Raw genomic sequence first — 57671 nt, 5'->3', positions numbered from 1 at the left:
AGCACGGATTTGTTCTGTACGGAGTTGCCGGCCAGAAATACCTTGTGCAAATTCGGCAGCCGGCTCAGGATTTCTATATTGGAGATGGCATTGTTCTCCAGATGAAGCTCTTCGATCGCCTGCCAGTTGCCCATGAATTCCAGAGAAGCTATATTGCTGTCCTGCAGGGTAAAGGAACGCAGCGCGGACAACTTTGTGAAATAAGGCAGCACCTGGTCAATGTCACTGACAGAGGTATTGTTTACGCTGAAATAGGGCTGATCTATGGTCAAGTGCTCAAGCACGCTGTTCGGCTCAGCTGCTTGTTGTGTGAAATTCAATCGGCATTCTGAGCAGACCAGCGTTTTCACCTGTTTCAGACGAAATAGGGCATCGCTCTCCTTATACAGTGACGAGTCATAGAGACTTAGTGTCTGCAGGCGGGGCAAGTTGTCCAAGGCGTCAAGATGGGCCATTTCGTCGATCTCCCAGAGGTCAAGCTGCGTCAGCTCAGGGAATTTACCCAGCTCGGTCATATTCAACTCCAAGCTCCCGCCCCGCAGCGTCAGGGCAGTTACGGCAGGCGCCTCCAGTCCGGGAAGGAAGGAGCCGGGGATTTCCACCCGCTGTACGCCCGGCAATGCCAGCGTCTCTGCCTTCTCGTAGTAACCGGACAATGTTAACTCCCGCAAAGAAGGCAGGCTGTTCACGGGCTCTACGGAGCTAAGCTGGCCCAGGGAAGCCAGGCGGAGTGCAGTTATGGAGGCCTTGCCGGCCAGACGCTCCAGGCTGGAAAAGCTCAAGCTTTCGAGATCCAGTGTCTGCAAGGCAGGCATATTTTGCACAAAGTCGATGGACTTTACATTGGTTAAATAAGAAAGCTGAAGCTCCTGAAGCCCGGTTAGCGCATACAGCGGCTGCAGGTCTGTGGCTTCGCTGTGATGGATGGCCAGGGAGGTTAGCCCGGTCATGGACGACAGCCACCCCAGTTCATCGACAAAGGTTAGCGAAAGAGATTTGAGCGGCAGCTTATTCAGCAGATGATAATCCGTTACGGACTCACCCATATAGGTAATAGACAGAGAGCTGAGATTGGGGAATTCGAGCAGCAGGGCTACTTCCTGATTGCTGCGAAGCTGGGTAGTAAGCTCTGTAATTCTCGACTTATCGCCGAAATAGCCGGAAAAACTGCTGAAGGATTCGTTAAAGGCCCCGCCATAGCTTTTTAATCCTGCCATATGGGTGAAGCTGGTTGTATCCGTCTGGGAGATTTCGTAGGTTCCGGTCAGGTTGAGCGCCGATAGCCCCTTAAAGGCTTCGAAATCCCGCTGATCAATCTGCTCTGCATTCAATCTCTTGTCCCGGGTAATATAAGTGATCTTTCCGGCCTGCTCATCGCTGAAGGGATCGGAGAGGCTGTAAGTAAATTGCCACTGGTCATCGGGCGAACGCTCTACGGTTAAATAGCGCAGACGGGCCAATTCCTCCTCTGTCGGCAGGGCAGACCCTTTATCGAAGATTTCCCGCAAAAAGGAGAGCAGGACCTCACTTTCGGGCATTGTCCGTACAGGCAGCCTGGCCTCTATTTTTTGCTGAGATGAGTTGAGACTGTAGTAGAAGTAAGTACTGACGGCGCCGGATATGACTAGCAGCAACAGCAGCAACAGCCTTAGGGGGACGGTCGTTCTCTTCGCGGGCATAGGAGGTATCCCGTGGTAATGGTTAATAGTCTGATCCACATAGTAGACGTTATTCTGCTTTAACAAAAGCTCTGTCTGACAATAGGGACACTTGAGGATTGTACCTTCCTTGTATTCAATTGTTCCGCCGCAGTTGGGACAGTTTAACGGAATGAACGCCATGGGTGCCTCCTCCTTCATTATGTATGGAGCATAAGAGCATAGTTACACTTATTATATTGGGTTCAACTTCGTTATTCAAAGAGCTATAATGGATTCGACAGCACAGCCAGAAGAGCAGGAGCCATCTAATGCCACATAAAATATCCAAAACCCATATGCACGCCAGCACCAAGATGCTATTTTTTATATACTCCGTTGTTTTAGCCTTGATTTGTTTATTTCAGAATAAGCTGATCGTTCTCCCGGCGCATTATCTGTTTGTATTTGTGATCGGTAATGTGCTGCTATGCCTTTATTTATTTTTTGCCGATGACGCCAAGCCGGAATATTATATTCCCGTGCATCTTTTTTTATGGATGTTTTTGTTGTATGACAGCTACTTTTATTTATTTTACGGCTCAGCGCTGATATTTATCGCAGCTTCTATCACCTTTATGAGGCGAAACGCTATTCATCCTTGGACTAAAATGCTATATTATATCGTTCTTTCAGCCAGTCTGTTAGCGGCATTTACCCTAAATCCGGTAGTACTGTTCATGGTCTGCACCTTGTATGCCATCGTGATGGTGCTGCATGCTGAATTGAATACGATGCTTAAGTGGAATGTGGTTATATTAGGGTTATTACATAGCTTAGCGGTTGCAGCCTGTGCATCACCGGTTCTTTTTCCTTATCAGGACAACACCATTTTTACATTGCCGGTGAGTTTTCTGATCTTTGTTATGTATGTGATATCCGCGTCGATACGCCAGGTGTTATTTCGGATTCTTTACTCAGAAGCTATTATGTTCTTATGTATGATAAGTATTTTATTTGGCTACTCCATAGCCAGCTATAAGTGGGTTTATTCAGGTGACAGCAGCCCGTTCGCTGTTTATTCAGCAGGCAGCCTGATGTTATTAGTGATTGCCTTTGCAGCATGCTTCCATATACAGAAGGTAATTCAAGCCAAGTATGCATTACTTAAGAGCGGGCTGGGTGACTGGTTCGTGAAGCAATGGGAGGATGCACTGAGCCAGCACGAAAAGGGGTTGTCCTGGTCCGGCTTTGACTCCAAGCTGGCTCCTATACTGCCGAATGACGGCATTGTAATCCTGTATCAAGACAAGGCCGTGTATACCAGTGGAGTCTTTCTTGATCCTGGCTTCAAGTCAGGTAAGTCCCTGTATGCCGGAGAAGTCAGGCTGTTGATTCACGAAACCCATACACACCAGTCCTTCACGCCAGGGCAATATTATATGGCATACGCTTTGACCCGTTATATGCGGGACAAGCTTAACCAATGGGAAGAGATGGGCAGGATGAAGCTGCCGGATGCTGAACAAGGCGGGACTTTCAGTGAAACGTTGCGCTTCCGCAAAGAGGTAACGTATTATCTGCACGATAACATTCTGCAAAACATCATTGCGACCAAAAATATCGTAGCTACTTTACCAACGGAGCAGTCTGCGCTGAAGGAGCTGGCGGTAGAAACCTTGGGTGACCTGAATACGTCGATACGCTCGCAGATGCATGAGATTTATCCGTCTACTCTTGCTGATCTGTCTTTTGAGCGGAACATTCATATCCTGCTTGATGAGCTGCGCAAGCGGTATGGCAGCATTCCGAGTCCCCATATTCAGTATGAAATCTTCGAGCGGATGGATGAGCAGTCTGCGTATTTAATGTACCGTACGTTACAGGAGCTGCTGGCGAATACCTGTAAATATGCGGAGGCCGATCATATCTGGATTCATTTGTACAGCGCGGACTGCTGGATTATGGAAGTGAAAGAGGACGGCAAGCCCCTTGTGCCGGAGGACATGGAGGGTAAGATTAAGCATCTGGGGCTTTCCAGCTTGAAGCAGCAGGCGGGCTCGCTTAGCGGAGCTTTTGAATGGGCCCAGCACGAGGATTATAAGTTGTTTACATTAAGACTTCCAAGGAGAACACATGAAGGTACTCTTATTTGATGATCATAAATTGTTTGCAAAAAGCCTCGAAATTGTTATGGCGAACCATATCGATGAATTTCTGTGCTTCCAGACACCGGAGAACATAACGGAAATTGTGCAGCAGGAAAAGCCAGATTTGATTCTGCTCGACATTCACATGGGCGCGTATAGCGGACTCGATGTGTGCCGGGAGGTGCTGTATCATTTTCCTGAGCAGAAGGTCGCCTTTTTATCCGGATATAATCTGCATGAATACAATCTGGAAGCGAAGCGCATGGGGGCTAAAGGCTTCTTAGATAAAAACATGTCCGTTGAACATCTAATCGATAGCATCAGGCAGCTCCACCAGGGCGGCACAATCTTTATGGAGAATAAGGATGATGAGGTGATTGAGGAGCTGACCCCGCGCGAAAAAGAGATTTTGCAGTATGCAAGCAACGGGGATACGCAGCAGGTGATTGCCGATAAGCTGTTTATCAGCAGGCGCACAGTCAATAATCATCTAATGTCGATCAACGATAAGCTGATGGTGAACTCCACCGTTGCTGCCATTGTGAAGGGGATCGAGCTGGGCGTTATTAAGCTGTCGAACAATAGGTGAAGAGGAAAAGGCATCCGTTATAGATGCCTTTATTTATTGTACCAGTGCTGCGGATGTCTTCTGGGCAAAAATAAAGCGCTGAACACAGACCGCTGCGATGACAAGCAGAGCAGAGATGGCGAGCAGGATCACATTATCTTTGACCACACTGCCGAATGCAGAGTTGCCAGTCCAAGCCGCCAGCAAAGCATTTCGTCCGTAGATGACCGGATTAATATAATACACCAGCTTTTGCAGGAACTGCGGGAACATTTCAATCGGGAACGTTAAGCCGCCAAGGAACATTTGGAACATATAAAAAGCCAAGGAGATCGGATTATAGATCGAAGCCTTTCTCAGAATAGAAGTTAACAGGAACGTAACGGCGAAATGAAACACCTCAATAACGGCAAGGGTAACAAGGACCGGGATGATATTTTGCAGCGGGAATACGGTTCCCTTATAGAAATAAGTAAACACAATGAACGCAATAATGACGATAAGCTGAAAGGCAAAGGTAGCCGCGAATAAAGTGAAGGAGAAGCAGAGCTCGCTGACACCCATGAACTTGAATTTCTGCAGGTTGCCGCTTTCCCTTGCCTGTACATAAAAGGTACCGAACACACTGATCACCGCATTGCCTATAATAATGATGATGTACAGCGGGATGAGCAGGTCAGATAAGGACGAGCCGCTGAACTCCACATTTTGCAGCATATATCCGAATAAAATATAGAAGCCGATCGGCATCAAGAAGGCCATAAGGACAGACGATTTATCTCTGAATAACAGCTTGAAATTATATTTGGTTAAGCTTATTACGGGTTTCATTTGGTTTCTCCCTTCTCATCCAGCTCATAGCCAATCATGGTTAGAAAAGCATCCTCAAACGTCCGTTTCTGCAGCTGGATATCATATCCCCCGCAAATTTTCAGGTTGTCGAATACATCCTTTTCGTTCTCTTCCTTGTATTCAATCATTACTTTATTGCTTTGCTGCTTATATGCATATTTGAGGGAGGAGAAGCTAAAGCTGGAATCCACAAGACAGGTCGCTAGTTTATGCATCGCAAAAGCCTCGTTGATAAGATCAGGAACAGTCCCCTGCAGCTTCACCTTACCCTGTTCAAGGACAATCACATAGTCGGACAAGTACTCCACCTCGTCTAAAAAGTGGCTGGTCAGCAGCATACTAACGCCCTTTTCCTTGCGGATTTTGCCCAATAGATCCCAGATCATTCTGCGGGACATAACGTCCAGCCCTGTCGTAAGCTCGTCGAGAATAATTAGCTTAGGATTGCCGATGGTCGCCAGCAGCACCGCTATTTTTTGCTTTTCCCCGCCGGACAGCTTCTCCAGATAGGAATTCTTAAAGGGCAGCATTTGCACGCTTTGCAGCAGCTCATCCACCGTCTCCCGGCTATCCAGCAGTTCAATATAGAGCTGTATAATATCCTTCACTTTGGCGTTTTTTTCGAACGTGGACGTCTGAGTCTGCACCCGGATGTGTTTGTACAGCTCCTTTTTGTTAAAACCATATGTAATGGAGCCTGCATAGTTTAAGTTTTGCATGATGGCTTGAATCAAGGTGCTTTTTCCTGCTCCGTTATGCCCTACAATGGATACAATACTGTTATCCTCGATAGTGAAGGATGCTTTGGACACCGCATTATTGTTGGCTTTATGGTAACGTATGGATACGTCCTGTACATTTAATATCATAGCTGATGTGCTCCCTTCGTTGCTTACAAGAGCTATTCTATATGAATCAGACGCCTGGGGCATGAGTAATTTGTGCAAAGTTGGGACGACCCATTCTCTAACAAAAAGAAAATCCGCGGCTGGAGGCAGCGACTAAGAAACGGTTTTGTAAGTCAGCATTTACGATATTCAATACATTTATAGAACGTCATAAAGAGACTAACAAACCGGATCCTGTTCCTGCCTTATGTAAAACGTTGAGCAGCGGATTGATTTTCCTTGCCCAAGCGCTAACCCTAGTCAGTCGGTTCGGAGCCAAATGAGTTTTAAGTGTAGTTTGTGCAACAAAAACAGGGGAATTCGGACATTTTAAGGAGACCCGGCTCATGCTTTGATAATGGACAACAGCCCGATTCGTTACGCTACCAAGTTACAGCTGTTTCCCAAGGAGTATCCGCATGTGCAGCTTGTTTTTTAATCATCTTACAACCCAAACTGGAACCCTTCTGATAAAGGACTTTAGCTGTGGGGCGATAGATTGTCTCCATGTGAGGTTATAAAGGTAATTGCCGTTTATATAGTTCTGCTATTCTAAAATTTAGCTTCTTACCGTTCTGATTTCATCACCAACTACCAATATTGCCTCATTGTTGCTGATTGGAGATAGTTTCAGCGTTGATGAGTAGTTATCCATAATTTTCTGGGCTGATTTCTTAAACGGAAAATTGGTGTAGTGTGGCACTGTGTAAAAGTCCACTAAACCTAGCGCGTCAAAATTAAGTAAACCGGAGGATTTTTTATGGCTGTCCATTGCTTTGACATATTCAATGTTTGCAGCGGCAACCATAGCTCCGGCGGACTCCCCAATATATAATTTCCCTGCATTTACTTCTTCTATTATAATCTCATCTGCTCCCGTTCTTTTTAGCTCTTGCAAGAGAAAGAACGTATTTCCTCCAGTTACATAGATAAAATCATTGCTTCTTAGTTTCGTACTTATCTCATTGATGGTGGACGTAGATATTTCCAACTCGTCAATAATAACACCTAATTTCTCAAGAGCCTTTTTTCCTGCTTCCACATAGAAAACAACCTTTTCAACCTTACTGGCAGTAGGAATAAAAGTTACGGTTTTACCTCTTATGTTTTCTTCAAAGTCTGCAAATATGCTGCTCACATCTTTGAAAGATGCGGATAAAAATAATTTTTTCATGTTTTGCTCCCTTTCTTTGTTTCTTTATTGGATAATTTAAGCTTAATATTAAAAGGTGTCATAAAGCGATGCCTTTTAATATAAGATTTAGGCGGTGAAGTATGAATAAGTCTGAAAGAATAAATGACATGATGTTATTTTTGAACGATAAAAACTTATTTAATTTGAAAGATTTGATCGAGAAATATAACATATCAAAAAGCACAGCACTAAGAGATATTAAAGCCTTAGAGCGTATCGGTATGCCAATATATTCTCAAAACGGAAGAAACGGTTATTATGGCATACTACGTAACAGGCTTCTATCTCCTATTGTTTTTAATATGGATGAAGTTTTAGCACTGTATTTCTCAATGCTCACGCTACGGGCTTACGAAAGTACGCCTTTTCATTTGAGTGTCGAAAATCTAAAAAAGAAATTTGAAAATTGTTTATCCGCAGAAAAAATTGATATGCTTCGTAGTATTGAACGAGTGTTTAGTTTGGCTACCATACAGCATAGTAACGACTGCAAATTCTTAAGTGTCATCTTGCAATCTGCTATTGAGGAAAAAGTCTGTATAGTGACCTATAGAAAAAATAACATTGAAATAGACTACTTCATTCAATTTTTTAATATTTCGGCTGCTTATGGACAATGGTATGTAACAGGCTATAACTTTGAAACCAATAGCCCCAAAGTGTTTCGATGTGATAAAATCTTAGACGTCAAGGAATGCAATCAATATCAGTCAAAATCACTTGACGATTTCATGAAACCAGCCGATACATTGTACAAATTGCAAGATGCCACTGATTTTGAGGTGGAAATATCTGAAACAGGAGCCGACTTGTTTTATAAGGAACATTATCCGTCAATGAAGCTTTATACGGAAAAGGGTCGCTTTATTATTCGTGGTTTTTATAACAAGGGCGAGGAACAATTTATTGCAAATTACTTTATCGCTTTTAGCGAAAATATATTATCCATACACCCCACGTCATTGAAAAAACGAATCATAGAAAGAATGCATTTTCTCGAAAAATATATCGCTGACATATAGACAACCATCTCATCCCTCGTCTAAACCGATGATCGCCAGCAGCAACGCAAGATAGCTTGGAGAAGAAGAGAGTCGCTCAGATTTGTGATAATAATGACAAATAATGAATGAGCCCAGCCGAAATAACTGTACTTTCTGCAACTAAACCTGACTAATTAGCGCCGCTTCAGATTATAACTGCACTCTGTACACTTATATTTGCTGAAAATGCCCGAAACCGGCTTTTTCAAGGAAAATAGATGTACAGAATACAATTATCGCCTTACAATGATTGATTTCCTCTGTTTTAATTGTACAAAGTACACTTAAACTGATTTGACCCTGAACCCACTGACTGAGGCTCCCGGTATTCTGACGTTCATAATCCTCCTGGAGCCATCCAGACGACTCGTTTCCGGCAAGAGCCTGTCTGCAACACAGCAAGGACTTTTAGCTGCCTAAAGTGTCAGCCTATTCCCAGTAAGGTTTCCCGCTAAAGAGGAACGGCTCATTGTTCAGATACGCATTAATTTCCCTGCTTGCTAATCTTCCAATATGGTCAGACAGCCATTCCTGCCAGTCCGGCAGGCCCAGCCAGAAATTCATAGTTTCAAGCTGCGCTGCAATAAAAAAAACCTCCAACAACTCAACCTGGTTATCCGGTAACTGATAATACTCCGCATAGGATTGAAGCAGCTGGTCTCTAAATGCAGGATGGATATAGGAGAACGTCCAGCCCAGATCACCTAAATAGTAGCCAAATCCGCAAGCGCCAAAATCGATCGGCCGCACTTCTTTTCCCTGAAACACCAGATTACTTGGGATCAAATCCGCATGAATCATTCCCCAATTGCCGGGGGTTCGTTCAATAGTGTCCATCATTGCAATGACTCGCTGGCCCGCTTGTTGAAGAAGCGCTGTATCATCTGCATCAAGCAATCCTGCCTTAGACTGTTCGCTAAGCTTCTCAAGTGACTGTAGTATCCGGGAGCTGTCAAAGGAAGGGCGTTCAAATAAACCGGGGATGCTCCAATTCGAGGCTTGTCTATGTAATTTACCGGTCATTTCCCCTATAGCCGCCGCGTCTTCTATTGTTAGAATAATAGGCTTCTGCTCACCCTCGACCCATGTTAATAAAGTGCAGTTTAGATTATTCACATTCGTAATGAATTCCCCGCGGATATTCTTAAGAGGGGCCGGCACGGCTAGATCTGTGTCCAAGGCCAAGGCTTGAAGCCAGACCATTTCAGAACGGATCACTTCCGGCGTACTCCAGATGCTTTCAAGAGCATCCCCCTTGGAGTGGTGCAGGCGCAGGCTGTAGCTGTTGTTGTCCAGGTCAGTGACCTTATAGATCGTATTCCCGCTTTGTGCGATAAATTCAACCGATTTGCAAGTTATAGCGTAGTTACTCAATGCCTCCTGCGCAGTATTCAAAAGATTAATCAAATTAGCATCGCTCCTTGTTGGAATGGTATAAAATTACAATAGCATCAACTGATTGGCAGGAGTATGTAAGTGTTGGTTATAGCTGTTTTTGACTGAGGGGTTCTTAGAAGTGCGTGGATTGAAATTTCCTCTTGCCATGTTATAATAAGGGCAGAAATAGCGTAAAATGCAAAGAGAGCCGTGCACGAACACGACTCCCGTTTTGCAATAGCCGCTTTTAAGGGCGGCGGCTTCGGAATAGCAGTCATGGGATAGACCGTTTCCTTTGGACAGGGCGGTCTATTTCTTTTTGAGGTAGTTAAGCAGAGCAATAATGAACATGCCGAACATGAACATCAGCGACAACGCTTGATAAACCTCCATTGGCTTCACCTCCCTCCCGGGAGATTAGCCGACCGCCCTTGCAAGCCTTCCATTGCTGTTGCAATTATATCATTTTGTACTGAGTCTTGGAAGAATTTGTACTGACGTTTATGCATCAAAAATATAACCATTTATCCTGATACCCATAGAGAGGTTTCCAACATGACAACTAACTTTTGGCGCGATTTGCCGCGTCCCTTTTTTATACTGGCGCCGATGGAGGATGTGACGGATGTGGTGTTTCGTCATGTCGTAAGTGAGGCGGGCCGGCCGGATGTGTTCTTCACGGAGTTTGCGAATTCGGAGAGCTATTGTCACCCGGAGGGGCATCATGCAGTGCGCGGGCGGTTAACGTTCACAGAGGATGAGCAGCCGATCGTCGCGCACATCTGGGGAGATAAGCCGGAGTTCTTCCGTCAGATGAGCATCGGGATGGCGGAGGAAGGCTTCAAGGGCATCGACATTAATATGGGCTGTCCAGTAGCGAACGTAGCCGAGAACGGAAAGGGAAGCGGCCTGATCTGCCGTCCCGGGCTTGCAGCGGAGATCATCCAGGCGGCGAAGGCCGGGGGACTGCCGGTCAGCGTTAAAACAAGGCTCGGGTTCACGGAGATCGATGAATGGCGCGGCTGGTTAACCCATATTTTGCAGCAGGATATCGTGAATCTGTCGATTCATCTGCGCACACGCGAGGAAATGAGTAAGGTGGACGCCCACTGGGAGCTGATCCCGGAGATTAAGAAGCTTCGCGATGAGATTGCACCGCAGACGCTGCTGACCATTAACGGAGACATTCCTGACCGCCAGACCGGCCTGAAGCTCGCTGAACAGTACGGGGTGGACGGGATTATGATCGGCCGGGGGATTTTTCAGAATCCGTTTGCGTTCGAGCAGGAGCCGAAGGAGCACACTAGTGCTGAACTCTTGGATCTGCTGCGCCTGCACTTGGACCTTTATGATCAATATTCAGGACAGGCACCACGCTCGTTCAGCCCGCTTCAGCGGTTCTTCAAAATCTATGTCCGCGGCTTCCGCGGAGCCGGTGAATTAAGAAATACCTTGATGAATACCAAATCAACGAGTGAGGTACGTGCGCTGCTTGATGCTTTTGCGACTAAGGAGCCTGAAGAGGCGGAGAACGTATAGATACTAAGCTGCTAAGTGGAGGATAGGCGGTGGAGAGGGGGACAACCCCCGGAGCCAGCAAGCCTGTCCTCTGTTTGGTATAGGGAGGGAAATACATGTCTTGGAGTAAATTGAAGCAGCAGCTGGAGGGCTTTCTGAGCCCTGCATTAAACGGAAGGGTAGAGTACCGCGCGCCGGGCTACCGTTATCTGCCTGATAAATCAGGGATCTGCTACATCTCAGTCGATAAAAAGAATGTGCTAGTCATGAGCGATAAAAGTAACCCGATCAGATGGTACCAGACAGAGCTGGACATCAAAAACGATCCGCGTATCCGGATTCCTGTCACCAGTGAGGACATTGAAGCCGTCAGACAAACCGTCAAGGGGCCCGTACCGGAGGATCGCCTGATCGTCATGGCCGGCAGCCGCAAGAGTACAGAGCATGCCAAGGAGCTTTTGTCCGCCCAGACAGCATTAACGAAGTCGAATTTCATTGTAGTGGCTAACAAGTTTCTGGTTACTCCGATAGAGGAGAGTATGGAGAGCAGCGATATGATGCTGAATATTCTGGCTCTGCTGGACAGACGGGTCGGGAAAAAGCGGATTCTAAGCATGGCCGGGAAGATGGAGCTGAAGCATCCGGCGGTGCAGTATTTCTATGAGCTGCGGCGGTGGACGCTCTGAGCTGAGAAAAACGCAAGTTAAGGCCTCATAAACCCTAACTTGCGTTTTTTAGTTGAACAAACAGCTATTTTAATTATTTATTTTTGATTAGGGCAGTGATAGTGATCCAAATTCCTAGTATGTTCAAAAAAGATCCCGCTACGATAGGGTAATTCACATCACGAAATGCAAATACCCATATCATTATTGAAGCTACACCTAATATTGTAAGCTGTACACCAAATAAAATATAGTGTATCCCATTTTCTCTTGTAATATGTTTAGACAAAAACCATACTACAAAAATAAATAGTATTATCAATATTGGAATCAGGAATTTTAGATATATCAATATCGCACCTCCAGGTATTTAGAAGGAAGTATCGCTACCATTAAATACTAACCATTGATGTCCTGCATTAGTCCAATTCACTGTAACCCCGTAATTACCAGCACCGCCGGTATCTTGAAAATCAAAGGCAACTCCAAGTTTACCATCGCCATGGCTAGGATTTATTAAGTCTTGAGTCCATCCATCATGATCGGTAACATAACCTAGAGAGCTGATAACAGAAGTGCTTCCGTATCCACCATTCGTATTATAGTACGTTATGCCTACAGAGTCTAATCCTCCGACATTTTTTGTCTCGCCCTTAGTTCCCCACCAACTGCCAGGATTGTCATTAAACCAAGCCGTGTCATTCCAATATCCGCCGCCTGTTACGTTCCATCTATTAGTGTGGGAATCGAATGTAACCCAGGCGTTGTTCATGGTAACATCTGTACTTCCTACTGAAAAAGGAGAAATTAATCCGCTATCCTCTGATGGTATATCTAAAGACATTGAGCTTTGGTGTAAACAATATCCAGAGTGAAATAAATCAGGCTCCTTAATAAGGACTACTGCCCTTATCGCCAGGCTCGCGCTTGCTCGCGGCAAGCATATAGCCTTGCCCGCGAATCGTAATGATTCTCTCCGGATTGACAGGATCAGCCTCGATTTTTTTACGCAAATTACTGATGTGAACAGCGACCGTTCTAGTATCCTCCAGACTGTCCATTCCCCAGATGAGATGGAACAAGGTATCGACGGTGACGACACGATTAACGTTCTGGGCCAAATAGGAGAGCAGACTAAACTCTTTTTTCGATAAAAAAAGGGTTTTACTGTCTATATTGACGGACTGTGCGTAGAAATCCAGCGTTAAGCCCGGCAGCTCCAGCAGCTGCTCTCTTCTGCCTGTCGACACTCTGCGAAGGTGAGCCTTAATCTTGGCCATGAGTACGCCCGGACTGAACGGCTTGGTCACATAATCGTCGCCGCCATGAGAATATGCGCTGATTTTTACCTCGTCTTCCTCATGACTGCTCAGAAACACGATCGGTGCATTCGTGTAGCCGCGTGCGTTCCTGCACCAGTCAATACCATTTTCGTTAGCCAGCAGTACATCCAGTACAATCAGATCCGGATTATACGAGGCCAGCAGCAGCATGGCGCCTGCCCCGCTGTGGCTATACGAGGCTGTAAAGCCTTCCCGTTCGCAATAGGCCTGAATAATCTCACAGATATGGGGATCGTCATCGACGATCATAATTTTGTAAGTGTCCATCACGCCGTCACCTTTCTGCTGCTCCAATACAAGGCAGCGCTACATAGAATATCGACCCCGTCTTGCCGTCGCTCTCCGCCCAGACGGTCCCGCCATGCGACTGTACAATTTCCCGGCAGATTGCCAGCCCTAGTCCGCTGCCCTCCACACCCTTGTCCATGCCCGGCAGGTCAACCCTGTAATTGCGGTCGAAGATCTGCTCAAGCTGCTCCGGGGGAATGCCGGTGCCGGAGTCCTGTATGCTAATGATTGCACAGCGGGCTTCTGTCTCCTTTGCCTCGTCCACGGTTAGTGCGAGACGCACCAGCCCTCCGCTGGAGGTGAACTTCATTGCGTTCGACACCAGATTGAACAATGCCTGCTCTAATCTTTGGGCATCCATCCGGACAACAGGCGAGTCAGGCTTGTGATCATTCTCCGTAGATCCAATCTCCTCCGTATGTCCGTTATCCAGTAAGAAATCCAGCCCCGTGTCACGCACAACCAGCTCGTATTGCTCGAAGAAACCGCGCAGGAAGTCCATCACCCGCACCGGCTCCATCTGATACGCTACCTGCCCTGTCTCCAGATGCGAGAGGAAGGATAATTCCCCGATCATGCGGTTAATCCTTATCGTGTTATCCCGGATATACTTCAGGTACTGTTCATTGCGCTCCGGCTTAACCATGTCCATCACAGCTTCGACATAACCAAGCATGCTGGACAGCGGCATACGCAGATCATGCGTAATATAGGCAAGCAGCTTTTTTCTGCCCTGCTCGGATTGAAGCAGCCGCTCATACGACATGCGGAGATCCCCGTGAGCTGCGGATAAGGCTTGTGTGCGATACAATACAATCTGCTCCAGACTGGAATTCATCTCAGTGAGCTTGTTGTTAGCCTCCTGCAGCTCACGGGTAATCCGCTCTTCGTTCGTTGCCGCCCTCGTAAATCTTGAAGACAGCAGAACCAGCTGGGCAATCGTAAAGATCATCAGCCCGAACGGAGAGGTATTACCGATAATTGACCATTCATTGAAATATAAAAAATCGTTGATCACCGTAACCAGCGCCACCACCGACACAAGCAGGAAGATCAGTGCCCCCTCCATACGCCGCATGGCTGCCGCAGCCAGCCCAACCATCAGATACGCCATTTGCAGCACAACGATGACCCCAATCAGCACCAGCATTTTTGAATAGAGGAGTGCAGGGGCCAGTACAACAACCAGGCAAAGTGCGCCGGTTGCGATACGGGTGCTAAGCCGAAACCACCTTGACACATAATTCGGAAAAATGCATTCAAAGTACTTGGTGATAATATAACCGCCGAGGCATAACGTCAGATACTCCAGCTTGAACTGCAATTCCCACGGGAAATGGGGAAACCATTGGGTAAGCAAGAGCTCGCCGTTCAGCAGGGACCGGATACCGAACAGCACGGTGAACAGACCGAAGTAGAGTGGAGCCCTGTCCTTGCGCCGCAGCACGAATAACATCATGTTGTACAGGCCAACTACCAGCAGGCTCGCGGTTATGAACATCTCTGAGGCTACCTTCAGCTTAGCCCTGGCCGCCAGTACATTACTGCCGCCCAGCCCGATTTCCTTGGTGATGCCGCCCCGCTTATGATGGAAGTTCGATACCTGCATAACCAGCTCTACTGTATCGTTCTCCGGCTGGAAGAATACCAGTTTCGTTGCCAGACGCGGAGTCATACTGCTCTTGTCCTCGCCCACCACACCAACCTCTTCCAGCAGCTTACCGTTAACCCATAATCTATACGCATGAAAAATACTAGGCAGCTCAAGAGCAAGCTGCTCATTCCGATCCTGCCCGCTAAGCCGGATGACCAGCCGGAAGGTGGCATAGCCTTCTCCGCTCAGCGCTTGACCCTCCAGCCTGTAGCCTAACCAGGACTGGGGAATATTGATATACCGGTCAGCCGTTTGTCTTCCTGCCAGCCGGTTATGTATATCCTCCGGTGAGAGCAGCTCCTGCCAGTAGAATGCCCATTCCCCCTGTAGCTTTACCGGCTGCTTACTGATAGAATGCTGCGTCAGATCCAGAAAGCCTTGTTCGCTATGAAGCTTGGGAGTGCCTGACGGTGCAGACAGGATGGCATAGCTTGCGGCCAGACCAATAATGACGGCTACAGCTATACGAAGCAAGATAGTACGAGAACCGGTCCGGAGAATCCCCCTCAGCATGATGTCGACCCCAATCTACAAAATTCGCTATAAATAAGCTGATTAATACAATGATAGCATCATTTAAAGGAGGCTGTGTTAAATACCAGAATTTAAAATTTTCTTTAACTTTCATTAGCGGGACCTATGAATGGGTCCTGGGTGATTACGAAGTTTATGGAGTATGGAATGATTTTCACAAACGGCAATACAATAGTCCTGTGGATCGGCTTATCGCCGAAACCGGTAAATGAAATAAAGGAGGCTTCAGATGTTGAAAAAAGTTCCCGCTAGAGCTTTATCGCTTCTGGTAGTTGTAGCAGTCTTTCTATCCCTGTACTTCACAGGCTTACAGCCGGCAGACGCGGCTGCCAGAGGTGCGTGGGCACCAAATACTGCGTATGCAGTAAATGATACAGTAACCTATAGCGGAAGTACGTATACGTGCCTTCAGGCTCACACTTCACTTACAGGCTGGGAGCCGTCTAATGTTCCTGCATTATGGAAGAGCGGAGGAGGAACAACAACACCGACACCAACGCCAACGCCGCCTCCGGCAACAAACGGAGCCATCTTCTATGCAGATATCAATTACGGCGGCAAGGCAGTAACGCTTGGAACAGGCAACTATACACTGTCTCAGCTGAATGCTGCTGGCATTCCGAATGACTGGATGTCCTCGCTCAAGGTTCCCGGCGGCTGGACGGTTGAAGTGTATGAGAATGATAGCTTTGGAGGCACCAAATGGACCTATACGGCCAATTCCTCCTGGGTCGGCGACAATGTCAATGACAAGATGAGCTCGGTTAAGATCTATATCGGTTCACCGCAGACTTCTGTAACGAAGCCTTCTGAGGTTCCGAGTCAAATCTGGACCTATGTAATGAATGTAGACAATAAATTCGGTAAAGGGGGAGACTTTGCTCTATTGCTAAGTGCGGTTATTAAGAAGGAGAGCAGCTTCGGAGCAGGTCTGCCGGGCAGCCCGTCAGCCGGTGACGGCTTGATGCAGGTAGAACCGAACACACGTAATGCCTATCTATCTCAATTCAGCGCCAAATTCGGCCGCAGCTATAATCACAGCAGTGAACAGGATCAGGTAGCCTTAGGCGGACTGATTCTGGATGAGAAAATTTCCAGGTTCGGAAGCATCTATAACGGATTGCTGCACTATAACGGAGGGGACAACTGGTATCCGGGTGCCACCGATTCCTACGGCCGTCCTATTCTGGCCGATCAATATGCAGGTGCCGTTTATGCTACCTATCAGGGGTACGGCGGCAAGAATTAATAGAATGGCACGAAGACGCCGGGGGAGCTCCCTTGGCGTTTTTATTTTTTATAAGCTGCGGCGGGGGACGTTGTGAGGTACACTGATTCTAGCAGATTGTAAGAAAATGAGGGCTTATGTGATGCCAAAACAAGATAATATGCTGGCCATCCTATGGATGCTGAACTCCGGCGTGAAAATAACAGCGAAGCAGCTCGCGGAGAAGCTGGAAATTAATATCCGGACCGTGTACCGGTATATCGATGCATTATGCGCCAGCGGAGTGCCTATCATCTCCGACGCGGGTCATAACGGCGGGTATAGCCTGCTCAGTAATGTGATTAGAGCACCGCTGCTGTTTGATATGGAAGAGAAGAAGGCGCTGCTGCATGCTGCTCTTTTTGCCAAAGAAGCCGGACATCCTATGAGTGACGTACTGGACAATGCCGCAGCAAAGCTGAAAATGTATTCGAATCAGGAGCAGGAACAGATGCTTAACCGCCATTTAGCCGGCTTTGAAGTCATAAACCGTACAGCGCCTGCTTCTGTCCAGCCGGTGCTCGCGGAATTGGAATGGGCGGTAGCCAATGAGTGCTCTGTAGAAATAGCTTACCGCACAGGCCGTGAGGCGCATGCCAAGAACAGAGTGATCGACCCGTATGGGATGGTCTACTGGAATAACAGATGGTACACGGTTGCCTTTTGCCGCTTGAAGCAGGAGCTCCGCAGCTTCCGGGCCGACCGGATTCTGACGATCAAGCGTACGGCGGTGAACTTTAAGCGCTCGGAGGGTTTCTCAGCCCGCGACAGCTTCCTGCATCATCTGCTGCCTGAGGTAGAAGTCAAGGAAGAATGGATGACTGTAAGGATAGAAGGCTCGCCAGATGCGCTGGACGACCTGTGTATGCACTGGTTTCTCGGGCACCATCTGAAGGAGCGGACAGCGGGTCAGGCGATCTTTACCCTTGAGGAGGAGAACGTTCACAGGTATGTCCCTTCTTTTCTGTTGCCGTATGGGAAGTCCATTCAAGTAATGGAGCCGCAGAGCTTAAAGGACAAGCTCGTTGCTACTGCAGCGGAGCTAATGGAATATTATCAGCAGTAACAGCTTCACTGACAGCGGATGTCAGTGGAGCTGTTTTATTATGGAGATAATCAATGAAGGGGGAATTACAAATGAAGAATACCGTATATCTGTATGTGTGCGACACCATGGCGGACTGGGAAATCGGGTACCTGACTGCCGAGCTGAACTCGGGAAGATACTATAGGAAGGGGCAGGCCTCGAATAAACTAGTCACGGTAGGGCTAGACAAGAAGCCTATAACTACAATGGGTGGTTTGAAAATAATGCCTGACCTCAGCCTGCAGGAGTGCAGCTTTATAAGCGGCGATCTTTTGATTCTGCCGGGTGGAGAGACATGGACCGAAAGCATTCACGGGCCCGTCCTGCAAGCCGCAAAGAGATGTCTGAAGGAAGAGGTATGGGTCGCAGCGATTTGTGGGGCTACAATCGGGCTTGCCCGGACAGGCCTGCTGGATTCACGCGCTCATACAAGCAATGATCTGGAGTATCTGAAAATGATCTGTCCCGCGTACACAGGTGAACAGCTCTATAAACCGCAGCCTGCTGTAACGGACGGGAAGCTGATTACTGCATCTGGAATAGCACCGCTGGAGTTCACTGTTCATGTCCTGAGAGCGCTGGATGTGTTCATGGAACAAAGGTTAGAGGCTTGGTATAAGCTGTATAAGACTCAGGAGCCTAAGTATTTCTATGAGCTGATGCTGAACTGATTTTGCGGAATATGCCGGAGATGGGAAGACGTAAAATCGTCTGCGAAGTTACTAAGCAGGGTTGTGCCCAACTAGATTCCTGGTTAGCGCTGCCGCCTGAGGTATCTGGGTGCTAACTTTGCTGTCGTAAAGTGACGGCTGTTGTCATCTACTTCTAGATCGTTCGCGGGGGAAGCAGTGAGCTTGGAGCTATATCCCGGGCTTCTGCTAATTCTTGCTTTGGCGCTTATGAACACTTTTTCAGAGGAAATCATTTTTCGCTTCTCCTTCGTTGCCTGGTTCCTAACCAAATCAATGCTGGAGACGCGAGGATTCTTCTGGGCGCTGGTGATTCATTTTCTGCAGGATGTAAGTATTATTAGTGCTTTGTTTATGAGATAGGTGGCTTGAGCAGGATTGGCGGAATGGTGCGGGGGAACCCGGGGCCAGGAGGCTGGTCCTCTTTTTTTATATATAGCTGGCTTTCTATGTCTATATCAATTCTTTTTTAAAAACGTAATTTTGTGAAATTAAAAAAACATCATTGTATTTTCGGGAAAGATCATATAAGATATAAATATAAATTAATTTAAGAAAGGCACGAAATGAAATGGTGAGATTAGAGGATGTAGTTGAGTTTGTGAGTGGTTCACCACAATTTAGGATTAAAGAATCATCTGAGGATACAGCACCACTGTACACCTATTATGGACAACTTAATCTTGAGGAGGATTTGAATGGTATTGGATCTAATGGTAACGATGGCAAACAAGTACGGACATTTGATAAGGTCAATACGCTATGTCAAGGTGATATTGTTTTTAGTCTGATATCCGGAAAATCCACTATCGTTGGCGTGAAGCATCAAGGGTATCTATACACTCAAAACTACATCAAGCTAGTAACGGGTAAACAGTTTGATTCAAAGTATCTTGTTTTCATGCTCAATGAAGATCAATCCATTAAGAGACAATTTCATATGGGTTTGCAGGGATCACAAGTTCTAAAATACACGCTGAAGCAAGTGAAGGAACTGGTGCTGCCGGTCTTGCCAATGATAAACAAGCAGCGGTTAATCGGGGAACTTTATTTCAACCACTTACGGTTGGAGGCATTAAGAAATAGAGTGACACATTTAGAAACTACAATAGCACTGGAGAAACTCAGGGGGGCAAGTCGTAATGACTGAGGATCAATTTGAAACGGAATTCATTCAATACCTTACAAATGGCGCAATTACAAGATCAGAGCATTTTGAAGGGGCAAGCAACGTTGTTGTCAAAGAAGCAAATGTAGATTACATAGTAAAAACAAAACTTTGGAAGCATGAACCGCATATTAGAACTACATCACAACTCTGGGATAACTTCAAAGCAATTCTGGAACAACATAATCAGAACACGCTGGATCATCCTTTAAGCGTTGTGGAATTTAATCAGGTTAAGAAAATAATCTCAGGCATCCAGACACCATACGAAGCGGGACAGTTCTTGTATGGCTTAAATGGAGTGTCGCAGATTGAGATCGATTTGGACGATGGACGTCATGTCTTTCTTACTGTTTTTGATCAGAAGCAAATAGGAGCTGGGGATACCGTCTATCAAGTGGTCAATCAAATTGAACGGCCACCAGTCATCACTGGCAAACAACATCGCCGGTTCGACACGACGCTTCTAATTAACGGTTTACCGATTATTCAAATTGAGGAGAAGCGTGATACGCGTGATGTGAATGAAGCACTGAATCAAATGCAGCAATATGCGGATGAACAACAGTATCGTGATATTTTCTCTACCTTGCAGATTTTGGTAGCCATCACACCAAACAATGTGAAATACATGGCCAATACCACATCAGATAAGTTTAATAAGGACTTTGCGTTTAATTGGCAGCGCAAGAGTGACAATACGATCGTACGCAACTGGAAGGAATTTGCGGATTCCATGCTTTCCATTCCTATGGCGCATCAAATGGCTACCAATTACATGATTTTGGATGGCACAAAGAATAAACAAATGCTGAAAGTGATGCGTCCTTATCAAGTGTATGCGACACAGAACGTAATTGCGAGTTTGAAACGGGCTGACTTTGAACTCGGTATGAATCAAATTGGCTATATCTGGCACACTACCGGATCTGGTAAGACCATTACAAGTTTCAAAACAGCTTGGCTTGCAAGCCGTATGCCCAAAGTAGATAAGGTTGTCTTTGTCGTAGATCGAATTGCCCTAACCAAACAAACTAATGAAAATTATAAAGCCTACGATCCGGATGCGGCAGAAGACACACTGGGCAGCGTTCAAAACACAGATAACACAAACGATCTGAGCCGTAAGCTTAAAAGTAAAGATAACGGCATTATCGTGACTTCCGTTCAAAAGCTGGATACGTTGGTCAAGCGCAAATCTTTTAAAGCTCCAGACAAGAATATAGTATTTATCGTCGATGAAGCACACCGATCAACAGGCGGAGAGTCCTTTAAGAATATCCAGAAAGCCTTTAAGAGATCGGCTTGGGTTGGTTATACCGGAACTCCGATGTTTGATGAAACCACAACTGGGCTGCGAACAGAAGATATTTTTGGGCCGCTATTACATGCCTATACCATTCGCGAAGCGATCGTTGACCGCAATGTCTTAGGCTTTAAGGTTGATTTTGAGACAACAATTGATGAGAAGCAGATGAAAGAAAAATATCTTCCTGCGTTTTACCGTGCACGTTATTCAAAATGGACGGAAGAACAAATTCAAAATAAAATCAACAATCTCTCTCAGGAAGATATGGATGATGCGGTGGAACCCAGTTTCTATGATGAAAATCCGGATCACATCAAACTGGTCGTGGAAGATATATTCGATAATTGGCGTAACCGTTCTAATGAAGGTAAGTATAATGCTTTGTTTACGACTCACGTGGGCGGTGGAAAAGCAAGTACGCCAATGGCGATGATGTATTTTAACGAGTTTCAACGGGTCAATGAAGTAAATAGAGGGAGCGGTGGACAGACTTTAAAAGTTGCCGTTACCTTCAGTCAAAATTCATCGAATAATGATAGCATGCTTGCTACCAATCAAGGATTATTCGATGCCATTCAAGCTTATAATGCTGAATTTGGTACCTCTTTCGGAATGGAGGATATTTCCGGCTATACCCAAGACGTGACTTCACGTCTAAATAAATCGGCCACAGATAAGAAATTTCTTGATTTGGTGATCGTGGTGGATCAATTATTAACGGGTTTTGATGCGCCTGAACTGAACACGCTGTATGTAGATCGAACTTTAAAAGGTGCCGGGTTAATACAAGCTTATTCACGAACGAACCGGATTGCGGATATGCAAGAGAAACCATGGGGACGTGTGGTTAATTATCGATGGCCTGCGCACAACGAGAAGCTGATGAATAAAGCGCTCGCTGTTTATGCCAATAAAAACTCAGCTATATTGTCCGTTGATGAACAACGAGGATCTAATCAGGAAGACGGAATTATTGCTAAACCATTCGAAGAGGTCTTTAACGAAGTGAAACAAGTTGTTGGGAAATTAAGTAGTTTAACGACGGAGTTTCAGCAGTTGCCGCCTTCTGAAAAACAAAAGGACTATATGCTTGATCTGCTCCGTGAATATAACAGAGGAATGGCTAAATTAAAACAATACGATCCCGAAGAAGTGGATGGTGAAAAGATCGGATTTAACTATGACAACCCGGATGAGCTGATTGAGAGCTTAGGGATGACTTCAGAGCAAGAAGTCATGCTGACAACTGTATTGACCAATGAGCTTAAATCTCATATTTCCAAAGAGAAGAAAATCCCTCTGCATCAAATTGAATTGCGGATGACACATGTGAAGGATGTTAAAGTAGACTACGATTATCTTACTGAACTTGTAGAACAGCTATTGAATCAGGTTCACGAAGGTAAGCATGAAGAAGCCAAAGAGACGCAGGAGAGAATCAACCAGTTCGCGAATGGATTGGATGATCGAAACTATGCGACCAAGATTATGAATGCGGCTGTAGCAATCATCCAAGGCCATTTCCCACCTGCGGGTGTGGACCTCAAGTATCCAGTAAAGCTTAGTGACAGTGAACAAATCATCCAGCAAGCGAACCATGTTAACCTGGATCGAAAGTTTCTCGACTTCAGGGTGAAATGGGGAATTACCGATATTATTACCAGTGCCGGGATGCGCGAGTTATTTAGTCGCCATCGCTATGGCTTGCAGGACCTGGATGATACCGGTCAAATCCGTGACATTATCGCTCAAGCTAGTGCTAACTACCAGACACTTGCTCATAATGAAGGCGTGCAGTCTTTGCCTAAGATGAAGTATCGAAACAGCTTGCGCGATGCGATTTACGAACTGGCGGATGATTTGGCTGAAAGGTAAGCAGGTCCAGCGATTCAACGAAGCCTATACAGTGGAGGTTGTTATGAACGAAATACAATTTTTAATGTATGATGCTGATGAGAAGGTCGAAGTCCTTGTTCAAAATGAAACGATTTGGGCAACTCAAAAAACAGTCGCCGAATTGTTCGACGTCGATAGAACATCCATTTCACGTCATTTGAAGAATATTTTTGAAACGGGAGAGCTTGTTGAAAAAGTGGTTAGTGCAGAAATTGCACATACCACTCAACATGGTGCAATAGAAGGAAAAACACAAACAAAGCCAGTTAAATATTATAACTTAGATGCAATCATCTCAATTGGCTATCGTGTGAATTCGCAAAAGGCAACAAAATTTCGTATATGGGCAACGGATGTCTTAAAAGATTATATTCAAAAAGGCTTTAAAATTGATGTTGAACGTATGAAACAAGGACAGAATGTATTTGGCAAGGATTACTTTCGCGAGCTGATTGAAACCGTTCGTTCCATTCGGGCAAGTGAACGACGGATCTGGCAACAAATATCAGATGTCTTTGCTGAAATATCATATGACTATGATAGGAACTCGGAGATTACCAAGAAATTTTATGCGACCGTTCAAAATAAGTTTCATTATGCGATCACAGGCAAAACGGCTGCTGAAATTATTTATGAACATGCTGATAAAGGCAAAGAGCACATGGGGCTTACTTCTTGGAAGAACTCGCCCGAAGGTCGTATTTTACAATCTGACGTATTCATTGCAAAAAATTATTTATCTGAAAAAGAAATTCGCAGTTTGGAGCGCAACGTATCCGCATACTTTGATTATGTTGAGCGTCTACTCGAAGATGAGGTTTTATTAGGAATGCAGGATTTTGCGAAAAGCATTGATGAATTCTTAACATTTAATCGCTATGAGATTCTGGTTGGAAATGGGCGTATTTCACAAAGTACAGCTAAGGAAAAGGCTATCGGCGAGTATAAAGAATTTAACAAGCATCAAAAAATTGTTTCGGATTTCGATAAAGAAATCAAGAGAATACAGGGAGAGCAGAAATGAGCGACAACAAAGAAAATGTACCTAAAATAAGATTTCCTGGATTTACTGATGCTTGGGAACAGCGTAGTCTATCAGAGCTAGGAAATTTGAATAGAGGTAAATCAAAACATCGACCAAGAAATGATAAAAGGTTATACGGTGGGAAATATCCCTTTGTACAGACTGGTGATGTAGCATCTGCAGGTTTATATATAGATGCTTATACTCAAACATATAATGAGTTTGGTATTCAACAAAGTAAATTATGGAATGAAGATACATTACTAATAACAATAGCCGCTAATATAGCAGAAACAACAATCCTTAAAATTAAAGCAGCGTTTCCGGATAGCATTATTGGCTTTGAAACTATCGAAAATAATGTGGTATTTATTAAATTTGCACTTGATAGAATTAGTGACAATTTGCGCTCTAAAGCCGAAACAAGCTCACAGGCAAATTTAAATCTTGCTAAACTATCAAATATTGATTTTTATATTCCGAGTAGGATGGAACAAGATTTAGTAAGTAAGTTTTTCAAACAACTAGAACACCTCATCACCCTTCATCAGCGTAAGTTACATAACGCAAAAAATTTGAAGGCGGGATTGTTTCAAAAAATGTTCCCAAAAGATGGCGAAGATTTTCCTGAAGTTCGTTTTCCTGGTTTTACTGACGCTTGGGAACAGCGCGAGTTAGGGGATGTATCAGAAAGAGTACGAGGAAACGACGGAAGAATGGATTTACCGACTCTAACTATCTCAGCAGGAAACGGTTGGCTCGATCAAAGAGAACGTTTTTCTGGAAACATAGCAGGAAATGAACAAAAAAATTATACCCTTCTAACTAAAGGTGAGCTTTCTTACAATCATGGTAATTCAAAATTAGCTAAGTATGGTGCGGTTTTTGTATTAAAATCATACGAAGAGGCCCTTGTGCCTAGAGTATATCACAGCTTCAGAGTAACCAAAGAAGCCTCAGCAGACTTTATAGAATATATGTTTTTAACCAAAATTCCTGATAAAGAACTAGCAAAGCTAATTTCATCAGGTGCTCGTATGGATGGACTTTTGAACATTAATTATGATGATTTTATGAGTATTAAGATTACTATTCCCAAAGTTGAAGAGCAAATCAAAATAGCTGAATTCTTTCGCATAGTTGACCACCTCATTACTCTTCATCAGCGTAAGCTGGAGCGCTTGCAAGAACAGAAGAAAGCACTGCTGCAACAGATGTTTGTTTAAGGATGTTTATATGCTTGCCATGGAAAGAAGTCCTATGAAGTTTACATGAAGGGCATCGACGCAAGCAATCATTATGAGGGTTGTAACGTATACAAGATAGGGAGTCTCAAAAATGAGTACTAAATTTGGCAATTGTATATCTGGGAGGAAAACATTAATATGAGCAACAAACTACAAACCATTACAACAAAACTCTGGGCGATGGCTAACGAGCTTCGCGGCAGCATGGATGCTGCAGAATACAAAAACTACATTTTAGCTTTTATGTTCTATCGTTATCTGTCCGAGCATCAGGAGCAGTATTTAATTAGAAATAATGTCCTTGATGTTGCCGCAGGCGAGTCGATCAATGAAGCCTTTTTAGAACAAGCGAAGGGTGAAGATTTGAACGATTACCTGGAAGATATCTCTGCGAGCTTAGGTTATGCCATCGCACCGCTTGATACATGGGCCTCTTTGGTTGAAAGAATTGATAACAGCATGGTGATACCAAGTGATTATCAAACGATGTTTGACAACTTCAATAAGAACGCCGAATTAAACAAAGAAGCCGCAAAAGATTTTCGGGGTGTTTTTAACGATATTAACCTTGGAGACTCTCGTCTTGGTTCCTCTACTAATGAACGTGCGAAATCGCTAAACCGCATTGTGAAGCTGGTTGATGGTATTGAGTATAAAGGTGAAGATGGCCAAGATATTCTTGGCGCGATCTATGAATATTTAATTGGTCAGTTTGCAGCAAGCGCAGGTAAAAAAGGTGGAGAGTTCTACACGCCGCATGAAGTTTCTATTATTTTGGCTAAGTTTGTAACGGAAGGAGTAAAAGAATCGGACAAGACCTTTGTAGTGTACGATCCGACTTGTGGATCGGGGTCATTGCTCTTAACTGTTAAAGGGGAGTTACCTAATGGTGATAAGCCCGGAGCAATTAAGTTCTTTGGTCAGGAAAAGAATACGACAACCTACAACTTGGCTCGCATGAACCTGATGATGCACGGTATTTCCTTCAACAACATGACGCTGTCTAATGCGGACACGCTTGAAAGTGATTGGCCCGATGGACTGGATGCCAAAGGAATAGACCACCCGCGCTCTTTTGACGCCGTGGTTGCGAATCCTCCGTATTCTGCTCATTGGGACAACAGTGAGACGAAGTTGAAAGATCCACGATTTAGTGAATACGGTAAACTGGCTCCTAGAACCAAGGCGGATTATGCATTCATTTTGCACAGCTTGTATCATTTGAATGATACGGGAACCATGGCGATTGTATTGCCGCACGGTGTCCTGTTCCGTGGTGCAGCAGAAGGTGCAATTCGCCAAACAATTATTGAAAAAAACTATCTTGATACCGTCGTAGGGCTACCTGCCAACTTGTTCTATGGTGTAAGCATCCCGACTACAATTCTAGTATTCAAGAAAGATCGTAAAACAAGAGACGTCTTGTTTATTGATGCCAGCAAGGAATTTGAGAAAGGCAAGAATCAAAACAAACTTACAGATAACAACATCAACAAGATTATTGATACGTATCAAAATCGTGTAGATGTTGATAAATACGCCCATGTAGCATCGCTTGAAGAAATTAAAGAGAACGAGTTCAACTTGAATATCCCTCGCTATGTGAATACGTCTGAAGAAGAAGAATCCATCGACCTTGATGAAGTGATTATGTTACTGGAGCAGGACAAGCAAGAAATCGCTGAACTTGAGGCTAAGATCAATGAACAGTTAAGGGTTTTAGGTATAAACGTATAGTGATTTGCTGAGAAGAGTCAAGGATGTTTCTTGACTCTTTTTTGCTTTCGCTTAGGAACAGCGTGAGTTGGATGATATAGTTCATACTTTTGTATTGATTGCTCGTGTAGGTGCAAATGCAGTGATTTATATAGATACTCTGGAAACGTGAAAATAAGCGATAATACATTATCTTTGAAAGGAAAGAATTTGGATTTTGTTTTCAACTCACTGGCAATGGAGATGCCTGTAAATGTATTATTTCTTCTGCAAATTATTCTTGTTTCCATCTTTTTGTTTTTCTGAGATCATGAATACGATTACCGACGCTTTCTGGTAAACATTACAGACTATTAAAGACAACTTGAACATATTTAAAATTGAGGGCAGTCGAAGTACTGGAGGTTCGGTAATTATATAGAACGTGATTAAGCTTATAACCTGACGAGGAGACGATCTATCATTTCTAATGGATGCTTGTTGATTCATTTCATGAACTGACTTACATGAAGTCTAATCTTATAGAATTTTTCGAAAAAATGTTGTTCACTACGTCAGCTTTGAGCCATAGCCAAAGTCCTTCAACGGGGTTAAGGTTTGGGCTGTAAGGGGGGAGAAAAACAAGTTGCAGACGCGGATGCTCCTTTTGAAATAGTTGAAACTCTGTGGCATAGTGAATCCGACTGTTGTCCACAATTAAAGCCATTTTTCTATTGGGATAAGCGGAGAGAAGATTCTGTAAGAACAGAATAAAAGTGGCAATGTTCGCTTTTTCTTCTTCTTGGTAATTAATTTGATCCGTTTCATAGTTAATGACAACGAATAATTTGGCTCTTTCGTGTCTACCGTACGTTGTAGGCTTGCCAATACATACTGATTGTTTTTAGAAAGAATTATAAATATCACAGGAAAAAAATATGCTTCGGCAAGAACTCTAGTACCTAATTTATCAGTTGTTTGAATATTACGTAATGAAATCGGAGTGATAATATGGATACCCAAGAAAAAAAGGTTGTGCATATAGCTATGTTCAGCGGCGGAGCCGGAAGTGCCTTTGTCGCTAACCATATGGTACAAACTTACGGCAAAGAGAATTGTATTTTATTTTTTACAAATACTTTATGGGAAGATGAAGATAATTATCGCTTTATGGAGGAAGTATTTAATCATATTGCGCTGGAAATTACAGAAAGGCTTGATGGGAGAACCCCAGAAGAGGTTTTCTACGATGAGAGATTTCTTGGGAATGCGCGCTTAGCTAAATGTTCAGAGGAACTTAAAGTGAGACAAACCATACTCTTTTTAGAGGATGAACTGAGGAATCAAAAGAATCTAGAGCCAATCCTTTATTTTGGAATTGGTCCCCATGAGAGTCACCGTGCAGATAATCTAAAGGAGTTTTATGAACATTTTCCACTAGATCCAATAGAAACACGTTTTCCGCTAATTGAATTATTCAGAGAGGATCTTGATGCAAAAGGAATCATTCGAGACGAATGGGGAATTCAGTTGCCTCGAATGTATAATATAGTAGAACAACTAGCAGAGGAAGAAAATGATGAAAACGCAAAATTAGCACTGAAATATGGGATAAAGGGATTCTCCCATGCCAATTGCGCAGGCAGATGTGTACGCGGTGGATTTCAGCATTATGCACTTCTATATGCTATCTGGCCAGAAAGATACCGGGAACAAGAAGAGATGGAGGAACGTTTTAGAGCCAGTTTTAAGAAAGATGTATCAATTCTTAAAAAAAATGGTGGTTCCTATACCATAAAAGAATTCCGTGAAGTTATGGAATTGGAAGGGTTTGAAAAATTCTTGTTTAAGGCAGATGCGGATATTCCTTGTGTTTGCTCATTCTCATAAATTTTCTTTAATAAGGTATTAGTACTTAAAAGAGTATCGAATTCCACTTCATATGTCTTGTAAGAGGGGATAGCGTAATTAACTAATAAGCGATTGTAGAGTATGAAAATTAATTATAAAAGTAACTAACTTTCACATTTTCTCATATAATAGATATCGAATTTCTTTTTTCATCAACAGTGATTTGTTTTTTGTGTCTCTTTGGCTATACCCTCGATGCCGTTGAGCGGATCAACAAAAGTCCTAATGACATGAACCATGAATTCATTACCATAGGCAATCGGAGCTACACAGCCACACATTTAATGGGGACGCGGAAGCGCCTCGCCTATGATACGAACGAAAACAGATTCATCCGCTGGATGCTGGAATGTATTCATGGTAAATTGACCCCAAGGGACTTAAGGAGAAGCCTAAGGATGGATGGAACGAGCCTGCCTTTCTGCCGCATATCCTGCAATCCATAGCACGATGCACTGGCAGAACCGCTGAAGAGGTCGCTAAGGCAACTACAGAAACGGCGGCAGAGTTTTTCGGGATCTAGTGATGTTAGCAGATACTTATATTGCATACTGAATGCTTCAAAATGGATGAGTCACTGCGTCCACCTTGGAGCTTTTTTGTGCTTCATAAGAGAGATGGATACCGAGAAAATGGTTAATTTGTATCTTCTGTATCAACCAGATCAATAATCTCTCGAATATCGTCAATTTCTAAAGACTCTGCAATCCTAATAATATGATTAAAGTTAATGCCTTCTCTTTTATTGTTGGCTAATTCGCTCAAAGCAGCGTGTCTAACATCGGATATTCTTGATAACTCTCTTAAAGAGATTCCATGTTTTTTTGTTAATTGAGATATTTTCACGATGATTCTCTTTCCCATAAGAATCTCCTCACTTGTTGGATTCTAAATCTTGACTATACGTATAAGCGTACCGTATAATATTTCTAAGTATGGTACGTATATGCGTAACGATAAACATATTGTTCCTCTTGAAAGTATCCCGTTCCTAATTCGTAGGAAAATTCATTTAAATTTAGTAAATGACGTCTACAGACATAGCTTTTCCAGAAGGGAGGGGTTGTAATGCAGCGTTTGAGTCAGAAATATGAGGAAGAAAAACGCAAGCTGAACGAACTTGGACTGAGATCACTGGAGTTAGGAATTTCATTAAGCGGCAATGAAGCGGTTCAAGCTCAGAGTCGTAAGGTAGATGAACTTATTATTCAGATGTATCAAGAGAAGAACCGGTATTCAGAGGTTTTTCGTTTAAACTTCTGTCATGGAGGAGATGTGGTGAGCTTTCCAGCATGGTTTGTACAAACGATACAAGGCAGATTAAATGAGGTAACCGCACAGATCGAATACCAATCCGAGCCCAGGCTTGTTTTTGAAGAGGAGAGTAAGGCGTTTCAGGCGTTGTTTGACTCCATGGACATTGCACGAATGCCTGAGTTTGAGGACTGGGAGGATAAGCTTCAACTGAAGCTCTCTGTTCTATATGAACGTCTCTATCTCCAAGGATTAAAGGATGGCATGCAGCTTGCCAATGCCTTTACTACTACTCCTTCTGTTCTTTCGGATTAGACAGCAATATCTAAGCGCACGCATACTTTACATTTGGACTGTCTATGCGACAGTCTCTTTTTATGTTTATATTTGGAAGGGATGCATTCCCAGTTTGTCGAATAACCATAAATATTGTAAATCTAGATGATACGAGGTTGTGCTATGTTTAAAGTGCTATTGTCTCTTTTCAAGGAATCCGACGCTAAACCGGCACAGGCTATTCTCACGGCAGCAACTCCCAAAGTTAAGCCAAGGTTGCTGCCGTGAGAATTGGAGAACTGGGTGAGTATAAAATTAATATTCAACTGGACCAGTTACCAAAGGAATGTAAATCGCTAAGCGATCTGTTGCTTCCTAATCCCAAGTCACGAACAGGCTACGCTCAGATTGATCATGTTGTTATTTCTCCGTATTGTTTATTTGTCATTGAGACGAAAAACTACAATGGAGAAATAAAAGGTGGACGATCAGATCAACAATGGTCAGTGAGTAACCGTTACAAGATGTATAATCCGCTAAAACAAAACTATGGTCATATCAAGACCATCGAAGGTCTTGTAAAAGGTATAGCTGAAGCGAAATTTATATCTATGATTTCATTCACAATGAGATGTCGTTTTAGTATTGAGCCGGAGCTGGGGATAATTCGCTCAGATGAACTGGTTGTATATGATGTGGAACTAAGTGAGTACATCTTAAGAAAGCTACTAAGTTTGAAAATGGGAGCTCCTGAGCCTCCTATTACTACGGTGCAAATCCAAAAGATTTATGAGCAATTGGCTCTGGCTAATATCACTGATACAGAGATTCGTAAGCTTCATGTACAGAGAATAAAGGGGATGAGCTAGAAGTAACTGTGAGTTTACCAATCATTGTGCTAATAGATGAGAATTATGATTATTTCATAATTACTTAAAAAGGGGTGCTTACTATGAAAAATATGTGGCTTGTACGAGCAGGAGAAAGGGCATATCTGATTGACGAATTTAAAGAAAAGCAAGCTGTAGCGATTGGCTGGCCGCAATTGGGAAATATAAGCGAAGTGAACACACTGCAAGAAATGAAGAAACTTTTGAAGGCAACGTACCCTGGATATAAAGAAGGAAAGATTAATATTACTGCAGGCCAAATTTTTCGTTTTGTAAGTGAATTTAAGATAGATGATCGAGTGATTACATATAATCCTGAAGAACGTCTCTATTACATAGGAAAGATAAATTCTAATTATGAATTTAAGCCTAATTACATTACTGATAAACCTCATATCCGCAGAATAAAATGGGAGGGTACTGTATCGAGAGATGTTTTGACGGCAAGTACTCGAAATACGCTAGGTTCTATTTTGACAATTATATCTATACCGAATGAGGTTCAAAAGGAATTGCTTCAGCAAATGGTAGCCGGAGAGATAGAAAGTGGCCAACTAAGGAAACAAATAGAGCCTGTACAAGCTGAGACGGAGGAAGAAGCTGAGGAATTAGAGCTAATCAAGGAAGATGTTATAGAGAAGTCTAATGAATTTATAAAGGATAAGATTGCTAATTTAGACTGGGAGCAGATGCAGGAACTTGTTGCAGGCATCCTAAGGGGGATGGGTTACAAGACGCGAATATCGCCTAAAGGACCAGATCGTGGAAGAGACATTCTTGCATCCCCAGATGGTTTAGGGCTTGAAGAACCCAGAATCATAGTGGAAGTAAAGCATCGCTCAGGGCATATGGGAGCTAATGAAATTCGCAGTTTTACCGGAGGATTAAGAGCAGGGGATCGGGGCATTTATGTCTCTACTGGTGGATTCTCAAAAGAAGCCAAATATGAAGGGGAAAGATCTAATATTCCTTTATCTTTAATAGACTTAGATTTGCTCGCGGAATTAGTGACGCAATACTATGATCAATTTGATTCTGAGACACGGACACTAATACCGTTAAGAAAAATATATTGGCCATTGTAAATTTTATGAGAATTCGTGTGCATACACTTCCGTTTATAAGAGTATGGACAGAGAGTTTACTTAGGATTCAATTTTAAAGTAAGTATGATTTATACTAATCTCTTCCATCCCCCGTATGCTACAATAAAACATAACTAACCAGTAAAGGATGGAAGCACCATGCCTGTTTACAATAAGCTTGTCCGGGATCTTATTCCCCAAATCATTCAGTCGAGTGGTAAGGAAAGCCGCACGCGCATTCTGGATGAAGAAGAGTATACCAAAGAGCTGGTCATTAAGCTCAAAGAAGAATCCGATGAATACTTCACAGCCCAAGGACCAAAGGAGTCACTGGAAGAGCTGGCAGATATGCTGGAGATCATCCGGGCACTGGCTGTTGTGCATGGTTCGACGTGGGAGCAGCTTGAAGCGTTGAGAGAGCAGAAGGCAGCAGCGCGGGGCGGATTTCAGGAACGGGTGTATCTGATCGATGTCGACGACAACGCTTAATGTAAAGCTGATTACAGAGAACCTGGCTGACGAGTTAATTGCCGGTATGCAGAATGCATCCGGTATTTTTATAATGACTTCCTTCGTGATGCAGTCCGGTGTGAGGTTGCTTGCCCCTCATTTGAAAAAAGCGATCGAGCGCGGAGCTGAAGTGAAGGTTCTGGCAGGAGATTATCTGTTTGTTACACAGCCGGAGGGTCTGCAGGCCTTACATGATATTGATCCGCAGCTGGAAGCACGTTTGTGGCGGAGTATGGGAACGTCTTTTCATCCAAAAGCTTATTTGTTTGATTATGAGAACGGTGAGGGGCTGCTTATCGTTGGTTCTTCGAACTTCTCTATGTCGGCCATGAGAATGGGGATGGAATGGAATTTAGCGATGAATGCCAAAGCTGAGCCGTATACTTTTCAGGTAGCCTTGGACAAGTTCATGCACAATTTCTATCACGATTCCACGTTACCGCTCAATGAACATACTATAGCAATATATGAGGAAGAGTACCGGTCCTACCATCGTAAAAATCCCGAGTTGATTCGCATGATTACGGAGATGGAAGAGGAAGAGTACCGCACGAACCATACGGGCGATCCCCCGGAGAACCCGGTTTCAACTGGTGAATTAGCTCCAATCCATCCTCGGTTTGCGCAACTGGATGCACTCGATGCATTAGAGCGGACGCTGGAAGAGGAATATGATAAAGCGATGGTCGTTATGGCCACTGGGCTTGGGAAAACCTATCTTGCCGGCTTTTTTGCCCAGCGCTTTGAGCGTGTGTTGTTCGTAGCGCATCGGGAGGAGATTCTCCATCAGGCGAGAAGATCGTTTGAGCGCATCAGGCCGGACAAAACCTTTGGTATCTATAACGGGGCTATCAAAGAGGGGGATGCAGACTTTGTGTTTGCTTCTGTTTATACACTCGGGATGAAAAGGCATCGTGAATCCTTCACAGCAGATCAGTTTGATCTGATCGTGGTGGACGAGTTCCATCATGCGGCTGCAGCCTCGTATCAATCGATTATCCAGTATTTTAAACCGAAGTTTATGCTCGGCATAACCGCAACGCCGGATCGAATGGACGGTAAGGATGTCTATGCGCTTTGTGACGGCAACGTTGCCTACCAGATTCATTTTATCGAGGCTATCCGGCGGGGCTGGCTGTCTCCGTTCCAATATGACGGCGTGTATGATGATACGGATTATTCCTCGATCAGATGGCTTGGCACGCACTACGATGATGAACAGCTGACTGCCGCACAGCTAAAAGAGTCACTGGCCGATAAGATTTATGATGCCTGGACTAAGCATAAGCAGACAAGAACAATTGGTTTTTGTTCGTCTATCCGGCAGGCAGATTTTTTGGTAAGCTATCTGCAGAGCAGGGGCGTATCAGCAGTCAGTCTTCATTCCAAACCTTCAGGAATCACAAGAGAAGAAGCTATAACACTTCTAGTCAGCGGGGAGTTAGAGGTTATTCTAACGGTTGATCTATTCAACGAAGGTGTGGATATTCCTAGCGTAGATACGCTGCTATTTGTCCGCCCGACTGAATCATTAACGATATTCACCCAGCAGGTTGGCCGTGGACTACGGTTATCTGAGCAGAAGACCCACTGCACGATTATAGACTTGATCGGGAATTACCGGAATGCAGATGTGAAGCTCCGTTTGTTCGCCAATGACGGGGAAGCTAAGGGCACTGCCAAAGAAGCGGCTATTCCCTCTATACCGGACGGATGCCAGCTGCATTTGGAGACAGAGGTAGTTAATCTGCTTGATGAATTAGGCCGTAAAAGATTGCCGCATCGCGAACGGCTGCATCGTTCCTTCCTGGATCTGAAGCATGAGCTTGGACGGATTCGCACCTATATGGAGCTTCATCTCTATGGTAGAGCCAACAGCTGGGAGTACCGGAATGAATTCGGTTCCTATGTTGGTTTTCTGATGTGGGCTGAGTGTTTAACCAAGGAAGAAGAGGAATTTTATGTTCAGTACGAAGCCTGGATTCGTGATGTCGAGAAGACAGTCATGACGAAGAGCTACAAAATGATCGTTCTTCTCTATATGCTGGAACGTGGTCCTGACAATTGGGCCGGGCCTGTTACTCCTAAGGAGGTAGCACCATTCTTTCACAGCTACCTTACGGATAAGGAGTACCGGAGAAGAATTGATTTCTCTGATAAGGACTCGAAGAAGCTCTGGGAATACAACGAGCAAGGCGTCAGCCAGCTTATTGAGCGTATGCCAATGACAAAGTGGGGATCAGCCAAAGGCAGTATGACCCGATTCGAGGATGGGCTGTTTAGCCTGAAAATGGAGCCGGTTCCTGAGCATCGCTCTATTTTATACCGTTGGACGCAAGAAATTTGCCTTTACAGACTGCATCATCATTTTGAGCGTAGAGAGCAAAAGCAAGGAGCCATTTAGTAATGGCAATTGTATGGCCTTTATCCTTTCATTTCACATATGCCGAAGCAGTACTTTAAAAAAAGCTCAAGCGCAGCCCCCTGCCCCTGAGCTTTTTTCTTTCTCTCCCCCCTCTGGAAATTTTTTCACCCGTCGTAATACTTTCGCCATGTTCGTTCCGCCGGATTTCAGCGAAGATAGAACCTGTAAGAAGCAGCTTTAACACTTAGCAAGTTGATAACGCCGAATGCGTTCATCATACATTTGGTTCTTATCCGGGCGGGCGTAACGAGGCGGGGATCTCATAAGATCCCGCAGTGCCGGCATGTATGTTACGGTATCCTGTACAGTCCGTTTCGGTAGGAATCCACTTGGGGTTCGATTCCCCAATCGCTTAGGGAGCGATTATTGGTATAGTACTCGATTTCCATCGAGCGACAATTGAGCACAATCTGAGTAAGGAAACCAAGGGGCAGAATCCCAGGCGGCTAATCCAGCGCACTGCGGAAGGGCTTTGTAATCCGTGGATACCGGTAGTGCGGCAGCGGGGAGGCTAGGGCAGGGACAGAAGGATACGAAGGCTGGCTGAAGCAGGGGTTAGCCTTCTAATCACAATATCCCCCCGAACCTCCCGGCAGGCCGCCTGTCTCAAACGTGATTCCGCCTAGAACGCAGCGGGGTTCTGTCATCCATTGGTCACACATGAAGGGGGCAAAATATATGTTGAAGCAAATCACGATTCAAGCGGACCAGCGCGGTCTGCTCTTTCATAAGGGAAGTTATGTGAAACAGCTGCTGCCGGGAACCTACCGGTACTTGTCCTGGTCACAGCATACGGTAGCGGTCTTAAATATTGCTAAGCCGTTTAGCGTCGAGGGCAAGGACCTGCAGCTGTTCATCCAGGATGAAGAGCTCCTGCAGGAGCTCGATGTTGTACGCGTACAGGATCATGAGATTGTTGTTCACTATGAGGACGGTCAATTCGCACAGGTGCTGAAGCCGGGTGTATATGCTTACTGGAACCTCCTGAAAAAGCACACCTTCGTGCATACGGACATCCGGCAGCCGGAGCTTCCGGCCGGGATTGACCGCTCGATTATAACGAAGCTTACTCCGTATGTGCAGTGCTGTGAAATCGCCAGCCATGAGCTGGGCTTCCTGTTCTATGATCATGCCCTCCAGCGGGAGCTTGCGCCCGGTAAGTATTATTTCTGGAAGGGGCCAGTCTCGGTGCTGACCAAAATAGTCGATCTAAGACAGCAGCAGATGGATCTGATCGGCCAGGAGATCATGACAGAGGATAAGGTTACGCTGCGCCTGAACTTCGTATGCCAGTACAAGATTGTGAATCCGCAGCGCGTACTGGAGCTGAAGGCTTATGATGAACAGATCCACATCCAGCTTCAGCTGCTGCTCCGGGAATATGTCGGGACGCTGAAGCTCGATGAGCTTCTGAAGCAGAAGGAGGATGTTGCTACGTTCATCCTGTCCCGTATTCAGGAGAAGGAAGAAGCATTCGGAGTCCGGTTCCTCGGGGCGGGCGTGAAGGATGTCATTCTGCCGGGAGAAATGAAGGACATCCTGAACACCGTTCTGCTCGCAGAGAAGAAGGCGCAGGCGAACCTGCTTACCCGCCGGGAAGAGACCGCCTCGACACGCAGCCTGCTCAATACGGCGAAGCTGATGGATGAGAATCAGACGCTGTTCCGGCTGAAGGAGCTGGAATTCCTTGAGAAGATCTGCGACAAAATCGGCTCGATCTCGGTAACAGGCGGCGGTGACCTCCTGGAGCGGTTAAGCTCGCTGATCAGTGTGAATAAGTAGACCGCTACCTGGCGGTCTATTTCTTTTGGAAGCAAGAGTGAAAGAACATGGCCCGGATATTTGGCAAGCAGGTCATAACAGAGATAGTATAGAACTAAGCGTATATAGCCGGCTAAGCCAAACTGAAGGAAGTGACAGCATGGACAAGAAAGCAAAAAAGATTCTAATGAACACCTTCTGGACATCAGCTGGCTGGAGGAGCACCCGGGGTGCTTTTGCCGGGGAGGATTTCGAGTATGCCCGAAGCCAAGGGCTGATGTTCGATCCTGTAACGATTACTCACGATGAGATCGTAATGCGGCTGCATGAGCTGCACCAGACGATCACCAAGGAGCGGGTAGCTGCCGCGTTCCTGCACAGTCTATCTACGAGAAAAGTCCATCTGCGCAGTGCCCTCTCCAGCTGGGCGCTGACCTCACGTCTGCCTATACATACCTATGAGCAGCGGAGTGCAGTACGGCCGAATTATAGCAGCTGCGGGGATTGCAATTTTCACGGATTAATGTCGGGCCGCGATTATAACAATGCGGATTTGAATGTGCTGAATTTCGAGCGGGTCAAGTGGGGCGGAATACGGCTCAACTGGCTTTTATACTGCTGGCTGGACCTTGAGTTATTCGTTAAGGAAGAGTATTACGAGAGTACTGCCGAGGATGCTGCTATATTCAACGGAATGCTGGAAGCCGTTCAGGCTTGTGCTGACCATGATAGTGCGCGGATGCTGGAGAAGCGGTGGAAGGATCTAGTTCCCTCCAGTAAGAATGAGCGGGATGTGCTGATGGAGATCTGGGGTTATGCCGGACTGCTGGTGCCGGGTGATACTCCGCGTAAGCGCAGAGGCGGTAGCTCTGATTACAACGCTATGGCAGAGTGGCAGGGGGAGGACAGGTACTCCCGGGAGGCAGTGGCTTATTATTTTGGTGCATATTTATGAATGCCCGGTGATCCATCCTAATAAGTACCGGTGTTAAGACCCTTCCAGGGGATGGAGGGGTCTTTTGTATGGAAATATAGCTAATAGAACCTCTCATTTTTGCCGAAATATAGGTATATTGTATCAATGTATGGTTTCTCTCAGATACAGAATCTAGCGGAGATCATGGAGGGGCCCCATCATGACGTTATCCTATACGTATTCATTGGTTTTATTTATTGCTTTCGCCATTTATTTCATTCTGGGGATGTATATCCTGTCCCTTAATACAGGCAGCAAGCTAAACCGGCTCTATTGTATAGCCTGTCTCTCCCTGTCCATATGGTCCTTTTGTTTTTCAATTACCAATTCAGCACCCGATTATGAGACGGCTATTCTTTGGCGCAGATTGGCTTCACTCGGCTACGGTACGGTGTATAGCATACTTCTGCATTTTTCTCTGATTCTGACAGAAAGAACGGCTGTTCTCAAAAACAAATGGATTTATGTGGTTCTGTATTTTCCGGCTGCGCTTAATGTTATTGTATTTGGCTATATTGATTCTGCTAAGGAGCAGTACAACCTAATCTATACAGCGACAGGCTGGGTGAACAGCTCTGCCAACGGCTGGGGGGATGTTTATTTTAATCTGTACTATATTTGCTTTACCACAGCGGGACTGCTGCTGCTCTGGAACTGGGCGAGAAGATCTAAAGACCTGCTTAAGAAGAAGCAGGGCTATCTCTTTATGTTATCCCATAGTATGGCTCTGATCGCGGGTACTGCAACAGATGTCATTATGAACACCTATGCATCTGTTAAGTTACCTCAGCTGGCACCAGTCATTGTACTGCTGCCTACAACAGCTATGTTCTATGCAATCAGGCGGTATGGGCTCATGGGTCTCGGAAAGAGTGAAAAGGCTGAACCGGGCAAAATTTTAAGTAATGTTAACTTGGACCGTTTTATTAAAATCATGTCCTTTGTCTACGTAATTGGCGGAATGCTGAATTTCGCTTCGCAGTACTTTTTTAATCAGCAGGCCCCGCGGTTTGGTTTTATTCTGTTGTTCAGCCTGTTCTTTTTTGTCAACGGCTTGCTATTGACGCTCATTAAATATATACCGGTTAAAAAGAATGTTAAAGAAGGCGTATTCATTATCATCATGCTGGCTTCCATCCTTCTGATTGCCCTGAGCTATGTGGAATCTGCAAGTGTTACCGCATGGTCGGCTCCGTTCATTATTATAATGCTGTCTGTTCTTTTTAATAAACGGTTTATGATCCTTTGGATAGGTGTGCCTATTCTAATTACGCAAATCTATATATGGGTGAGGATGCCGGAAGCGATGGTCCGGGTGGATGGATCGGATTATCTGGCCAGGATCGGCATCCTGGGCATCACCCTGTGGCTGGCCTATTTTGTTAACCGGGTCTACGTCCGGCGTCTTGAAGATAATGAAGCCCAGATCAGGTTTCAGAAGCTGGTTGCCCGCATATCGGGTGACTTCGTTAAGGTCTCTGAATCAGATCTGGATCTAAAAATCAATGAGCTGTTAGAGCTGTGCGGAGAGCACTTTCAAGTAGACCGGGCTTTCTATATTCCGTTATCGAATCATCCTGAGGCCTATGAATGGTCCAGGGAAGGGATGGAGCAGACGACGGATACCTTCATCTCCCGGTTGAACAGCAAAGGCTTCGCCTGGTGGCTGAAGGAGCTCATACACACTGACCAGTTAAAGGTAACGGACGTAGACTTGCTGCCGCTGGAAGCCGGTGCAGAGCAGGCCTTATTCAGTTCGCATAAGATAAAGTCCCTGATCTCTGTTCCGGTAAGGAACAAAGGCCGAATTCTGGGGCTGCTGCTGTTTACATCTGTGAAGGCTGCAAGAGCCTTTGGGCAGAACCATCAGGAGCTGCTGCGGATTCTTGCTAATCTGCTGTCAGATGCGCTGGTAAAGATAGAAGCCCAGCGGGAAATCAGCTACATGGCGTATTATGATGCGCTGACCGGGTTCCCGAACCATACGTTGTTCAAGAATCAGCTGGAAGAGAGTATCCGGTCCGCCGGGGAGACAGGCAGGCATATTGGTGTTCTTTTTATTGATCTGGATGCTTTCAAAATCGTCAATGACACGATAGGGCACCTTGGCGGAGACGAAATGCTTAAGCAGGTGACAAGCAGAATAGCGGGCTGTTTGCGTGAACAGGATATGGTGTCGCGTTTTGGCGGCGATGAGTTCCTGGTAAAGGTGGCAGGGATAGAGCGGGTAGAAGACATTGGGAGAATGGCTGAAAGCATCATAAATGCGATTGCCAAGCCTGTGATCGTCAAAGGCCAGGAATTCTTTATTACGGCCAGTGCAGGAATTGCGGTCTACCCCGTAGATGGGGAAAGCACGGAGGAGCTGATCCGAAATGCCGATCTGGCGATGTACGCGGCCAAAGAAAAAGGTAAAAATCAGTACCTCTTATGCTCACCAGCCATGAAGGAGCAGATATTGGAGAAAACACAGCTTACGAACAGCCTGTACCGGGCGCTGGAGCGAAATGAGCTTATTCTACACTACCAGCCGCAGGTGAATGTGCAGACGAAAGAAATTGTGGGTCTTGAAGCGCTGATCCGCTGGAATAATCCGGAGCGGGGCATGATTTCCCCGGCTGCCTTTATTCCCCTGGCTGAGCAGACCGGGCTGATCCTCCCTATCGGCAAATGGGTGCTTGAGACCGCATGCCGGCAGATGAAGGAGTGGCAGGAGTTGGGGGTGCAGGGGATTCGCATGGCAGTGAACCTGTCGGTTGTCCAGTTCCAGGACCGGAATCTGCTCAGCATCGTTGAACGGACACTAAGGGAGACTGGGCTCAGGCCGGAGTACCTGGAACTGGAGATTACCGAAAGTGCCGCCGCTGACGGGGAAGACTATATTGTCGAGGTGCTTCATGAGCTGAAGAAGCTGGGAGTCAGCATTTCTATTGATGATTTTGGGTCGGGGTATTCCTCTTTAAGCAGATTAAAGACCATGCCTGTAGACCGGATCAAAATTGACATGCAGTTTGTGCGCGGCATTGCAACAGGCAACGACGATGAGGCGATAGCGAAGACGATCATTCAGCTGGCCAAAAACCTGAAGCTGAGCGTGATCGCCGAAGGCGTTGAAACCGAAGAGCAGTTTGCGTTTTTTAACAAGAATAAGTGTGATGAGATCCAGGGGTACTACTTCTATAAGCCGATGCCTGCGGCAGAGATAGAGCCGATTGTGTTATTACACACAAGATAAATTCCATATACTTGCAATGATAGATAATTAGTGATAACTATTACAAGTGTTCCTATTCAGTGTATACTTATAGCCGGGAGGTGAAATAGGTTCTGAGATTTTGGCGGAATACTAGGCCGTCTGCTGAGAATATATAAGTAGGAGGGAACATTTTGAAGAAAATCACTAAAGCGTTTTCTTTGGTAATGGCGTTCTTTCTGTTACATACAATTGTTGCACCGGCACCTGCAGTCCACGCCGGAGGCAGTGCGGTTGCCGCGGAGCAGCTGACGCAATTAAGCGGAGAAGAGGTGCTGGATAATCTGCTTGCGAACGGGCTCCGGTTACCGGACGGCCTGGAAGCGGATGAATTCACACAGAATGCGGCAAAAGAGATCGTTGCAGGAATTGAGAGCGGGACAATTACCGCCGAACATATCCCGTACAGCTACACAAAGATGGTGGAATTGGCGCACAATATATTGGAGGTTACCGGTCATCCCGGCGTTGCAGCAAGAAGCTTCTCTGCCCTGTCCGGCTATACGCTGCAGGATAGTACCGTAATCGGGGCCTGGTCGAATGATTACAGATATTATAACTGCTACGGATATGCGATCGGCCAGCAAGTATTTAAGGACCCGGGCTACCACTCCGGCAAAAGCTTTTCGGTAAGCATGGGGGTTGCAGAAATAGCAGACTTAACAGTCAGTGACCTCGATGCGCTCGGATATTGGGGATACAAGACTACGTCGAAGCCCGGCTCCCTGGCCTATTACGAGCGGGTGGTTGCGGTCCGTAAGGGAAGCAATGATTATCATTTTATGAAAAGTGATACCTCAGCCAGTGACTGGACGCACAAACCGGCGGGAAACCAGCCTATGCGCTGGAACTACGCTTCCCCGGGATACAAGATCTGGACGAATGAGTACTCCTTCCAAAATGTAAACTATGCAGGGTCCGTTAGCTATAACAGCACTATTTACTACATTGTCTACTGGGCCAAAAACGGTGCGGGACCGCAGCCTACCAAGAAAATTCAACCTGTACTATAAAAGAAACAGAGGGGTGCTATCCGGCATCCCTTTTAATAAAAGCGGGAGATGAGCGACAAAAATTGAGATTTTCAAGTCGTTGATTTTATACTGGCTGAATAGAATAAATGGTATAAATGTGCGATTTAGATAAAGTGAACGCCGAGGCGTGGTATTGGAATAAAGCTTTAATATTTTTGTATAAGTAAATATGATGGAAAATACATATGCAGTGATCCTTGTTAGTTGTTGATTGTTTAATGTAATTATTCATGGTTATTTAATAGAAAAAATGTTAAAATAAAACTATTATTTTACGGTATTAATGATATGATCTTCTTACGATTGATATTATAGACCTATAGGTATCAAAAATAAATTAAATATGCGTATACAATACTGGTAATTCTATTCAAATACTAAATAACTTTGATTAAAATGGAGGTTGCATATTTTTGAGCAGGTTAGCACTTATTGTTGGGATAGATAACTATATATATTGGAATAAACTACGTTGTTCTATAAATGATGCTAAGTATATGAAAGAAGTATTAGAAGAATGCGATTTCGAAACTGAGTTATTGTTAAACCCAAATAAAGAACAACTACAAGAGGCAATTATTACTTTTCAATTTAGTTTATCTGAATACGATACGGGGCTTTTATTTTTCGCAGGACATGGGGTTGAAGTTGGAGGAAAACAATTTCTTGTACCCAGTGACTGTCCGTCGAGGGGAGATAAGGATTACTACTCTACACTTGTAGATACTACTACACTAATTAATGATTTTTCTTCTAGTGATGATTTTACTGGAATAATTTTATTAGATTGTTGTCGAGAAAGACTTGATATTGGAGCTCGCAATAGAGGAGTTACAGAGAACGATATATTTAAAGCAAAAGGAGCTTTCATTGCTTTTGCTACTGGTCCCAATCAAACTGCCCACGAAAGAGACAAAGATGGACACGGGACATTTACATACTATATGGGAGAAACTATTCAAAAGTACGGGACAGAAAGGATCGAATCAATTTTTAAAAGAGTTAGGAAAAAGGTTGTCTCTCAGCATAGTGACCAGGTTCCCTGGGACTATTCTTCGTTATTAGGTGATTTTTATTTTAAAGAAAACCAAATGATTTTAGAAAAGATAGAATCAAGGGCAAATTCAACGGACTTCTTGTCGTATCAAATTAAAGAATTAATCAATAAAAATTTAGCATACTCTGCGTTATTAGTAGAAATAGATGAATGGTTAAATCAGTTTCCTGACATCGCCCAAACGAGTAAGCTTAAAAAACAAGAATTCATTACTTTTATTCTCAATCAACTTGATCAGCACGTATTGAAAAATGAATAAATGAGGGGGAAGCCAATTGAGTGAGTCTCGAAAAAGAATGATCAAGGCGGCAGTAATTGGAAGATCAGCATCTGGGAAATCAGCTTTCATACGCTCGTTTAGTAAGTATCCTGAATTAATCAATTCTGTTGGAACAGGTCAAACTACTCGATCGTATGCAGAATATCGTTTTTTATTAAAGAATGAAGATAAGCCGATTGAAGTAGCTATTTCATTTATGAACGAGAAAAACTTTGTTCAGAAAAGAACAGATCAATTAATGGAAAAATTTAATTCGTTTTTGAAAAAAGAAAACAAAAGAATGCTTACCATTGAGTGGATGCAAGAGCAAATTCATGAATATGAAGATGATTTGAGAGAGTCTGCAATATATTCTTTAGACTTTTTTGATATACGTGAATTCAACTTTTTGTCTGGTTCAGTTGTCGAGACATTGGAAGAATTATTTAAGGAAACATGTGAAGTCATTATGGAAGCAGAGAAAGAGCTGGAGGATAATAATTTCAAACTTTTTGATGTAAAAAGAATAGTGAATTTCAGAACAATTAATGACTCATCTGAAACCAGCGATAGTGAAACCAAAATAATTGAAACAAGATCAGATGTAGTAGAAAGAATTTGGTCTCAATTCTACACCCATGCTTACCAGATAATTGTTAAATCCATATATTCACATTTTAGTGGAAAAATTAAAAATATGAATGATAATGAACCGATTATTTTCAAATTTGTGCTTGATGATAGTTATAAGGAATTATTAGAGTTATGTCTAACAGTAATTAAAAAAGAATCAAATGAAAAAAGTTCTCTTTCAAGTATGATTGATAAAATAATTATTACTAGTGTCATCAACCAAGATTACTACTTTAAATTAAAGCCCCTAAATATTAATAGTATACTTCTAGTGGATACTTACGGTTTAGATCATGCTGAACCAGATGAAGAGCCGATGCTAATTGAGAGGTATAGACAAATTTTTAATGTTGACTACCCTGATTTGTCGGCAGCCCTCTTTGTAGAACCTATCCGCCCAGGTTCAGCAACGACTTTTTTAAATGAAATTGAAGTACTGTATTCTCAGAAGCCAAGTATAATGACCTATGTCGTTGCCTCTTACATAGATCAGCAGAGTGATGAAGTTATTGAAAAAAATAAGGAGTGGTTATTATCAGAGGAGAAAGATGGAGAATATATTGATTTTGATGGAAAGGTTTTAGACCTCCTATTCAAATCTAATAGAATCATAAGTACTTTAAAGCGAAATCGTATTCCGGTAACGTTAGCAAATAAACGGGTTGAAATTATGCGAAAGAGACTTGCTCCCTTTTATGGAAAGGACAACAATTCTACAAAGAATCCTATATTAATGAAAGAGATGAATTTGGTTTCAGTTACTGCATTGATGATGTCTATAATTGATCAAGAGCATTTAGGGGATGGTTTCATTAATATCGATAATTTGCATGAAGCATTCTTGAAAAAAGATAAAATTCATGCATTTGCAAAAAATTTAATAATTGAAGCTACTAAAGGGTTTAATAAATTATTTAATATTATTGGACCGCGGACAAAGTGGAAACTTAGAACGAATCTTTCCTCTTATATACTAGGATTTGATGGGAGTATATTTAATGTAACTTGGTATCGCGTGTTTAATGATGCATATAACCAAACCTTTACTAAGCAAGTTGAAATTGGGAAAGGAAAGGTAATGCTTTCAGATATCTTTGGTTTGGAGGGTAATGAAAAAATTGCCTTTGATGAACTAATGACAACTCATTTTAGATTTCTTTTTAATAAAGTTTCAGAAGGTGAGTTGTTACAAATTTGGCCTCAAGAAATTAGTTATAAAAATTATAAAGGAACCCAAGACCAAAGAAATTCAATTTGGGGGATATTGCTTGATTGTATACAAGAATATGAATTGCATAATCATCAGCAATTCAACAGTGTTGCAGAATGGTTGAGAAATCTTCATTCCTTTGACAAACGTTGCGATGATCATTTTTTTGATTCTTGGTACGAGATCTTTTATGACAGAATGAATAATTCCTTTATAGAAGTTTGCCGCCAACATAACTTGAAAGTTGCATCTGTAAAGGCAAAACGGTCGGATAAACCTTACTTAGAAAAGAAAGAAGAGCTATTTAAAGAATATAGCCAGAATTATGACTCGAAAATAGAAAAAAAAGTATTCTATCGTTCAATAAATGAACTGTGAGAGTGATGTGAAATCAAGATCTTTACAAAATTATCGTATTCAAGAAATTAAAATAATCTTTTCAAGTTGAAAGTTAATTCTTAGCAGGTACGCCTCATTTATGGTGTACTTGCTTTTTTTATTTTGTGAATTATTTATATTTATGTGAAAATAAAAGATTTTATCTTTAGATTTGCAATCTTGTAAAAATGTTTTACATATTTAAGAAATTGCTATATTATGTAAATAGGAAGGTGTATAAATATGGTTGATGAAAAGCAATGCAATCGTTGTAAAAAAATAAAATTAAGAGAGGAGTTTCTAACGAACAAATCTTCAAAGGATGGTTTGAAAAATTCATGTCGTGATTGCGATAGATTATCACAGTTTGAGTACGATTTGGCTGTTAAAGCAAGACGAGAGGCTGACCCCGCCACTTACGAAAAAGCTCAAAAGCTATGCTCCCGTTGTAAGGAAGAAAAACAAAGAAGCGAGTTTAGCAAACATAGCTACTCATTGGATGGTTTACAAACCTATTGTAAAGTGTGTAGAGGAGAAATGGATAAAAAGCGAAAAGAGAAACTAAAAAAACAAATTTTTGAAGGTATAATTATTGAAAAGCAATGTAAAAGTTGCAAAGAAACTAAAAAGGTGACAGATTTCACAAAAAGTTTTAGTAACAAGGATGGATTCTCTAATATATGTAAAATATGCACATCTGTACAATATCGTAATCGTAAACGCGAAAAGCAGCTCAAAGAGCGAATGGATGCTGTTGGATATGTTGAAATTGAGAAAGTCATCCCGCAAAGCATTAATTTAAATCAATCTAAGAGATGCACTAAGTGTAAAAAAGAAAAAGCACTCCGTGATTTCAACTTTAATTATACGGTGAAAAAGTTTCGTTCTGAATGTAAACAATGTGGAGCAAAAACAAGACACAACTATTCAGTTAATAATGAATTAAGGCGGTTACAACGCTTAAAACAAAGGGGAGATTCTGAATGATGGAGCAAGATGTAAATGATAATGTTATATACACTGAAGTATTCGTTACTCAAGACTATAGTAAGTTTAGTACAATTGATGGAAACAGAATAATTAACGAGTTGCATGTAAAACGTCTTATCGAGTCTATGCAACAAATACAATTAATTACCCCCATTATTATTAACGAGAAATATGAGATTATTGATGGACAGCATCGTTTTAAATCCCAATCAGTATTAGGGCTACCAGTGTACTATATTATATGTGAGGGATATGGTTTATCAGAAGTTCACCGTTTAAATGAAAAAAGTAATAACTGGAAGCCAATTGATTTTCTTAACGGCTATGCTACTTTAGCTGAAAAAGAAGAAAAATTCTTTGACTACATCTTACTAAAGGATTTTATTGAAAGTAACGCAATTAAACCAATTTTAGGGATTTCTTTAACTAAAGGAGAATTAAATGAACAGGACGCGATGACGGCGTTCAAAAATGGTCACTATAAGGCAAAGAATGTTGAAGAGGTACAGAAATTTATGGATTTGCTCGAAGACTTCTCATCGTATTTTCATGAAACTTATAAGACGACAAAGTTTATTAAGGCATTCCTGTTGTTTTCAAGTAGTGTAAAGTATAATCATGATAATATGACGAAGAAGCTTGAATACATGAGTGGTTACCTGCAGCAACGAAATCAAATTAGTCAATACTTGGATATACTTAGTGATATATACAACACAAGGCTCTCAGAGAAAAGTAGAATTCATTTTAAGGGAGAAAAAGAAATATCATAGAATCGAGGGGCGAAATGACAAAATCAAAAACGACAAGTAGCTTCAGGTTTGAAATTGATTTTATCGATCTGTTAAATACATGGTCATTTGTTAGTAAAAAAGAGAAAGGTGTGCTTCTACAGGATGCATTCCGTGAGTATGCCAAAATGAAGCATAATTCGGACATTGCCCAAAAAGTTAATATAATTTTGGAAAGTTTAAAAGAAGACTAAAGTATATTGACGATGCTTACCTCCGAATATATATTTAAGAAACTGCTTAATATAGAATTCGATAACATTTATAATTGGACATACAATTAGAACTATGGAAGTGGACGAGGAGCTTTTTAATAATAATCTTACTAAACAAACCCAAGCCAGGTTAGACAAAACCTGCAGCAAGGGTTTATTTTAATACTGAACAATCTATTTATTATAAAGGGACGCAGTAAGGTGCAGTCAATAGGGATCGGTGATCGGACAGGGAGCATCGATGCCGGTAAGCAGGCGGATCTGATCATGCTTGCCCAGAATCGGCTGGAGACCATCAGGGCGCTGGCCGATGAGGCTATGGTTATGGTCGGAGGGAAGCAGATCAGCCCGCTGCCGGTCAAAAGATTTACGGAAGTGGGCGAACTTCTTGATAAAGTGTGGGAACAACGGCTCATCCCATTTAAGTTTGGTTAAAGGTAGATCGTTTATGCTTTGTATAAGCCAGAACGCAATAATGTTAATTCAAACAACGATTGCATCTGATTATACAAGGAGTGTTCAATGATGAAAAACAACAGTCTGATCAGCATAAAGGTTCTAACGTTCGCCGCATTATTAAGTCTATCTATCGTAGGGTGCTCTAATGCGCAGGATAATAGCGCGGCAGTAGTTACAAGTACACAAGCAGCAGCTACGCAGACAGCAGCTTCTACCGTGTCATCCGGCACAACGTCAACAGGAGAAGCAGCTGAAGGCACTGCAACAACGGGAACAACGGTTACAGATACATCGGCACTGTTCACTGACCGCGATCTGGAGCAGACGGCGGATCTGACAGCTGCCACCCGGATGGATCTGGTAAGCAATCAGGATGTCACCCTGAGCGAGGAAGGCGTATATGTCTTAAGCGGTGATGTGGAGAATGTAACGGTGACGGTCGATGCTGCTGAGGAAGCGAAGGTGCAGATCGTCCTTGACGGTGTCAGTATAACCAATGCTGATGCACCGGCCATTTATGTAAAAGCAGCAGATAAAATCTTCGTTACCTCAACTGACAGCGACAATCATATGGAGGTTACCGGAACCTACGCGGCGGATGGGGAGACTAATCTGGATGCGGTGATTTTCTCCAGAGCCGATGTGACGCTGAACGGAACCGGAAGCCTGGACATTGTGTCGGCTCAAGGCAATGGCATTTCTTCCAAGGATGATCTCAAAATTACCGGCGGCGTGTATACCATAGAGTCCTCTGCAGATGCACTGGAAGCGAACGATGCCATTCTGATTAGCGATGGAACGATTACCATTGATACCGGTAAGGATGCCCTGCATAGCGAAAATGAAGAGGACACTACGCTTGGGAATATCTACATTACAGGCGGCACGCTTAATATTACTGCTGCGGATGATGCCATTACGGCTAACAACCTTGTGCAGATCGACGGCGGTACCCTTAATATTGAGACTGCTGTGGAAGGCATCGAGGGCAATACTATCATAATTAATGACGGTCAGATCACAATATATGCGACAGATGACGGCATCAACGCCACGCCAAAGGTGAACGATAATGCGTCCATTGAAGTCAACGGCGGTACAATCAAAGTAACGATGGGCAGCGGAGATACGGATGCTTTTGACTCGAACGGTAATCTCTATATTAATGGAGGAACTATTGATGTAGAAGCCACTTCCGCCTTTGATGCGGACGGGACTGCTGAGCTGAACGGCGGAACGGTCACGGTTAATGGCGAGCAGATTACTGAGATTACGGAGTCACGCGGCGGCGGGGGATTCGGTGGCGGCGCTGGTGGCGGTAGAGGAACTGGGCATTAGATTAACCGGGTATAAGGGTTTAGTGTGGAGTTATTTTTTTAAAATAACTGGAATTAAATTCAAGCAGGTCTTATCTGTTTAATAGACGGAGAAGGCCTGTTTTGGTTTGTAAAAATGCTCGTTTTTTGGCGATGGGAACTCAGGCAAGGGGAAATGTCGCTTTTAAATGATATTTTGAAAAAAATGTGACAAAAGACGTAATTTATTCACCCGATTTGTCGATAAACAATCATAACAACTATAGGAGGGGCCTTCTTGGGATATGATGGGCAGCTGCAGAATTATCCGGCAGACAGTATTTTAATAGAGAATAGGAGAATGCATGTGAAGAAGCGAATGTTGTGGAAGAAAGCTATGCTTTTTTTCCTCGTACTCTTATTAATATTCCCTAATCTAAGCGTTGCCAGAGCGCAGGCTTCAGGCGGAGGTCTAACAATTGAGTCGGCGGTATCTGAGGATGCGGACGGCGGATTAAACAGCGTTATCTATGCCAATGGAAAATATACCGCAGTAGGAGAAGCCGGTAAGATTTCTCAATCAGCGGATGGCATTCATTGGACCAGGCTTAATGTTCCGGTATCCCCTTCAGGGATTTCATGGAGAAGCATTGACTTCAATGGAAGTACTTATGTGGTAGCAGGACTGGAGTATCTGAGCTCCGGCGCAAAAGCCAGACTGATCGTCTCCACGGACGGCGGTGTAACCTGGACAGATCGATCCGCAGCGGTTGATGCTGATATTCTGCAAAAGGTGCGCTACATAAACGGGGCATTTTATGCTGTGGGCGGAAGATGGAGTAAAAGCACCAGTGTCACTGTCCGCTCGGAGGATTTGGGCGTTATCTATTCATCCGCAGACGGGCAAAACTGGAGCCAGTGGAGTACAACGGCTTGTTTTTGGCCCAGCGGATCAACCACCAGCACTACCTTTTTTTTGACGGACATTCAATACTTTAACGGGAAATATGTTGTCACCGGTAATATGTTTGGCGGGTATGCTTATTTAAGCAACGGGACAGGCTGGATGATTAAATTTTTGCCTGGTGCAAGCGGATTAAATGCATTGGACTTCTTGTCTGTGTATGACGGCAAGCTTCACATGTCACATAACTGGAATGAAGGCTTTGCCAGCAGTGATGGAATTACGTTTTCCGCGGATTCTTCCTACAACCGGTCGCTTGGCGTTGTGCAGGCCGGCTCAAGTCTGTACCGCTATGGCAGAGAAGGGGCAATGTTCAGCTCGGCAAATGGCGGAGCGTCTTGGACACCGGCAGCTGCTGTTACTAACCAGACGATACGTTCAGCAGCCTCCAATGGCACCGGAATGGTTCTGCTGACGCACTCTTCGCAAAATCTGGTTGTTACTCCTGATTTATCGAAGTGGAAAAGAATCGGAGGCGATCTAAAAGGGATCGCTTACAACGGCAATACATGGGCGATTTCCGGAATCGTTAATCCCAATATGGGCGGTGAGCTCCCGGATGGTCTTATTGCTTCCTCTCCAAGCGGCTGGGATCAGCTGGAGACCAATGATGGTGTGCTCCCTGCTCAGGGATTGACCTCGATTGCGTATGGAAACAACCTGTTCGTTGCAGCAGGGAAAATAATAGGTGTGTCCGCTGATGCGCAAGCCTGGACTACCTCGGATTTGCCTGCCGGGGTTGCCGGCCCTGTCACAGGACTGGCCTATGGACCCGGCGGTTTTGTTGCAGTCACCGCGAATGATATTCTCCAGTCGGCTAACGGAACCTCCTGGACCAAAGCAACAACTCTGAGCGGGGCTGACTTCTATAATGTAAAGCAAGTAAACGGGGTATATGTAGCTTTTGGTTATGGAGGTGTCTGGTTCTCTACGAATGGGGTGAGCTGGAATTCACTGGATACGCTTGTTAATGATTATCTGCAATCCAGCTCCTATTACGCTATTTATGATATCACCTATGCCAATGGACAATATATTGTTACGGCTACGAACGGAGCGGAAGGAACAGCACATGTTCTGGAGACAACCGGAGCCTTGAGCAGCAGCTCGGTCTGGACCGAACATCTGATGGACAGCGATCCTGCCTGGCCTGAGCTGCGTTCGATAGCTTATGGTAACGGGAATTATGTTGCTGCCGGCTTAGTATATGACGTTCAGGGACGAACCCATCATATCGCTTATTCATCTACGGATCTTCAGAACTGGACCAAGTATGATGAGCAGGCACTGGGAGTAAGCGGCAGCGGACTCAACCAGATTATCTATACGGATAATAAATTTTATATCGCAGGTAATAACAGTACAAGGATTGTGCTGGGAAGTGGACCTGGAGGAGTAGCGGAAGCAACCCCGGCAGCGGTGATCGACTACAGCGATGAGCAGCTGACCGGCCTGACGGCAAACGGTACGTACACGGTGAACGGTACGGCCGTTACGGCGGATGCCAGCGGCAAGCTGGCGATTAACAGCAGCTGGCTGGGCACTACGCTGAGCATCGTGAAGCAGGGCGACGGCTCGGCGACGACGGACAGCGCAGCGCAGCCGCTGGCAGTTCCGGTTCGTCCGGCGGCGCCGACAGGTGTGGCGGCAACGGATGAGACGGCAGTGGAGGGTGACGACGGAACATTGACCGGCGTGACATCGGCGCTGGAGTACAAGCAGGGTATAGTTGGAGCTTGGACGACAGTCACAGGTACAAGTGTTACGGGGCTTGAGCCGGACACGTACAGCGTCCGGGTGAAGGCGACCTCGACGTCGTTCGCGTCGACTGCGGTCCAGGCAACGGTGGGTGCGTTCACGGCAACGCCGGAAACGACCCCGGCGGCGGTGATTGACTACACCGCCGAGCAGTTGACTGGCCTGACGGCAAACGGTACGTATACGGTGAACGGCACGGCCGTTACGGCAGATGCCAATGGCAAGCTGGCAATACTCAGCAGCTGGCTGGGCACTACGCTGAGCATCGTGAAGCAGGGCGACGGCTCGGGGACGACGGACAGCGCAGCGCAGCCGCTGGCGGTTCCGGTTCGTCCGGCGGCGCCGACAGGTGTGGCGGCAACGGATGAGACGGCAGCGGATGGTGACGACGGTACGCTGACCGGCGTGACATCGGCGCTGGAGTACAAGCAGGGTACAGCGGGAGCTTGGACGACAGTCACAGGTACAAGTGTGACGGGGCTTGAGCCGGACACGTACAGCGTGCGGGTGAAGGCGACCTCGACGTCGTTCAGGTCGACTGCGGTCCAGGCAACGGTGGGTGCATTCACGGCAACGCCGGAAGCAACCCCGGCGGCGGTAATCGACTACACCGCCGAGCAGCTGACTGGCCTGACGGCAAACGGCACGTACACGGTGAACGGCACGTCCGTTACGGCAGATGCCAATGGCAAGCTGGCGATTAACAGCAGCTGGCTGGGCACTACGCTGAGCATCGTGAAGCAGGGCGACGGCTCGGGGACGACGGACAGCGCAGCGCAGCCGCTGGCGGTTCCGGTTCGTCCGGCGGCGCCGACAGGTGTGGCGGCAACGGATGAGACGGCAGTGGAGGGTGACGACGGAACATTGACCGGCGTGACATCTGCGCTGGAGTACAAGCAGGGTACAGCGGGAGCTTGGACGACAGTCACAGGTACAAGTGTGACGGGGCTTGAGCCGGACACGTACAGCATGCGGGTGAAGGCGACATCGACGTCGTTCGCGTCGCTTGCGGCGCAGGCAACGGTGGGTGCATTCACGGCAACGCCGGAAGCAACCCCGGCGGCGGTGATTGACTACACCGCCGAGCAGTTGACCGGCCTGACGGCAAACGGCACGTACACGGTAAACGGCACGGCCGTTACAGCAGATGCCAGCGGCAAGCTGGCTATCAACAGCAGCTGGCTGGGCACTACGCTGAGCATCGTGAAGCAGGGTGACGGCTCGGCGACGACGGACAGCGCAGCGCAGCCGCTGGCGGTTCCGGCCCGTCCGGCGGCGCCGGCAGGTGTGGCGGCAACGGATGAGACGGCAGCGGAGGGTGACGGCGGTACGCTGACCGGCGTGACATCGGCGCTGGAGTACAAGCAGGGCATAGCCGGGGCTTGGACGACAGTCACAGGTACAAGTGTGACGGGGCTTGAGCCGGACACGTACAGCGTCCGGGTGAAGGCGACATCGACGTCGTTCGCGTCGGCTGCGGTCCAGGCAACGGTGGGTGCATTCACGGCAACGCCGGAAGCAACCCCGGCGGCGGTGATTGACTACACCGCCGAGCAGCTGACCGGCCTGACGGCAAACGGCACGTACACGGTAAACGGCACGTCCGTTACGGCAGATGCCAATGGCAAGCTGGCAATACTCAGCAGCTGGCTGGGCACTACGCTGAGCATCGTGAAGCAGGGCGACGGCTCGGCGACGACGGACAGCGCAGCGCAGCCGCTGGCAGTTCCGGTTCGTCCGGCGGCGCCGACAGGTGTGGCGGCAACGGATGAGACGGCAGCGGAGGGTGACGACGGAACATTGACCGGCGTGACATCGGCGCTGGAGTACAAGCAGGGCATAGCCGGAGCTTGGACGACAGTCACAGGTACAAGTGTGACGGGGCTTGAGCCGGACACGTACAGCGTCCGGGTGAAGGCGACACCGACGTCGTTCAGGTCGACTGCGGTCCAGGTGACGGTCGGTGCGTTCACGGCAACGCCGGAAACGACCCCGGCGGCGGTAATCGACTACACCGCCGAGCAACTGACTGGCCTGACGGCAAACGGCACGTACACGGTGAACGGCACGTCCGTTACGGCAGATGCCAATGGCAAGCTGGCAATACTCAGCAGCTGGCTGGGCACTACGCTGAGCATCGTGAAGCAGGGTGACGGCTCGGCGACGACGGACAGTGCAGCGCAGCCGCTGGCGGTTCCGGCCCGTGCTGCTGCACCTGCAGGAGTAACCGTTACAGATGTTACCTATATTGGCGCTAACAATGGCTCCATTCAAAACGTTACGCTGGATATGGAATATAAGCAGGGCAGCGGGGGCTTTTGGACAATAGTTGAAGATACTGCGGTAACGGGGCTTACACCGGGGACGTATGATGTCCGGCTGAAGGCATCGCCAACGGCGTTTGCTTCAATCGCCCTCCAGGTTACCGTGCACGACTCCGGAGCAGCTATCCCGTCTGCACCAGCAGTTACGGCTGACGACTGGAACAATGTAATTACCGGTCTGGATACAAGCATGGAATTTGCGGTAGATGGTGGGCCTTACGTGCGGTACAACGGCACGAACCTGCCTGATTTGAGCGGTGAGCATACCGTTAGAGTGCGGGTGGCTGCCAGCGGTTCTGTACCGGCAGGACCAGATACTACACTTATTTTCACAGAAACGGCACCCGTTCCTGCCAGTGGTCTTACTGTGACTGCAAGCGATCCAGCCGGTACAGCCAATGACGGAAGGACTGCAATTAAGGTTACGCCTGCACCTGCTGAGGGGAACAAGCTCTACTATAAGAATTTTGGTGCCGGGAATGCGGTGGTGCCGAATTTGGGTGAGCTCCTTGCCGGGTTCGCGCTGGTAGGCAGTGATGGGCTGATTCCTGCGGTGAATGGGGATGTAATCGGTATTGCCGAAGTGGATGCCGGCGGCAAAGTAATGAAATACGGCAGTGTGAAAGCAGTTGTGACGGCGGAGCCGGTAAATCCTGTCCTACCGGGCACTGATCCAGGCAATACGAATGGCGGCACTGGAAGCACCAATAGGGGCACAGCTTCTACTAGCACCGTAACAGAAGTAATCGTCCTTGTTAACGGCAAACAGGAGAATGCGGGTACCGCAACAACGACAACCTCAGGCAACGTAAAAACAACCGTAATCGCCGTTGACCCGGCTAAACTCCAGGCTAAGCTGGATGCGGAGGGCAATGGGGCAGTGGTTACCATTCCGGTACTGCTGGATTCTAATGTTTTTGTCGGCGAGCTTGACGGTCAGATGATAAAAAATATGGAGAATGTATCAGCTACCCTGGTGCTTCAGACGAATACTGCATCGTATACGCTGCCTGCCAAGCAGATTAATATCGAAGCACTTGCCCGGCAGCTGGGAGCCGGGGTGAGCCTGGAGGACGTTAAGCTTACAATCACCATCGGCGAAGCTTCGGCTTCCATGAATCAGGTCATATCGGGGGCAGCAGGCAGAGGCGGCTTTACTCTTGTGGCTCCGTCGTTTGACTTCATTGTTACGGGGACCTACGGCAGCACGACGGTAGAAATCAGCCGGTTCAACGCATATGTGAAGCGTACAGTGGCTATACCTGACGGTATTGATCCGTCCCGGATCACGACAGGGATTGTAGTGGATCCGGATGGAACAGTGCGTCATGTCCCAACCAGAATCATTCTGAAGGATGGACAATATTATGCGGAGATCAGCAGTCTTACAAACAGCTCCTATTCCGTGGTCTGGCATCCGCTGACCTTTGCGGATGTGGCTAACCACTGGGCCAAGGATGCAGTTAATGATATGGGTTCACGTATGGTTATTAACGGAGTGAATGAAACGACATTTAATCCGAATGCTGATATTACCCGTGCAGAATTCGCAGCTATTATCGTACGGGGTCTGGGACTGAAGCTTGGTAAAGGGAACACTGCTTTTGGGGATGTGTCACCGGATGCCTGGTATGCAGGAGCGGTCGAAGCTGCCTCTGAGTACGGCTTGATTACCGGCTTTGAGGATGGAAGCTTCCGTCCGAATGACCCAATTACCCGTGAGCAGGCAATGGTTATGATCGCCAAAGCAATGAAGCTGACAGGACTTGCCGAGCGGACCGGCGCTGCAGATGCAGCAGATTTGCTTGCGGGCTTCCAGGATGCAGGCAGTGTAGGCAGCTGGGCGAAGGACGGTCTGGCACTTGCTTTCAGAGCCGGCCTAATTACTGGACGCAGCGGCAATAAACTGGATGCTAAGTCTAATGTTACGCGTGCAGAAGTGGCTGTCCTGATTCAACGGCTGCTACAACATTCAATTCTTACCAACGAATAATATTACAAGCAGAAAAAACGGATTTCAGACCAGGTCTGAGTCCGTTTTTTTGTTGCAGCCGGGATAGGGATGGAGTACAGATTGAATGTTGTGACTACTGTGAAAAGTATCGAAGGCAATACTATCGTAATAAATGACGGTCAGATCACAATATATGCGACAGATGACGGCATCAACGCCACGCCAAAAGTGAACGATAATGCGTCCATTGAAGTCAACGGCGGTACGATAAAAGTAACGATGGGCAGCGGAGATACGGATGGTTTTGACTCGAACGGTAATCTCTATATTAATGGAGGAACTATTGATGTAGAAGCCGCTTCCGCCCTTGATGCAGACGGGACTGCTGAGCTGAACGGCGGCACGGTCACGGTTAATGGCGAGCAGATTACTGAGATTACGGAGTCACGCGGCGGCGGTGGTGGCGGATTCCGGGGTGGCGCTGGGCGCGGTAGAGGGACGGGGCATTAATTAAGCGGCTGTGTTCAAACTACTGATCCGGGCGTAAAAAGGTGAGCAACACAGCGGTATTCACCCAAGCGATGAATAACGCTCTTTTCGTGGAGAATCGTCATTAGTCTTCTATATAGTCAATCGTTCGTATAGTCCATGCTTCTTGCTCACCTTGCTGAATAGCGTACATTAATTTAACATTCTCTCGGGCTTCCGCTAACTCCTTTACCAGAAATGATTCTTTCCTCTTAAATGAAGGTAAAAATATCCATAGTGTATAATGAAGTTAACAAAATTTCTCCTTTCCTCACTTTAGGAGAAACGGCGAGCAGCGGATTGAGCGTCCCTGCCAAACGTTAACCTCAGTCAGCGGGTCTAGGGTCCAATCAGATTAAGTGTACTTTGGAGTCAATTTCATAATTCA

The 57671-nt window shown here is 45.3% G+C and carries 44 protein-coding genes (1 of these 44 running past the window's edge); 33 read left to right on the top strand and 11 right to left on the bottom strand.

Annotated elements, in window-relative coordinates; translation table 11 throughout:
* Positions 1–1841 carry the 5' portion of a cell wall anchor protein gene (locus BN3772_RS16710; RefSeq protein WP_042200875.1) on the bottom strand. Its footprint begins 25 nt before the window's first position, so only the first 1841 of its 1866 coding nucleotides appear in the window; it begins with the start codon at positions 1839–1841; its stop codon lies beyond the left edge, outside the window.
* Between the two features lie 893 nt (positions 1842–2734).
* On the opposite strand from BN3772_RS16710, the gene BN3772_RS30690 reads away from it, so the two are divergent.
* Both BN3772_RS30690 and BN3772_RS16700 read left to right on the top strand, forming a co-directional pair.
* A complete protein-coding gene (locus BN3772_RS30690; protein WP_157643608.1) occupies positions 2735–3793 on the top strand; it encodes a sensor histidine kinase in 1059 nt (352 codons plus the stop codon).
* A complete protein-coding gene (locus BN3772_RS16700) occupies positions 3774–4376 on the top strand; it encodes a response regulator transcription factor (protein WP_042200873.1) in 603 nt (200 codons plus the stop codon). The genes BN3772_RS30690 and BN3772_RS16700 overlap by 20 nt, the downstream gene beginning before the upstream one ends.
* Positions 4377–4409: 33 nt before the next feature.
* Here the strand turns inward: BN3772_RS16700 and BN3772_RS16695 are convergent, their stop codons facing one another.
* The 3 genes from BN3772_RS16695 to BN3772_RS16685 all read right to left on the bottom strand — a co-directional run bounded on the left by BN3772_RS16695 (position 4410) and on the right by BN3772_RS16685 (position 7268).
* A complete protein-coding gene (locus BN3772_RS16695; RefSeq protein ID WP_042200872.1) occupies positions 4410–5186 on the bottom strand; it encodes an ABC transporter permease in 777 nt (258 codons plus the stop codon).
* Positions 5183–6076: an ABC transporter ATP-binding protein gene (locus BN3772_RS16690; protein ID WP_042200871.1), complete on the bottom strand. Its 894-nt coding sequence runs from the start codon at positions 6074–6076 to the stop codon at positions 5183–5185. The genes BN3772_RS16695 and BN3772_RS16690 overlap by 4 nt, the downstream gene beginning before the upstream one ends.
* Positions 6077–6653: 577 nt before the next feature.
* A complete protein-coding gene (locus BN3772_RS16685) occupies positions 6654–7268 on the bottom strand; it encodes a peptidase E (RefSeq protein WP_042200870.1) in 615 nt (204 codons plus the stop codon).
* A gap of 101 nt (positions 7269–7369) precedes the next feature.
* On the opposite strand from BN3772_RS16685, the gene BN3772_RS16680 reads away from it, so the two are divergent.
* Entirely contained in the window at positions 7370–8311 is a 942-nt protein-coding gene (locus BN3772_RS16680) for a helix-turn-helix transcriptional regulator (RefSeq protein ID WP_042200869.1), read from the top strand.
* Between the two features lie 450 nt (positions 8312–8761).
* Here BN3772_RS16680 and BN3772_RS16675 read toward each other — a convergent pair whose 3' ends face one another.
* A complete protein-coding gene (locus BN3772_RS16675) occupies positions 8762–9739 on the bottom strand; it encodes a phosphotransferase enzyme family protein (RefSeq protein ID WP_042200868.1) in 978 nt (325 codons plus the stop codon).
* Positions 9740–10018: 279 nt separating this feature from the next.
* On the bottom strand, positions 10019–10102 hold the full coding sequence (locus BN3772_RS31305; protein ID WP_219214875.1) for a putative holin-like toxin: 84 nt from the start codon (positions 10100–10102) through the stop codon (positions 10019–10021).
* 162 nt (positions 10103–10264) lie between these two features.
* Here BN3772_RS31305 and BN3772_RS16670 point away from each other — a divergent pair, with 162 nt between their 5' ends.
* Together BN3772_RS16670 and BN3772_RS16665 are read left to right on the top strand one after the other, a co-directional pair.
* On the top strand, positions 10265–11248 hold the full coding sequence (locus tag BN3772_RS16670; RefSeq protein ID WP_042200867.1) for a tRNA dihydrouridine synthase: 984 nt from the start codon (positions 10265–10267) through the stop codon (positions 11246–11248).
* A 95-nt stretch (positions 11249–11343) separates the two neighbouring features.
* Positions 11344–11913 (top strand): SF0329 family protein, encoded by a 570-nt coding sequence (locus tag BN3772_RS16665; RefSeq protein ID WP_042200866.1) that lies wholly within the window; start codon positions 11344–11346, stop codon positions 11911–11913.
* A 349-nt stretch (positions 11914–12262) separates the two neighbouring features.
* Here the strand turns inward: BN3772_RS16665 and BN3772_RS16655 are convergent, their stop codons facing one another.
* The 3 genes from BN3772_RS16655 to BN3772_RS16645 form a co-directional block, all read right to left on the bottom strand.
* Positions 12263–12664: a hypothetical protein gene (locus BN3772_RS16655; protein ID WP_042200864.1), complete on the bottom strand. Its 402-nt coding sequence runs from the start codon at positions 12662–12664 to the stop codon at positions 12263–12265.
* 118 nt (positions 12665–12782) lie between these two features.
* On the bottom strand, positions 12783–13502 hold the full coding sequence (locus tag BN3772_RS16650) for a response regulator transcription factor (RefSeq protein ID WP_042200863.1): 720 nt from the start codon (positions 13500–13502) through the stop codon (positions 12783–12785).
* Between the two features lie 7 nt (positions 13503–13509).
* Positions 13510–15690, bottom strand: coding sequence for a sensor histidine kinase (locus tag BN3772_RS16645; protein WP_042200862.1), 2181 nt, complete (start codon positions 15688–15690; stop codon positions 13510–13512).
* A gap of 250 nt (positions 15691–15940) precedes the next feature.
* On the opposite strand from BN3772_RS16645, the gene BN3772_RS16640 reads away from it, so the two are divergent.
* The 8 genes from BN3772_RS16640 to BN3772_RS16600 all read left to right on the top strand — a co-directional run bounded on the left by BN3772_RS16640 (position 15941) and on the right by BN3772_RS16600 (position 27135).
* Positions 15941–16960 carry a carbohydrate-binding protein gene (locus BN3772_RS16640; RefSeq protein WP_042200861.1) on the top strand — a complete coding sequence of 340 codons (1020 nt, stop codon included), beginning with the start codon at positions 15941–15943 and terminating at the stop codon, positions 16958–16960.
* 121 nt (positions 16961–17081) lie between these two features.
* Positions 17082–18044, top strand: coding sequence for a helix-turn-helix transcriptional regulator (locus BN3772_RS16635; RefSeq protein ID WP_042200860.1), 963 nt, complete (start codon positions 17082–17084; stop codon positions 18042–18044).
* A 71-nt stretch (positions 18045–18115) separates the two neighbouring features.
* Entirely contained in the window at positions 18116–18736 is a 621-nt protein-coding gene (locus BN3772_RS16630) for a type 1 glutamine amidotransferase family protein (protein ID WP_042200859.1), read from the top strand.
* Positions 18737–19355: 619 nt separating this feature from the next.
* Positions 19356–19904, top strand: a complete 549-nt coding sequence (locus BN3772_RS16620) for a restriction endonuclease subunit S domain-containing protein (RefSeq protein WP_244444768.1) — start codon at positions 19356–19358, stop codon at positions 19902–19904.
* The gene (locus tag BN3772_RS16615) at positions 19897–23106 is read left to right on the top strand and encodes a type I restriction endonuclease subunit R (RefSeq protein WP_042200857.1); all 3210 of its coding nucleotides are present in this window, start codon (positions 19897–19899) and stop codon (positions 23104–23106) included. The genes BN3772_RS16620 and BN3772_RS16615 overlap by 8 nt, the downstream gene beginning before the upstream one ends.
* A gap of 43 nt (positions 23107–23149) precedes the next feature.
* Complete coding sequence (gene rhuM, locus BN3772_RS16610; RefSeq protein ID WP_042200856.1) at positions 23150–24151, top strand: RhuM family protein; 1002 nt, start codon at positions 23150–23152, stop codon at positions 24149–24151.
* A complete protein-coding gene (locus BN3772_RS16605; RefSeq protein WP_042200855.1) occupies positions 24148–25377 on the top strand; it encodes a restriction endonuclease subunit S in 1230 nt (409 codons plus the stop codon). The genes rhuM and BN3772_RS16605 overlap by 4 nt, the downstream gene beginning before the upstream one ends.
* Before the next feature lie 159 nt (positions 25378–25536).
* Entirely contained in the window at positions 25537–27135 is a 1599-nt protein-coding gene (locus tag BN3772_RS16600) for a type I restriction-modification system subunit M (protein ID WP_042200854.1), read from the top strand.
* Between the two features lie 481 nt (positions 27136–27616).
* On the opposite strand, the gene BN3772_RS31745 is transcribed toward BN3772_RS16600, so the two are convergent.
* Positions 27617–27982, bottom strand: a complete 366-nt coding sequence (locus tag BN3772_RS31745) for an IS630 family transposase (RefSeq protein ID WP_086074617.1) — start codon at positions 27980–27982, stop codon at positions 27617–27619.
* 122 nt (positions 27983–28104) lie between these two features.
* Between BN3772_RS31745 and BN3772_RS16590 the strand changes: the two genes are divergently transcribed.
* On the top strand, positions 28105–28983 hold the full coding sequence (locus BN3772_RS16590) for a hypothetical protein (protein WP_042200853.1): 879 nt from the start codon (positions 28105–28107) through the stop codon (positions 28981–28983).
* A gap of 251 nt (positions 28984–29234) precedes the next feature.
* Positions 29235–29450: a DUF2357 domain-containing protein gene (locus BN3772_RS31740; RefSeq protein WP_157643607.1), complete on the top strand. Its 216-nt coding sequence runs from the start codon at positions 29235–29237 to the stop codon at positions 29448–29450.
* 190 nt (positions 29451–29640) lie between these two features.
* Here BN3772_RS31740 and BN3772_RS16580 read toward each other — a convergent pair whose 3' ends face one another.
* Positions 29641–29868, bottom strand: coding sequence for a helix-turn-helix domain-containing protein (locus BN3772_RS16580; RefSeq protein ID WP_042200852.1), 228 nt, complete (start codon positions 29866–29868; stop codon positions 29641–29643).
* A 204-nt stretch (positions 29869–30072) separates the two neighbouring features.
* On the opposite strand from BN3772_RS16580, the gene BN3772_RS16575 reads away from it, so the two are divergent.
* The 18 genes from BN3772_RS16575 (at position 30073) to BN3772_RS16490 (ending at position 57265) form a co-directional block, all read left to right on the top strand.
* Positions 30073–30573 (top strand): hypothetical protein, encoded by a 501-nt coding sequence (locus BN3772_RS16575; RefSeq protein ID WP_042200851.1) that lies wholly within the window; start codon positions 30073–30075, stop codon positions 30571–30573.
* Between the two features lie 245 nt (positions 30574–30818).
* Positions 30819–31403, top strand: a complete 585-nt coding sequence (locus BN3772_RS16570; protein WP_244444767.1) for a nuclease-related domain-containing protein — start codon at positions 30819–30821, stop codon at positions 31401–31403.
* Positions 31404–31486: 83 nt separating this feature from the next.
* Positions 31487–32509, top strand: a complete 1023-nt coding sequence (locus tag BN3772_RS16565) for a restriction endonuclease (RefSeq protein WP_052380549.1) — start codon at positions 31487–31489, stop codon at positions 32507–32509.
* 159 nt (positions 32510–32668) lie between these two features.
* Positions 32669–32998 (top strand): nucleoside triphosphate pyrophosphohydrolase, encoded by a 330-nt coding sequence (locus BN3772_RS16560; RefSeq protein WP_042200849.1) that lies wholly within the window; start codon positions 32669–32671, stop codon positions 32996–32998.
* Complete coding sequence (locus tag BN3772_RS16555; protein ID WP_042200848.1) at positions 32979–35423, top strand: DEAD/DEAH box helicase family protein; 2445 nt, start codon at positions 32979–32981, stop codon at positions 35421–35423. Before BN3772_RS16560 ends, BN3772_RS16555 begins: the two co-directional genes overlap by 20 nt.
* Before the next feature lie 699 nt (positions 35424–36122).
* Positions 36123–37226, top strand: coding sequence for a slipin family protein (locus BN3772_RS16550; RefSeq protein ID WP_042200847.1), 1104 nt, complete (start codon positions 36123–36125; stop codon positions 37224–37226).
* 139 nt (positions 37227–37365) lie between these two features.
* Positions 37366–38160 (top strand): hypothetical protein, encoded by a 795-nt coding sequence (locus BN3772_RS16545; RefSeq protein WP_042200846.1) that lies wholly within the window; start codon positions 37366–37368, stop codon positions 38158–38160.
* 181 nt (positions 38161–38341) lie between these two features.
* On the top strand, positions 38342–41416 hold the full coding sequence (locus tag BN3772_RS16540; RefSeq protein WP_052380548.1) for an EAL domain-containing protein: 3075 nt from the start codon (positions 38342–38344) through the stop codon (positions 41414–41416).
* 152 nt (positions 41417–41568) lie between these two features.
* Positions 41569–42447 carry a hypothetical protein gene (locus BN3772_RS16535; RefSeq protein WP_042200845.1) on the top strand — a complete coding sequence of 293 codons (879 nt, stop codon included), beginning with the start codon at positions 41569–41571 and terminating at the stop codon, positions 42445–42447.
* A gap of 434 nt (positions 42448–42881) precedes the next feature.
* Positions 42882–43784: a caspase family protein gene (locus BN3772_RS16530; protein ID WP_042200844.1), complete on the top strand. Its 903-nt coding sequence runs from the start codon at positions 42882–42884 to the stop codon at positions 43782–43784.
* A 16-nt stretch (positions 43785–43800) separates the two neighbouring features.
* Positions 43801–46005: a P-loop NTPase family protein gene (locus tag BN3772_RS16525; protein WP_042200843.1), complete on the top strand. Its 2205-nt coding sequence runs from the start codon at positions 43801–43803 to the stop codon at positions 46003–46005.
* A gap of 243 nt (positions 46006–46248) precedes the next feature.
* Positions 46249–46992, top strand: coding sequence for a hypothetical protein (locus BN3772_RS16520; RefSeq protein ID WP_042200842.1), 744 nt, complete (start codon positions 46249–46251; stop codon positions 46990–46992).
* Positions 46989–47768, top strand: coding sequence for a ParB N-terminal domain-containing protein (locus BN3772_RS16515; protein ID WP_052380547.1), 780 nt, complete (start codon positions 46989–46991; stop codon positions 47766–47768). The genes BN3772_RS16520 and BN3772_RS16515 overlap by 4 nt, the downstream gene beginning before the upstream one ends.
* A 14-nt stretch (positions 47769–47782) precedes the next feature.
* Positions 47783–47980, top strand: a complete 198-nt coding sequence (locus tag BN3772_RS16510) for a hypothetical protein (protein ID WP_042200841.1) — start codon at positions 47783–47785, stop codon at positions 47978–47980.
* A 222-nt stretch (positions 47981–48202) separates the two neighbouring features.
* The gene (locus BN3772_RS16505; RefSeq protein ID WP_052380546.1) at positions 48203–48436 is read left to right on the top strand and encodes an amidohydrolase family protein; all 234 of its coding nucleotides are present in this window, start codon (positions 48203–48205) and stop codon (positions 48434–48436) included.
* An 87-nt stretch (positions 48437–48523) separates the two neighbouring features.
* On the top strand, positions 48524–49798 hold the full coding sequence (locus BN3772_RS16500) for a carbohydrate-binding domain-containing protein (protein ID WP_209443662.1): 1275 nt from the start codon (positions 48524–48526) through the stop codon (positions 49796–49798).
* Positions 49799–50122: 324 nt separating this feature from the next.
* Positions 50123–56794, top strand: a complete 6672-nt coding sequence (locus BN3772_RS16495; RefSeq protein WP_167336680.1) for an S-layer homology domain-containing protein — start codon at positions 50123–50125, stop codon at positions 56792–56794.
* Positions 56795–56863: 69 nt separating this feature from the next.
* On the top strand, positions 56864–57265 hold the full coding sequence (locus BN3772_RS16490) for a carbohydrate-binding domain-containing protein (RefSeq protein WP_086074614.1): 402 nt from the start codon (positions 56864–56866) through the stop codon (positions 57263–57265).
* Positions 57266–57671: the final 406 nt, after the last annotated feature.

The sequence above is a fragment of the Paenibacillus camerounensis genome, assembly GCF_000723885.1.
Taxonomy (GTDB): Bacteria; Bacillota; Bacilli; order Paenibacillales; family Paenibacillaceae; genus Paenibacillus_AQ; species Paenibacillus_AQ camerounensis.
This window is presented reverse-complemented; position numbering and strand designations above follow the sequence as displayed.

Excerpts from the sequence above, each read along its gene's own strand:
- BN3772_RS30690 (WP_157643608.1), top strand. The coding sequence starts at position 2,735 with ATGTTATTAGTGATTGCCTTTGCAGCATGCTTCCATATACAGAAGGTA.
- BN3772_RS16700 (WP_042200873.1), top strand. The coding sequence starts at position 3,774 with ATGAAGGTACTCTTATTTGATGATCATAAATTGTTTGCAAAAAGCCTC.
- BN3772_RS16695 (WP_042200872.1), bottom strand. The coding sequence starts at position 5,186 with ATGAAACCCGTAATAAGCTTAACCAAATATAATTTCAAGCTGTTATTC.
- BN3772_RS16690 (WP_042200871.1), bottom strand. The coding sequence starts at position 6,076 with ATGATATTAAATGTACAGGACGTATCCATACGTTACCATAAAGCCAAC.
- BN3772_RS16685 (WP_042200870.1), bottom strand. The coding sequence starts at position 7,268 with ATGAAAAAATTATTTTTATCCGCATCTTTCAAAGATGTGAGCAGCATA.
- BN3772_RS16680 (WP_042200869.1), top strand. The coding sequence starts at position 7,370 with ATGAATAAGTCTGAAAGAATAAATGACATGATGTTATTTTTGAACGAT.
- BN3772_RS31305 (WP_219214875.1), bottom strand. The coding sequence starts at position 10,102 with ATGGAGGTTTATCAAGCGTTGTCGCTGATGTTCATGTTCGGCATGTTC.
- BN3772_RS16670 (WP_042200867.1), top strand. The coding sequence starts at position 10,265 with ATGACAACTAACTTTTGGCGCGATTTGCCGCGTCCCTTTTTTATACTG.
- BN3772_RS16665 (WP_042200866.1), top strand. The coding sequence starts at position 11,344 with ATGTCTTGGAGTAAATTGAAGCAGCAGCTGGAGGGCTTTCTGAGCCCT.
- BN3772_RS16655 (WP_042200864.1), bottom strand. The coding sequence starts at position 12,664 with ATGAACAACGCCTGGGTTACATTCGATTCCCACACTAATAGATGGAAC.
- BN3772_RS16650 (WP_042200863.1), bottom strand. The coding sequence starts at position 13,502 with ATGGACACTTACAAAATTATGATCGTCGATGACGATCCCCATATCTGT.
- BN3772_RS16645 (WP_042200862.1), bottom strand. The coding sequence starts at position 15,690 with ATGCTGAGGGGGATTCTCCGGACCGGTTCTCGTACTATCTTGCTTCGT.
- BN3772_RS16640 (WP_042200861.1), top strand. The coding sequence starts at position 15,941 with ATGTTGAAAAAAGTTCCCGCTAGAGCTTTATCGCTTCTGGTAGTTGTA.
- BN3772_RS16635 (WP_042200860.1), top strand. The coding sequence starts at position 17,082 with ATGCCAAAACAAGATAATATGCTGGCCATCCTATGGATGCTGAACTCC.
- BN3772_RS16630 (WP_042200859.1), top strand. The coding sequence starts at position 18,116 with ATGAAGAATACCGTATATCTGTATGTGTGCGACACCATGGCGGACTGG.
- BN3772_RS16615 (WP_042200857.1), top strand. The coding sequence starts at position 19,897 with ATGACTGAGGATCAATTTGAAACGGAATTCATTCAATACCTTACAAAT.
- rhuM (WP_042200856.1), top strand. The coding sequence starts at position 23,150 with ATGAACGAAATACAATTTTTAATGTATGATGCTGATGAGAAGGTCGAA.
- BN3772_RS16605 (WP_042200855.1), top strand. The coding sequence starts at position 24,148 with ATGAGCGACAACAAAGAAAATGTACCTAAAATAAGATTTCCTGGATTT.
- BN3772_RS16600 (WP_042200854.1), top strand. The coding sequence starts at position 25,537 with ATGAGCAACAAACTACAAACCATTACAACAAAACTCTGGGCGATGGCT.
- BN3772_RS16590 (WP_042200853.1), top strand. The coding sequence starts at position 28,105 with ATGGATACCCAAGAAAAAAAGGTTGTGCATATAGCTATGTTCAGCGGC.
- BN3772_RS31740 (WP_157643607.1), top strand. The coding sequence starts at position 29,235 with ATGAACCATGAATTCATTACCATAGGCAATCGGAGCTACACAGCCACA.
- BN3772_RS16580 (WP_042200852.1), bottom strand. The coding sequence starts at position 29,868 with ATGGGAAAGAGAATCATCGTGAAAATATCTCAATTAACAAAAAAACAT.
- BN3772_RS16575 (WP_042200851.1), top strand. The coding sequence starts at position 30,073 with ATGCAGCGTTTGAGTCAGAAATATGAGGAAGAAAAACGCAAGCTGAAC.
- BN3772_RS16565 (WP_052380549.1), top strand. The coding sequence starts at position 31,487 with ATGAAAAATATGTGGCTTGTACGAGCAGGAGAAAGGGCATATCTGATT.
- BN3772_RS16560 (WP_042200849.1), top strand. The coding sequence starts at position 32,669 with ATGCCTGTTTACAATAAGCTTGTCCGGGATCTTATTCCCCAAATCATT.
- BN3772_RS16555 (WP_042200848.1), top strand. The coding sequence starts at position 32,979 with ATGTCGACGACAACGCTTAATGTAAAGCTGATTACAGAGAACCTGGCT.
- BN3772_RS16550 (WP_042200847.1), top strand. The coding sequence starts at position 36,123 with ATGTTGAAGCAAATCACGATTCAAGCGGACCAGCGCGGTCTGCTCTTT.
- BN3772_RS16545 (WP_042200846.1), top strand. The coding sequence starts at position 37,366 with ATGGACAAGAAAGCAAAAAAGATTCTAATGAACACCTTCTGGACATCA.
- BN3772_RS16540 (WP_052380548.1), top strand. The coding sequence starts at position 38,342 with ATGACGTTATCCTATACGTATTCATTGGTTTTATTTATTGCTTTCGCC.
- BN3772_RS16520 (WP_042200842.1), top strand. The coding sequence starts at position 46,249 with ATGGTTGATGAAAAGCAATGCAATCGTTGTAAAAAAATAAAATTAAGA.
- BN3772_RS16515 (WP_052380547.1), top strand. The coding sequence starts at position 46,989 with ATGATGGAGCAAGATGTAAATGATAATGTTATATACACTGAAGTATTC.
- BN3772_RS16510 (WP_042200841.1), top strand. The coding sequence starts at position 47,783 with ATGACAAAATCAAAAACGACAAGTAGCTTCAGGTTTGAAATTGATTTT.
- BN3772_RS16500 (WP_209443662.1), top strand. The coding sequence starts at position 48,524 with ATGATGAAAAACAACAGTCTGATCAGCATAAAGGTTCTAACGTTCGCC.
- BN3772_RS16490 (WP_086074614.1), top strand. The coding sequence starts at position 56,864 with ATGGAGTACAGATTGAATGTTGTGACTACTGTGAAAAGTATCGAAGGC.